A 54,485-nucleotide genomic window follows, 5' to 3' on the forward strand; every position below is an offset into this window, starting at 1 on the left:
TACGACGATCAAGGCGCGGCGCATGATGGATGTCCTGTCCTTCGGCCATGGGCCGACTGTGGGCTAATCAACTGAGCCTAGAGACTTCCGGGCCCGTGCGGGAGGGGGCGTTCGCAGGGGCGGACGGCGGTTCCGCCGTCAGCTGCCCGAGCGCCCGGTGACGTACTCCGTCGGGAGCACGGGTTCCCCCCGGGAGAGCTGGGTCGCGGACAGCGGGAGGTTCGCGCGGGCGGCGATGTGCCGGTCGCGCGGCGCGTCCAGCGGCTCGCGCGAGAGCACGTCCCCGCCCTTGATCAGCTCGACCAGCAGCTGCCGGTCCGCCAGTTCGGCCGGCACCGGCCCGGTGCCGACGACCTCGGCCTCGGCGGTCCCGTCCTCGTCCAGCCGGCGCGCCGCCCACTTGCGGCCCCCGACGGAGGTCTTGCCGCCGCTGGACTTCTTCGCGACCGGCACCAGCGGCTCCTTCGGGTCGCCGGACTCGGCGCGGGCGACCAGCTTGTAGACCATGGAGCAGGTGGGGTGCCCGGAGCCGGTCACCAGCTGGGTGCCGACGCCGTACGCGTCCACGGGGGCGGCGGCGAGGGAGGCGATCGCGTACTCGTCCAGGTCCGACGTGACGACGATCTTCGTGTTGACCGCGCCCAGCTCGTCCAGCTGCTGGCGGACCCGGTGGGCCACGAGCAGCAGGTCGCCGGAGTCGATGCGGACCGCGCCCAGCTCGGGGCCGGCCACCTCCACCGCCGTACGGACGGCCTCGGCGACGTCGTAGGTGTCCACGAGCAGCGTGGTGCCCCGGCCGAGGGTGTCGACCTGGGCCTGGAAGGCGTCGCGCTCGTGGTCGTGGAGCAGGGTGAAGGCGTGCGCGGAGGTGCCGACGGTCGGGATGCCGTAGCGGAAGCCGGCCGCGAGGTCGGAGGTGGTCGCGAAGCCGCCGACGTAGGCCGCGCGGGCGGCGGCGACCGCCGCCAATTCGTGGGTGCGGCGGGCGCCCATCTCGATCAGCGGGCGGTCGCCGGCGGCCGAGGCCATCCGGGAGGCGGCCGCGGCGATCGCGGAGTCGTGGTTGAGGATGGAGAGGATGACCGTCTCCAGCAGCACGCACTCGGCGAAGGTGCCCTCGACGCGCATGATCGGCGAGCCGGGGAAGTACACCTCGCCCTCGGGGTAGCCCCAGACGTCACCGCTGAAGCGGTAGCCGGCGAGCCACTTCAGGGTCTCCTCGTCGACGATCTTCCGCTCACGCAGAAAGCCGAGGACGCCCGCGTCGAAGCGGAAGTTCTCCACGGCGTCCAGGACGCGTCCGGTGCCCGCCACCACGCCGTAGCGGCGCCCGTGCGGCAGCCGCCGGGTGAAGACCTCGAAGACGCTCCGCCGTTCGGCCGTACCGGCCTTGAGAGCAGCCTGGAGCATGGTCAGCTCGTACTGGTCCGTGAAGAGCGCTGTCGAGGGAACGTCCACCGGCAGCCCAAGGTCCGCTGTGTTCATGGCGAGGATCGTACCCCCATCTCGTCAGTGTGACGATTTTTCTTCGCCGTGGCAGCATGGGCACTGTGACGTCACCCGCGCCCGTAGAGATCGAACGCACCGAGTCGGCGGAGGAGGTCTTCGCCGTACCCGAGCCCGACGTCCCCTGGGTCACGATCGTCCACAACGACCCGGTCAACCTCATGAGCTATGTGACCTACGTGTTCCAGTCGTACTTCGGCTACACCAAGGACAAGGCCACCAAGCTCATGCTCGACGTCCACCACAAGGGCCGGGCGGTCGTCTCCAGCGGCAGTCGCGAGGAGATGGAACGCGACGTGCAGGCGATGCACGGCTACGGACTGTGGGCCACCCTCCAGCAGGACCGGAAGTAGCGAACCGACCCCATGCCCGGACATTTCGAACCGCTCCCCGGCGGCGGCGCGGCCGTCGCGCTCGACGACGTCGAGATCTCCATCATCCGCTCGCTGGCCGTCCAGCTCCTGGAACTCATCGGTCCCGGCCCCGGCGCCGAGGCCTCCGAGGACCCGCTCGCCGAGCTGTTCGCGGAGGGCCCGAGCGAGCCGCCCGCCGACCCGGTCCTCAGAAGGCTCTTCCCGGACGCCTACAGCGACCCCGAGAAGGCTCCCGACTCGCCCGCCGACGCCGAGGAACGCCAGGCCCACTCCGCCGAGTTCCGCCGCTACACCGAGAACGACCTGCGGGCCGGCAAGCGCGAGAACGCGCTCGCGGTGATCCGCACCCTCGACGCGCTCGCCCCTGTGGACGAGGGCGGGGCGGTGCTGAAGCTGGCGCCGGGGGAGTCCCGGCAGTGGCTCGGCGCCCTCAACGACCTGCGGCTCGCGATCGGCGCCCGGCTGGAAATCACCGACGAGGACGACACCGATCTGCTCTACCGGCTCCCGGACGAGGACCCGCGCAAGCCGATGGTGATGGCCTACCTGTGGCTCGGCGGGCTCCAGGAAACCCTGGTCACGACCCTGATGCCGTAGCCGCAGCGCCGGCCGGGGGCGTTTTACGGTGTACGAGTGTTCGCTCAGCGGACGCTCAAATCCGGATAACGATCCCGTCACCGTTCCGGCCTGGTTTGCCGCATTCGTGCGGTCTTTGTCCGCTTTTACCTGTGCGATGCGCCACACCGCGCCCCTGTGATCATTATTGCGGCTGTGATAAATCTTCACGACCGCCCGGCGAACACCACCCATGTTCGGCCGGGTGCGCCACCGAGCCGACGACCGTCGGCCAGGCAACAGCTCCATCATCCGGGGGGATCGAGATCCGATCCGAGGCCGACGAAAGGCCCGGATCGGTTATGGAGAAAGGCGCACCACACATGACCTCAGCGCAGGTCGATCAGCATCACGACGGCAATGAGGCCGTGCGGGACGGCGAGGGCGGCGAGGGGTATCAGCGCGGGCTCGGGGCCCGGCAGATCCAGATGATCGCCATCGGCGGTGCCATCGGCACCGGCCTGTTCCTCGGCGCGGGCAAGGGCATTTCCAAGGCCGGCCCCAGCCTGATCCTGGCGTACGCCGTCGCGGGCCTCGTCATCTTCCTGATCATGCGGGCACTCGGCGAACTGCTGATGTACCGCCCGGTGTCGGGTTCGTTCTCGGAGTACGCGCGCGAGTTCATCGGTCCCTTCGCGGGCTTCGTCACCGGCTGGACGTACTGGCTGTTCTGGGTGGTCACCGGCATCACCGAGGTCACCGCCGCGGCCGCCTACATGACGTACTGGTTCGACATCCCGCAGTGGGTCTCGGCCCTGATCTTCACGGTCGTGCTGTACACCGCCAACCTGATCTCCGTGAAGCTCTTCGGTGAGCTGGAGTTCTGGTTCTCCATGGTCAAGGTCACCGCGATCATCGGCATGATCCTGATCTGCGCCGGCATCCTCACGATCGGCTTCTCCGACGCGGGCGACACCGCCTCCGTGAGCCACCTGTGGGACGACGGCGGCTTCTTCCCACACGGCGTCGGCAGCACCCTGATGACCCTGCAGATGGTCATGTTCGCCTTCCTCGCCGTCGAGCTGGTCGGTGTGACCGCGGGCGAGTCGAAGGACCCGAAGAAGGTGCTGCCCAAGGCGATCAACACCGTGCCGTGGCGCATCGCCGTCTTCTACGTCGGCGCGCTGATCATGATCCTGTCGGTCGTGCCGTGGACGAACTTCCACCCGGGCGTGAGCCCCTTCGTCGCCGCCTTCCAGAAGATGGGCCTGGCCGCGGGCGCGGGCATCGTCAACTTCGTCGTCCTCACGGCCGCGCTGTCCTCCTGCAACTCCGGCATGTACTCCACCGGCCGGATGCTGCGCGACCTGGCGCTCAACAGCCAGGGCCCCAGGGCCTTCACCAGGCTGACCCGCAGCGGCACCCCGCTCGTCGGCACGACGTTCTCCGCCGCGCTGATGCTGGTCGGCGTCTGGATCAACTACCAGTGGCCGGGCAAGGCGTTCGACTACGTGGTGTCCTTCGCGACCATCTCCGGCATGTGGGCCTGGATCGTCATCCTGATCTGCCAGATCCGCTACCGGATGAAGGCCGACCGGGGCGAGCTGCCGCAGAGCGAGTTCCGTGCGCCGGGCGCCCCGTACACCAGCGTCTTCGCGCTGCTGTTCATCTTCATGGTGATCGTGCTGATGGGCATCGACAAGGACGCCCGGGTCTCGCTGTACTGTGCTCCGCTGTGGGCCGCGATCCTCGGTGTCTCCTACGGGGTGCTCAAGCGCCGCAACCCGGAGGCCGCGGCCTTCGCCAAGCGCTGACACTCCCGCCGGACGCCTCCGAAGGGACGTCCGCCGCCGGGAGCACTCGTGGTGCCCTCGGTGGCAGCCGCTCAGGACGTCCAGCATGTGGGCCGTCCCGTACCGCACCTCGGTACGGGACGGCCCACTGCTTATCCTGGCCGACATGCTGACCATCACCCAGGCCCTGTACGACCAGATCGTCGCCCACGCGCGCGAGGACCACCCCGACGAGGCGTGCGGCGTGGTCGCCGGCCCGGTGGGCGCCGGCCGCCCCGAGCGGTTCGTCCCGATGCTCAACGCGGCCCGCTCGCCCACCTTCTACGAGTTCGACTCGCAGGACCTCCTCAAGCTCTACCGTGAGCTGGACGACCGCGACGAGGAGCCGGTGATCATCTACCACTCCCACACCGCGACCGAGGCCCACCCCTCCCGCACCGACATCTCCTACGCCAACGAGCCCGGCGCGCACTACGTCCTGGTGTCCACCGCCGACACCGACGGCCTCGGCGACTTCCAGTTCCGTTCGTTCCGGATCGTGGACGGTGAGGTCACGGAAGAGGAGGTCAAGGTCGTGGAAGCCTACTGATCTCACTCCTTGGTCGGAATATATCCGCCATGTGGGATCACACTCCTGGCCCCGGACCGGGAATCGATACGATGAGCCCATGGTTCTGACTGTGGTGCGCGCTGACAGCTGACGTACCGCGCCCGCTGCCCCGACGACACCTTCCGACAGGAGCCCGCAACCATGGCCATCGAGGTCCGCATCCCGACCATCCTCCGCACGTACACCGACGGTGAGAAGGCGGTGGAGGGCAAGGGGAACACCCTCGCCGAGCTGTTCGCCGACCTTGAGACCCGGCATGCGGGAATCGAGGCCCGCATCGTGGACAACGGCAAGCTGCGCCGCTTCGTCAACGTGTACCTGAACGACGAGGATGTCCGCTTCGTCAACGGCATCGACACCGAGCTGTCCGACGGCGACACCGTGACGATCCTGCCGGCGGTCGCCGGCGGCATGGCCTGAGACCGGCATGCGCTACGACTCCCCGTTGGCCGCGGTGGGCAACACCCCCCTGGTGCGCCTGCCGCGGCTCTCGCCGTCCGCCGACGTCCGGATCTGGGCGAAGCTGGAGGACCGCAACCCCACCGGCTCGGTCAAGGACCGCCCGGCCCTGCACATGATCGAGCAGGCGGAGAAGGACGGCCGGCTCACCCCCGGCTGCACGATCCTGGAACCGACCTCCGGCAACACCGGTATCTCCCTCGCCATGGCGGCCAAGCTCAAGGGCTACCGCATGGTGTGCGTGATGCCGGAGAACACCTCGCAGGAACGCCGTGACCTGCTCGGCATGTGGGGCGCCGAGATCGTCTCCTCGCCGGCCGCGGGCGGCTCCAACACCGCCGTGCGCGTGGCCAAGGAGCTGGCCGCCGAGCACCCCGACTGGGTGATGCTCTACCAGTACGGCAATCCGGACAACGCCGGCGCCCACTACGCCACGACGGGCCCGGAGATCCTCGCCGACCTCCCCTCGATCACCCACTTCGTGGCGGGCCTCGGCACCACCGGCACCCTCATGGGCGTCGGCCGCTATCTGCGCGAGCACAAGCCGGACGTGAAGATCGTCGCGGCCGAACCGCGCTACGACGACCTGGTGTACGGCCTCAGGAACCTCGACGAGGGCTTCGTGCCCGAGCTGTACGACGCCTCCGTGCTCACCACCCGCTTCTCGGTCGGCTCGGCCGACGCGGTCACCCGCACCCGTGAACTGCTCCAGCAGGAGGGCATCTTCGCGGGCGTCTCCACCGGCGCCGCCCTGCACGCGGCGATCGGCGTCGGCCGCAAGGCGCTTGCGGCGGGGGAGAGCGCGGACATCGTCTTCGTCGTCGCCGACGGCGGCTGGAAGTACCTGTCCACCGGCGTCTACACGGCGGCCACCACCGAGGAGGCCATCGAGACGCTGCACGGCCAGCTCTGGGCGTAACAGCGCGGAAACCTGCATCAAGTGGTCGCCAGCCCCCTCTTATGAGGGGGCTAAGCCATTCCTATGGCGCGGCAAAGAAATCGACCCGGTACTGCCGGTGACGAACCGGGCGGGTCTACGTTCCTCCCGCACCCTGACATGTAACGCTCACAAAGCGGCATGTCGGGTGCCTGCGAATGTCATGCTCATGACTGCGCGGTCTCGCCGCCGCTACGCGCGTCACGGGCCTGCCAATCCAGTGCGAATCCCCACTTCAACCGGAGGCAGTTCCCCATGCGTGAGTCACGCCCGAGCAGCCGGAGACGGAGTCTTCGAAGACTCGTCGCCGTCGCCTTCCCCGCCCTCGCCCTCACCGTCGCCGGGCTCGCCGCAGCGCCGACGGCCGGGGCCCAGGCCGCCGCCGCTCCCGCGCCCCACACCACGAAGGTGACGCAGAACAGCAAGGCTCTGACCGACCCGAAGCGGCAGACGTTCCACACCACCGGCAAGGCCGGCCAGAAGGTGCCGACCCAGCACCTGTGCGCCACCGCCGAGCCGGGTCATGCGTCCTGCTTCGCCCAGCGCCGCACCGACATCAGCAGCGCCTGGCCTCGGCGCTCGCCGCCGCGACGCCCTCCGGCCTCTCGCCGGCCAACCTGCACAGCGCCTACAACCTGCCCACGTCGGCCGGTTCCGGTATGACCGTCGGCATTGTGGACGCCTACAACGACCCCAACGCCGAGTCGGACCTGGCGACTTACCGCTCCACCTACGGCCTGTCCGCCTGCACCAAGGCCAACGGCTGCTTCAAGCAGGTCAGCCAGACCGGCTCCACCACCTCGCTGCCGACCAACGACAGCGGCTGGGCCGGCGAAGAGATGCTCGACATCGACATGGTCAGCGCGGTCTGCCCGAACTGCAGCATCGTCCTGGTCGAGGCCAACTCCGCGAACGACACCGACCTCGGCACCGCCGAGAACGAGGCCGTCGCGCTGGGCGCCAAGTTCGTCTCCAACAGCTGGGGCGGCTCCGAGGCCTCCTCGCAGACCAGCGAGGACTCCCAGTACTTCAAGCACCCCGGTGTCGCGATCACCGTCTCCGCGGGTGACTCCGGCTACGGCGCCGAGTACCCGGCGACCTCCCAGTACGTGACCGCCGTCGGCGGCACCGCGCTCTCCACCGCCTCCAACTCCCGTGGCTGGAGCGAGTCGGTCTGGAACACCTCCAGCACCGAGGGCACCGGCTCCGGCTGCTCGGCGTACGACCCGAAGCCGAGCTGGCAGACCGACACCGGCTGCTCCAAGCGCATGGAGGCCGACGTCTCCGCCGTCGCCGACCCGGCCACCGGCGTCGCGGTCTACGACACCTACGGCGGCTCCGGCTGGGCGGTCTACGGCGGCACCAGCGCCTCCTCGCCGATCATCGCCTCGGTCTACGCCCTCGCCGGCGCCCCGGGCGCGAGCGACTACCCGGCGAAGTACCCGTACCAGCACACCAGCAACCTGTACGACGTGACCAGCGGCAGCAACGGCTCCTGCTCCCCGTCGTACTACTGCACCGCGGGCACCGGCTACGACGGTCCGACCGGCTGGGGCACCCCGAACGGCACCGCGGCCTTCACCTCCGGCGGTGGCACCGGCGGCAACACGGTGAGCGTCACCAACCCCGGCAGCCAGTCGACCACCACCGGCAGCTCGGCCAGCCTGCAGATATCGGCCTCCGACAGCGGCGGCGCCGCGCTGACCTACAGCGCCACCGGCCTGCCGAGCGGCCTGTCGATCAACAGCTCCACCGGCCTGATCTCCGGCACCGCGTCCACCGCGGGCACCTACCAGGTCACGGTCACCGCCACCGACTCCACCGGCGCCACCGGCTCGACCTCCTTCACCTGGACCGTCGGCACCTCCGGCGGCGGTGGCTGCACCTCGGCGCAGCTGCTCGGCAACCAGGGCTTCGAGTCGGGCAACAGCACCTGGAGCGCCTCCAGCGGGGTCATCACCAACGACTCCGGCGAGGCGGCGCACAGCGGCTCGTACTACGCCTGGCTCGACGGCTACGGCTCCAGCCACACCGACACCCTGTCCCAGTCGGTGACCATCCCGGCCGGCTGCAAGGCGAGCTTCACCTTCTACCTGCACATCGACACCGCCGAGACGGGCAGCACCGCGTACGACAAGCTGACCGTGAGCGCCGGTTCGACGACCCTGGCGACGTACTCGAACCTCAACAAGGCCTCCGGGTACGCGCAGAAGACCTTCGACCTGTCCTCGTTCGCGGGCCAGACGGTCACCCTGAAGTTCAACGGGGTGGAGGACTCCTCCCTCCAGACCAGCTTCGTCGTGGACGACACGGCCGTGACGACCAGCTGATCAGCACCATGTGAAAGCGGTGATCCCGCACACGACAGGTCCGTCCGTCGTGTGCGGGATCCTTTTGCGCCGGTGGTACGTCACATCTGCACCAGGCGGCCGCCCCCACGGCCACGGCAGAAAGGCGAAACCCCCATGCGCCGTACGACCACGTCCCTCGCCCTCGCGGGCGCAGCCCTGCTGCTCGCCGGATGCGGATCCCAGAGCGGCAAGGACACGGGCCCCGCGAGCGGCGGCAAGGTGTCACCGTCGGCCTCCTCCGCACCGGCCTCGGGCGGCTGTGCCGCCACCGTGGAGCTGAAGGCCGCCGACACCGGCCACAGCGTCTGCGTGGCCAAGGGCGGTGAGGTCCGGCTGACCCTGGACGGCACCAAATCCCGCCCCTGGAAGCCGGTCATGGCGAGCGGCGGCGCGCTGAAGGGCATCAACGCGGGCTTCGTCGTCCAGCCCGGCAACGCCACGGCCGCCTACCACGCGGTGGCCGCCGGAACCGAGAAGCTGACCTCGTCCCGCCCCCTGTGCGCCGAGCCCACCGCGCCGGGCGGGGTGTCCTGCAAGGGCATCCAGGAGTGGACGGTGACCGTGACCGTGAAGTAGGCGATCAGTTCGCGAGGTGTCGTACCTGGTCCCACAGGACCGGGTCGACCACGCCCACCCGGCGCCGGAAGTCGTCCACCGGCACCTCGCGCAGCTCGTCGGTCTCCAGGAAGCTCGGCCGGCCGCGGGCGTCGCCGACCGCGCCGGGCGGGAGCGGGATCACCCCGGACCGCTCGTCGTGGTACTTGCTGGTGATCTTCGCGACCGTGGCCCGGTTCCCGCGCACCGCCAGCACCAGACAGGGCCGGTCCTTGACGGCTTCGGCGCGGTCCTCGTAGGGGACGTCCGCCCACCAGATGTCCCCCGGGGCCGGCCGTTCGGCACGCGCGCGCGTGCCCGTGTGCCCGCGCGGCCGCAGACGTCGCCCACCGGGCCGGCGACCGCGTCCCCAGCCGTCGACGAGCGTGGCGACCAGCGCGAGCAGTACCACCGCCGCGAGCGCCAGCCACCAGGACGTGTCCATACGACGACGTTACCGGCGCGCGCCGCGGATCGCGCGCCCTTGGCGGATCCTTCTGCGCCCCCTTTCCAGCCGAACCGGTGACAGCGCAGGTGAGTTCGCCCACAACGGCCCTTTGCGGAGGAGCGACGCGTGCTTTCGCGCCTTACGCTCGACAAACCGCACGACCCCCGTTTCCTGCCCTTTTGATCTTTCCCGCCAACGGAGGTTTCTGCTTCATGAAGCTCACCGTCGTCGGCTGCTCGGGGTCGTTCCCGTCCGCGGAATCGGCCTGCTCGAGCTACCTCGTCGAGGCCGACGGCTTCCGGCTGCTTCTCGACATGGGCAACGGCGCCCTGGGCGAGCTGCAGCGCCACTGCGGTCTCTACGACCTCGACGCGATCTTCCTCAGCCATCTGCACGCCGATCACTGCATCGACATGCTCGGGTACTTCGTCGCGCGCTACTACCGCCACGACGGCGGCCGCTGCGACCCGATCCCGGTCTACGGCCCCGAGGGCACCGAGCACCGCCTGACCACGGCGTACGCCGACACCCCCTCCGCCTCCTCGATGAGCGAGGTCTTCGACTTCCACACGGTCAAGCCCTCCACGTTCGAGATCGGCCCGTTCACGGTGCACACCGAGCGGGTCCGCCACCCCGTCGAGGCGTACGGCATCCGGGTCGAGCACGCCGGGCGGACCCTCACGTACTCCGGTGACTCGGGCGTCACCGAGGCGCTGGACGAGCTGGCCCGGGACGCCGACCTGTTCCTGTGCGAGGCCGCGTTCACGCACGGCAAGGAGAACATCCCCGACCTGCACCTCAACGGCCGTGAGGCGGGCGAGACGGCGGCCCGCGCGCGCGTGCGCCGCCTGGTCCTCACCCACATCCCGCCGTGGACCGACCCCGCGGTCAACCTCCGTGACGCGCGCGAGGTGTTCACGGGGCCGGTGGAGCTGGCTGCTCCGCGGGGCACGTACGAGATCTGAGACCGCCGGTACGCACGACAAGGCCCCCGGAACCGAACAGGTTCCGGGGGCCTTCGTCATGGCGTCGCGGCCGGGCTCACGCCTTGGTGATGTCCTCGACCTCCTCCTCGGGCTCGCGGCCCGGGGTGGGGAGGTTGAACTTGGTGATCGCGAAGCGGAAGAGCACGTAGTAGACCGCCGCGAAGACCAGGCCGACCGGGATCAGCAGCCAGGGCTTGGTGGAGATGCCCCAGTTGATGAGGACGTCGGTCAGACCGGCCGAGAAGCTGAAGCCCATGTGCATGCCCAGCGCCCAGGTGATCGCCATGGACAGGGCCGTCAGCACCGCGTGGATCGCGTACAGCACCGGGGCGATGAACATGAACGAGAACTCGATGGGCTCGGTGACGCCGGTGACGAAGGAGGTCAGGGCCAGCGAGATCATCATGCCGAGGACGGCCTTGCGGCGCTCGGGGCGGGCGGAGTGCGCGATGGCCAGGGCGGCGGCCGGCAGGCCGAACATCATGATCGGGAAGAAGCCGGTCATGAACATACCGGCGTGCGGGTCGCCCGCGAAGAAACGCGGCAGGTCGCCGTGGAAGACGGTGCCGGCGGAGTTGGTGTAGTCGCCGATCTGGAACCAGGCCACGGAGTTGACGAACTGGTGCATGCCGATCGGGAGCAGCGCGCGGTTGATGAGACCGAAGAGGGCGGCACCGAAGGAACCGAGGCCGGTCATCCACTGGCCGAAGCTGGTGATCTGGTCACCGATGGGCTGCCAGCCGAGGACCACCAGGACACCGAGGGCGGCGCCGACGACGGCGGTGATGATCGGGACCAGGCGGCGGCCGTTGAAGAAGCCCAGCCAGTCCACGAGCCTCTTGCGGTGGTAGCGCTGCCACAGCACGGCGGTCAGCAGACCGATGATGATGCCGCCGAGTACGCCGGGGTTCTGATAGGTGGCGACCTGGGCGGCCTCCTGGCCCTTCTGCCAGAATCCGCCGAACAGACCGGTCGGCGTGTAGGTGGCGCCCGCGTGACCGTCCTTGATCGGGAACTGGTGGATCACCGCGTAGTAGGTGAGGAAGGCGACCACGGCGGCCAGCGCCGTCGAGCCGTCGGCCTTCTTCGCGAAACCGATCGCCACGCCTATGCAGAACAGCAGCGGCAGGCCGAACGAGCTGTCGAACAGGACGCCGCCGGCACCGGCGAACACCTTCGCGACGTCCGCGGGAAGGTGCAGCTTCTCCTGGACGTCGGGCTGGCCGAGGCGCATGAGGATGCCCGCCGCCGGCAGCACGGCGATCGGGAGCTGCAGGCTGCGGCCGACCTTCTGCAGGCCCTGGAAAAGGCCGGATCCCCGCTTCTTTGCGGGGGCCGCCGTGGCGGTGGCGGTGCTCATCGTGGATTTCCTCCATCGGTGGTGGTCTACACCACTCAGTGGTGTAGACCTGTTGTAGCACGATGAAGGTGGGATAAGGAACCACGAAATCCGCTACCGAAACGCTACTCGGCGTGCCGATGTGCTAATGGGGTCGTACGACCTCGACATTCCGTGACTTTCGGTCCGCGTTCTCAGGCCTTGGTGGTGTCCTCGACCTCGTCCTCGGGCTCCCGGCCCGGTGTCTTCAGGTCGAACTTCGTGATCGCGAACCGGAAGACGGCGTAATAGACCGCCGCGAAGCCCAGGCCGATCGGGATGATCGCCCACGGACGCGTCGCCAGATTCCAGTTGATCACGTAGTCGATCAGGCCGGCCGAGAAACTGAAGCCGTCATGCACCCCGAGCGCCCAGGTCACCGCCATCGAGACACCGGTGAGAACGGCGTGGAACGCGTACAGCAGGGGAGCGATGAAGAGGAAGGAGTACTCGATCGGCTCGGTGATGCCCGTGACGAACGACGTCAGCGCCACCGACAGCATCAGACCGCCGACCTCCTTGCGGCGGTGCGGCTTGGCGCAGTGGGTGATCGCCAGCGCGGCGGCCGGCAGCGCGAACATCATGATCGGGAAGAAGCCCGAGGTGAACTGGCCCGCGTGCGGGTCGCCGGCCAGGAACATGTTGATGTCGCCGTGCACCACCGTGCCGTCGGGCTTGGTGTAGCTGCCGAACTGGAACCAGATGGGCACGTTCAGGAACTGGTGCAGGCCGACGACGAGCAGCGCGCGGTTGGCGAGCCCGAAGACGCCCGCGCCCCAGGCGCCCGCGTCCCGCAGCCAATGGCTGAAGCTCTCCAGGCCGCTGCCGATCGGCGGCCAGATCCACAGGCACAGCGCCGCGAAGACGATGGCGACGAACGCCATGATGATCGGCACCAGCCGGCGGCCGTTGAAGAAGCCCAGCCAGTCCACCAGCCTGGTGCGGTGGAAACGGGCCCAGAAGAAGGCGGCCAGCAGACCCATGACGATGCCGCCGAAGACGCCCGGGTTCTGGAAGGCGAAGGGCGTCACCGCGCCCGTGCCCGCGCCGACGCTCACCTGACAGCCGACCTGCGGGACCGCCGTCGAGCCGCCCGGGCAGGACTCGGGGAACTGGTGCAGGACGCCGTAGTAGACGAGGAAACCGGCCACCGCCGCGAGCGCCGTCGAGCCGTCCGCCTTCTTCGCCATCCCGATCGCCACGCCGATGCAGAACAGCAGCGGCAGACCGAGCGAGCCGTCGAGCAGGGCGCCGCCCGCACCGGTCATGACCTTGGAGACGTCCGTCCAGCCCAGCCCGTCCTTGCCGAACACGTCCGGCTGGCCCAGGCGGTTGAGGATGCCCGCCGCCGGCAGCACGGCGATCGGCAGCTGGAGACTGCGGCCCATCTTCTGCAGGCCCTGGAAGGCGCGGTTCCAGCGCTCCCGTACCGGACTGACCGTGGGGGCGGCGCTGCCTGCGCTCTCGGCGCTCATGGGCGACCTCCGGCCACTCGGCTCACATGCGGTTCGTCGGACGCGGTTTGGCGACCGTCCGCACGGTGGTGTAGACCAGTCGACGGACGGTTCCGCTGTCGTGATCGCCATCATTCGGCACGGACGGCATGACCGCTCGCGAAGATGGGCCAACTGTGGGTTACTGCGACAAAGCGGTTCGGATCAGGGAGAAGGAACATGGCCAGCAAGGCTGAGAAGATCGTCGCCGGGCTCGGCGGGCTCGACAACATCGAAGAGATCGAGGGCTGCATCACCCGGCTGCGCACCGAGGTGTCCGACCCCTCGCTGGTCGACGACGCCGCCCTGAAGGCCGCCGGCGCCCACGGCGTCGTCAAGATGGGCACCGCCATCCAGGTCGTCATCGGCACCGACGCCGACCCGATCGCCGCGGAGATCGAAGACATGATGTGAGCCGACCCGGTTCACCTGGAAAGGGGCTCTTCCCGAGGCGGGAGGAGCCCCTTCCCCATGTCCGGCTAGGCTCGTCGCCATGTCTCGCATCGACGGCCGTACCCCCGAACAGCTCCGCCCGGTCACCATCCAGCGCGGGTGGAGCAAGCACGCCGAGGGCTCCGTCCTCGTCTCCTTCGGCGACACCAAGGTGTTCTGCACCGCTTCCGTGACCGAGGGCGTCCCGCGCTGGCGCAAGGGCAGCGGCGAGGGCTGGGTCACCGCGGAGTACGCCATGCTGCCCCGCGCCACCAACACCCGCGGCGACCGCGAGTCCGTCAAGGGCAGGATCGGCGGCCGTACCCACGAGATCTCCCGCCTCATCGGCCGCTCCCTGCGCGCCGTCATCGACTACAAGGCGCTCGGCGAGAACACCATCGTCCTCGACTGCGACGTCCTCCAGGCCGACGGCGGCACGCGCACGGCCGCCATCACCGGCGCCTACGTCGCCCTCGCCGACGCCGTCGCCTGGGCCCAGGGCAAGAAGCTGATCAAGGCCGGCCGGCAGCCGCTCACCGGCACGGTCTCCGCCGTCTCCGTCGGCATCGTCGGCGGCGTCCCCCTCCTCGACCTCTGCTACGAGGAGGACGTGCGCGCCGAGACCGACATGAACGTCGTCTGCACCGGCGACGGCCGCTTCGTCGAGGTCCAGGGCACCGCCGAGGCCGAGCCCTTCGCCCGCGACGAACTCAACGCCCTGCTCGACCTCGCCGTCTCCGGCTGCACCGAACTGGCCGCGATCCAGCGCGCCACGCTCGAAGCCTCCCTCGGGAACTGACGACCGCGAGTAAAAAGCAGGCCAACAGGACGGCGCGCGCGGGGCAACCCGCGTGCCCTCCCCGGCGTCCTAGGGATACGGCAGCCCAACCAGGGGAGGGGACCACCACCATGGCCGTCAGCCGACGCCGTCTCACCGCCGTCGCCGTCGTCGTGGCGACGACCGCGCTCACCGCCGGTCTCACCACCGGCTGCGACGCCGTCGGCAAGGCTCTGGACTGCGTGCAGACCGCCGACTCCATCGCCGACAGCGTCACCGGCCTGCAACAGGCCGTGGAGAACGCCGCGAACGATCCCACCCAGGCGGACGACTCCCTGAACTCCATCGAGAAGAACCTCGACAAGATCGGCGACAAGACCGACAACGCCGACGTCAACAAGGCGGTCGACCATCTGGAGAAGGCCGTGGGCAACGTCCGCACGGCCATCAGGAACGGCGACGACACGCCGGATGTGGGCCCGGTGACGGACGCCGCCGGCGAACTGACCAAGGTGTGCACGAAGTAGGGGCGCGGGCAACCGCGCGAGCGGCCACGCCGGACCCGCGGCCGCCGACGGCGCTCAGTGCCGCCGATCCCGGCGTTCCTCCCGCCGCTCGCGCCGCGATTCGTACCGCGCCCGGTGCAGCTCGTGCCGCTCCTGCCGGCGCTCCAGCCGCTCCTGGCGCCGCTGCTCCTTCAGGCGTTTCTGCTCCGCCCGCGTGACCTTGCGCTCCACCCCGACCCCGCCCCAGAAGGCGAACCCCCCGATGATCACCCGCGGAGCGCCGGGCTCGGGCGGACCGTCGTCGTCCCTCGGGTGCTCGAAGCCGCCCATGACGCCGATGCCCCGGACGACGACCTCGACCCCCGGCGGCACGATCACCTGGACCCCGCCCATGATCGCCACGCAGTTGATCTCGACCTCGCGGTCCGCGAAGTTCGCCTCGCGCAGGTCGATCTCGCCGCCGCCCATGAACGCGAAGGAGTTGAACCGCTTCGGCACCGTCCAGCGGCCCTTGCGCTCGAACCCCGACAGGATCGCGATCCCGCCCGCCGAGGACCCCTCGCCCCCGACGATCCGCGACGCCCAACTCCCGTTCTCCACAGGCGCCTTTGTGAACGAGACCGGCGCGGGCAGAGCCGCCCCGCCGGCCGCCGGCAGATCCCGGGTGAGGGGCTTCAGCTCGCCGTAGGTACGCGCCTTGTACACCGCCTCCAGACGCTCCTCGAACTCCTCCATGTCGAGGCGGCCCTCGGCCAGGGCGTCCCGCAGGACCTCGGCGACCCGCTCACGGTCGGCATCGGAGGCGCGGAGGTCCGGGGCGGGAGCGGCGGCCCGGTGCTCCGGTACTGCGTCGTCGGTCATGACGGCAGCCTACGAGACGGCCTTCTCCACGTACATCTTGGCGATGACGGCCTCGATGTCCGGTTCCCGCACCGACAGGTCCACCAGTGGATACTCCGCCGCGAGATGTGCCACGACCGGTGCCGCCGACTGCCCCGCGGGGAACGCCAGCCACTGCCGCGGCCCCTCCACCCGCACCACCCGCGCCGACGGCACCTCGACCGGCGGCAGCTCCCGCTCCAGGTCCACCACCAGCGTCCGCTCGCTCTCCCCGACCTCGTGCAGCCCCGCGAGCGGGCCGTCGTACATCAGCCGGCCGTGGTCGATCACCATCACCCGCGAGCACAACTGCTCGATGTCCTGCAGGTCATGGGTGGTCAGCAGCACCGTCGTGCCGCGCGCGGCGTTCAACTCCTTCAGGAATCCGCGCACCTTGGCCTTGGACACCACATCCAGTCCGATGGTCGGCTCGTCCAGATACAGCACCTCCGGATCGTGCAGCAGCGCCGCCGCGATGTCCCCGCGCATCCGCTGGCCCAGCGACAGCTGCCGCACCGGCACGTCCAACAGGGACTCCAGTTCCAGGAGTTCCACGCACCGGTCGAGGTTCTGCCGGTAACGGGCGTCCGGGATGCGGTACATGCGGTGCGCGAGCCGGTACGAGTCGATCAGCGGCAGATCCCACCACAGCGTCGTACGCTGCCCGAACACCACCCCGATCCGCTGCGCCAGCCGCGTCCGCTCCCGCGAGGGGTCGATCCCCGCCACCCGCAGCCGCCCGGCGCTCGGCGTCAGGATGCCGGTCAGCATCTTGATCGTGGTCGACTTCCCGGCGCCGTTCGGACCGATGTAGCCGACCATCTCGCCGCGCGCCACGGTGAACGAGAGCGAGTCCACCGCCCGTACCTCGCGCCGCTCCCGTTTCATGAACCCGGTCTTCTTGCGCACCTCGAAGACCTTCTCGACCTTCTCCAGCACGATGAAGTCGTCATCGGCGAAGTCACTGTCCGGCACCGCGCTAGCTCCCTGTGCTCCGATACGAACGAAGTCCCGCCCGCCACGCCAGCCCCGCCAGCGCACAGCAGCCCACCGCGACCAGCGGCGACGTGAACGCCACCCAGTGCGGCAGGTCCAGCGGATACGGCCGCCCCAGCACGTAGCTGGCGGGCAGCCAGTTGACGAAGGCCAGCGGCAGCACGAACGTCACCCCGCGCACCAGCTCCTTCGCGAACACCGTCGGCGGATACTGCAACAGCGTCGTCCCGCCGTAGGTGAAGGCGTTCTGCACCTCGGAGGCGTCCTGCGCCACGAACTGGAACGCCGCCCCCGCCACGAACACCGCGCAGAAGATCGCGAAGCCGCTCAGCACCATCACCGGCATCAGCAGCAGCTTCGGCGGCGTCCAGTCGATGTCGACCCGGGTCAGCGACCAGGCCAGCACCAGCGAGCCCTGCACCACCCGGCCCAGCCGCCTGAGCCCGAACCGGTCGGCGGCCACCTGGGCCAGCACCGGCGCCGGCCGCACCAGCAGCGTGTCCAGCGTGCCGTCCCGCACCCGCCGCCCCAGCCGGTCCATCGAGCCGATCGCGAGATCGGCCAGCCCGAAGGACACGCCCGACAGTCCGTACAGGAACGCCACCTCCGGCAGCGTGTAACCGCCGAGTGCGTGCACCCGCGAGAACATCAGCATGATCGCGACGAAGTCGAAGGAGGTCGCCGCGAAGTTCCCGAACGTGGTCATCGCGAAGGACGCCCGGTAGGCCATCGTGGAGCGCACCCACATCCCCGCGATCAGCCAGTACGTGCGCACCGCCGCCACCGCGCGGCTTCCCTCACCCACCCTGGACCACCACCCGCCGCGTCGCCGCCGACTGCACCAGCCGGCCCAGGCCCAGCAGCGCCGCCGCCCACGCTCCCTGGAACAGATACGTCCGCAGCGGATCCGCCTGTCCCAGCAGGATGTCCGCCGGGGCCTGGAGCAGCGAGGACCAGGGCAGGGCCCGTACGACCTCGCCGAGCGCGCCCGGGAAGACGTTCAGCGGCAGCAGCATCCCGCTGCAGAAGAACCCGGCGAGCCAGGCCATCTGCCCGACCCCCGTGCCGTCCAGCAGCCAGAACGCGCTCAGCGCCACCAGGAAGCGGATCCCGAAGCCGACCACCATCGCCAGCAGCACGGCGACGAGGAAGGCGATCCAGGTGCCGGCGTCGGTGGGCAGATAGGCCGGAAAACACAGCGCCCCGAAGGCGAAGGGGACCAGCCCTCGCCCCAGCAGCTGGAAGAAGGCCCGGCCGAGATCGGCGGCGAGCCACCACAGCTGGAGATCCACGGGCCGGTAGAGGTCGATCGCCACGTCCCCCGTACGGATGCGATCCATCAACTCGTCCTCGACGCCTCCGCCCCCGATCGCGAGCGTCGACAAAAGCGCCTGCCCCAGCCACACATACGTCACGGCCTGGGCCTGGCCGTAGCCTCCGAGGTGCGGCTTCTCGTCCCACAGCGCGGTGTACGTGTACACCAGAATCAGCCCGAAAGCCGTGTTCGTGAACACCCCTGCCGCAGTGGCCGCCCGATACGTCGCGTACCGTCTGAATCCCCCCGCCGCGACGGCCCCGTACAACCGTCCCGCGCCCACGTCAGTCCACCTCCCGAGACCGCTCGACACCGAAGCGCAGGAGCCTAGTCCGGAGGCCCGGCGACCGGCCACGCATTTTCGTGGCCGAAGCGTGCCGGAATCCGGGAACGGAACGCCAGGTGCGAGAGTCTTCAAACTGGGGGCGCAGAAGGCGTACGAGGCGTACGGGAACGTACGACGCGAAACAGGAGTCCGTGCACGACATGAGCGACGAGCCGCAGCCGCAGCAGCCGAACGAAGGCGTGGCGCCGGAAAAGCCGCTGCCGGCTGAAGGGCCCACCGCCCCGGGCAAGGGGACGAGCGAACCGGCCGAGGGGGCAGAGCAGGAAGGTCAGGCGGGGTCCGAGCGGGCCGAACGGTCCGAGCGGGGCGGGATCGGCCGAACGGGTGAGCCGACGGCGGCCCAGGACGACTCCGCCCCGGACCGGACGGCCTCGATGGCCCGGGCCCGCCAGGCGGCCCGAGGGGGGCGTACGGAGCAGGAGGGGGCGACGGCGTCCGGAGCCGGCACGGCTTCGGGGTCCGGCGGGGCCCCGGCGGCCCGGAAGGCCGCCGCCTCCGAGGACGCCCCGGCCTCCGATGACGCCTCGCGGGCCTCCGGAGCTTCTGCCTCCGCCTCCCACAAGCCCCAGTCGGCCGAGAGCACACAGGTGCTGCGGCGGGTCACCGCGCCCCGGGCACCGAAGGACGAGCGGTCGGACGCGTCGGCCGGGGCAGGTCAGGGCCCCGGTGAGACGTCGGCGCCGGAGACCACCCAGGTCCTGCGGCGGGTCGGCGCACCCCGCAAGGGCGAGCCCGGCGACCCGGCCGGGACGGCGGCCACCGAGTCGAACGCCGCCGGCCGTGCCCCTCGTACGAACACCCCCGGCACCGCACCCCGAGCCGCCCGGACGGCCGGAGCGCTCGGCGCCGCCGGTGCGGCCGCGGCGGCGGGCGCCGCCGCCCAGGCATCCCCGGCGGGCGCGGGCGCCGCAGCCACCGCAGGCGCAGGCACCCGAGGCCCCGCCGCCGGCCCCCGCACCGGACCCGTCCGCACCGGTCCCGCCGCCAACCCCTCCGGACAGGCCTCCGGACAGGCCTCCGGACAGGCCCCCGGCGGCAACTCCTCCGAGGACGCCACCGCTCTCCTCGCCGCGGCCGACGGGGGTTCCTCCGGCGGTCCCGGTGACGGGGGCGGCGGCAAGGGGAAGGGCAAGAAGCCGAAGCGGCCCAAGCGGACCGGGTGGCGGCGGATCATCCCCACCTGGCGCATGGTGCTCGGCACCGTCCTCTTCGGTCTGCTGCTGGTCATCGGGCTGTTCTTCCTCGGCTACTCGATGGTCAACATCCCGCCCGCCAACGCCCTCGCGACCAAGCAGGCCAACGTCTACCTGTACGCCGACGGCTCCCAGATCGCCCGTGACACCCGCGACAGCCAGGTCAACCGGGAGAACGTCAGCCTCGCCCAGGTCTCCAAGGCCGCCCAGCACGCCGTACTGGCCGCGGAGGACCGCGACTTCTACAGCGAGTCGGCCGTCGACCCCAAGGCGATGCTGCGCGCCGGCTGGAACACCGCGACCGGCAAGGGCACCCAGTCCGGCTCGACGATCACCCAGCAGTACGTGAAGAACTACTACCTGGGCCAGGAGCAGACGCTCACCCGCAAGGCCAAGGAGTTCTTCATCGCGATCAAGCTGGACCGCGAGAAGTCCAAGGACGAGATCCTCGAGGGCTACCTCAACACCAGCTACTTCGGCCGCAGCGCCTACGGCATCCAGGCCGCCGCCCAGGCCTACTACGGCAAGGACGCCGCCGGCCTCGACCCGGCCCGCGCCGCCTACCTCGCCGCGCTCGTCAACGCGCCCAGCGAGTACGACGTCATCGCCCACCCCGAGAACAAGGCAGCCGCCGTCGCCCGCTGGAACTACGTCCTGGACGGCATGGTCAAGAAGGGCTGGCTCAGCCAGGCCGACCGCGCCGGCATGAAGTTCCCCATGCCCAAGGAGCAGACGCTCTCCACGGGCCTGTCCGGTCAGCGCGGCTACCTCGTCGAGGCGGTCCGGCACTACCTGGTCACCAACAAGATCGTCACCACGGACCAGTTGGAGGCCGGCGGCTACCGCATCACCACCACCATCCAGAAGGGCAAGCAGGACGCCTTCGTCAAGGCGGTGAACGACCAGCTGATCTCCAAGCTGGACAAGAAGAACAACAAGGCCGACTCCTACGTCCGCGCGGGCGGCGCCTCCGTCGACCCGAAGACCGGCGACGTCGTCGCGATGTACGGCGGCATCGACTACGTGAAGCAGTACACCAACGGCGCGACCCGGGGTGACTTCCAGGTCGGCTCGACGTTCAAGCCGTTCGTCTTCACCTCCGCGGTGCAGAACGGCTCGGCCACCCAGGACGGCAGCCCCATCACGCCGAACACGATGTACGACGGCACCAACCAGCGGCCCGTACAGGGCTGGAGCGGCGGCACCTACGCCCCGGAGAACGAGGACCAGAAGTCGTACGGCCAGATCAACGTCACCAAGGCGACGGACCTGTCCGTGAACGCGGTCTACGCGCAGATGGCCGTCGACGTCGGCCCCACCAAGGTCAAGCAGACCGCGATCGACCTCGGCATCCCCTCCGACACCCCGGACCTCCAGCCGTACCCATCCATCGCCCTCGGCACCGCCACCGCCAGCGTGCTGGACATGGCGGAGGGATACGCGACGCTCGCCAACCACGGCAAGCACGGCCAGTACACGCTGGTCAAGAAGCTCACCAAGGACGGCACCGACGAGGTCAAGCTGCCCGGGCAGCCGGTCAAGCAGGTCGTCAGCCGGGAGGCCGCCGACACCACCACGTCCATGCTGCAGAGCGTGGTCGACAACGGCACCGCCACCGCCGCGCAGGCCGCGGGCCGCCCGGCGGCCGGCAAGACCGGCACCGCCGAGAGCGACACCGCCGCCTGGTTCGCGGGCTACACCCCCGACCTGGCCACGGTGGTCTCCGTGATGGGCCAGGACCCGGTGACCGCCAAGCACCAGCCGCTGTACGGCGCCCTCGGCGTGGCCCGCATGAACGGCGGCGGCCCGCCGACCCAGATCTGGGCCCAGTACACGCACGACGCGCTCGCGGGCACCCCGGCCTCCGACTTCGACCTCCAGCTCCAGCAGGGTGCCGACCAGCCGCAGCCGCCCAGCGACAACTCCTCGACCCCGCCGGGCACGACCGGGGACCAGAACAACGGCGGTACGACGGCCAGCCCGACCGGCGGCGGCACGAGCGCCAGCCCGGCCGGCGGCGCCACCGGCACGCCCACCGACGGCGGAGCGACGACCGGCGGGGGTACGAATACCACCGGCGGCGGCACGACGACCGGCGGCGGCCCCACCACGACGGGCGGCGCCACCACAGGCGGTGGCACCACGGGCGGGGACCCGGCCACCGGCGGCGATGCGACCGGCGGGGACCCGACGACCGGCGGCGGCACCCCCGGAGGCGGCGACGCGACCGGCGGCGATACGACGGGCACGGCCGCCGGTGCCGGAGGCGCCCCCGGCACCTGAGCCCGCCCGTACGCCCGGGACCAGGTGACCAGGTGACCAGGTGACCAGGTGACCAGGTGACCTAGTGGCCGCTGGTCGCCTTCAGTCCCACGACGGCGACCAGCAGCAGACAGACGAAGAAGATCCGGGCGGCGGTGACCGGCTCACCCAGCACCACCATGCCGAGCACCGCCGCACCGGCCGCCCCGATGCCCACCCACACGCCGTAGGCGGTACCGATGGGCAGGGACTTCGCGGCGTACGACAGCAGGACCATGCTCGCGACGATCCCGGCACCCGTGAGCACACTCGGAACCAGCCGGGTGAACCCCTCGGTGTACTTCATCCCGATCGACCAGCCCACTTCGAGCAGACCGGCGACGACGAGCAGAACCCAGGCCATGACAGGCACCTCCGGAAGGAATCTCTGAACGGGGGTGCGTCGTCTTTTCCTGGTGCTTTTCCTCTGGTGCTTTTCCTGAGGGTCGGGGATCCCGGTACGGCGCGTCTCGTCGGGCTGACCCTTTCGAATCTAGCAAAGAAAAGACAAAGGGGCCGGTGACCGTGGTCACCAGCCCCTTCGGCCGTTGATCTAGAGGTACAGCCCGGTGGAGTCCTCGGACCCCTCGAACCGGTCCGCGGCCACCGCGTGCAGATCGCGCTCGCGCATGAGCACGTACGCCACACCCCGTACCTCGACCTCGGCCCGGTCCTCAGGGTCGAACAGGACCCGGTCACCCGGCTCCACGGTCCGTACGTTCTGCCCGACGGCGACGACCGCCGCCCAGGCCAGCCGCCGGCCGACCGCCGCGGTGGCGGGAATCAGAATGCCGCCGCCCGACCGACGCTCGCCCTCACCGGCGTCCTGCTTGACCAGAACCCGGTCGTGCAGCATCCGGATGGGCAGCTTGTCGTGTTGAGGGGTGCTCTGCTCGTTTCTGTTGACGCTCACGCCTCGAACCTACCTGCCTTCGTCCCGCCCGTCCGCGTCCGGGTCAGCCCCTGCGCCGCCGACTGCTCAGGGTGAGCAGCCCGACAACACCGACGGCGAGCAGCGCGACAGGCACGATCCGCTCGAGCCGGGGCGCGCCCTCGTCATCGACGAACTGCGCGCGCACCTCACTGACCGCCCGGTTGACCTGCACATACGCACGCCCGACGGTGTGATCGAGATTGGCGACGACCTTGGCCTTCGCATCCCCGATGATCGTCTGCGGATGCACCCGCACGCCGATCTCGTCGAGCGTCTCGGCCAGCACTTCGCGGCGGCGCTTGATGTCCGCCTCGATCTGCGCCGGGGTTCTGGTGTCCGACGTGTCCGCCACCGTACGGCCTCCGAAGTCTGGTGATGCTGTCCCGAACAGTCTGTCAGCTCCGCGCCGCGCCGCACCGCAAGGCCCCCCGGTTACGCTGGCCCGATGAGCGAGCGACTCCAGCCGGGGGACGTGGCCCCCGCCTTCACCCTCCCGGACGCCGACGGCAACGACGTCTCCCTTTCGTCCCACAAGGGCCGCAAGGTCATCGTCTACTTCTACCCGGCCGCCCTGACCCCCGGCTGCACCAAGCAGGCCTGCGACTTCACGGACAACCTGGAGGTCCTGGCCGGCGCGGGCTACGACGTCATCGGCATCAGCCCGGACAAGCCCGAGAAACTGGCGAAGTTCCGCGAGCAGGAGTCCCTGCGGGTCACCCTCCTCGCCGACCCCGACAAGAAGGTCCTCGACGCCTACGGCGCCTTCGGCGAGAAGATGAACTACGGCAAGACGTACCTGGGCGTCATCCGCTCCACGATCGTCGTGGACGAAGAGGGCAAGGTGGAGCGGGCCCTGTACAACGTCCGCGCCACCGGCCACGTGGCCAAGATCATCAAGGATCTGGGCATCTGACGGCCCTCATCTGCTGCTGGCGGCTCGCACTGGTTGACCTGGTGCGGGTCGCTTCCTCTTTTCCGGGCGTGACTGTCCGACAAACGGTTCGTTACTCCGTGCGGGTCGCAAACGCGCGATCGGATCGGAGGGGGCTCGCATGGGGGCCGGCGCATACACCAGGGAGGGCTGCAAGAGGCGGCTCGCGGGGCGCGGACGTTGTCAGAGGCGTTGGAGAGGCTGGGAGTGGATCCGAGGTGTTCGAAGCGTGACTACATCAGGCGGCGGATGAGGAAGCTCGGGGTGGATACGTCGCACTTCGAGCGAGAGGGGGCGAAGTGGACGCGCGCGATTCTTGAACCAGTGGTGGCAGCATCCGTAAGCGTCAATGAGGTGGTGCGCCAACTCGGACTCGACTCCGTGGGCGGTCACCAGGCCAACATCGCCCGGCGAATCAAGGCGTACGGAATCGACACCGCGCACTTCACGCCTGCGGTCCGAACTGAGCGGATGAGGTACAACCACGCCGCCGCACCCCTGCGGAGATCCTCGGCGAGGACACATCGGCGCACGCTTCACGCATCCCGAGCCGGCGGCTCAAGAGGGCTATGAAGGAGCTGGGCGTGGAGGAGCGCCGTGCCCTGTGCGGGATCGAGTCGGTGTGGCTCGGTGAACCGCTCGCATTGGAGGTCGACCACGTCGACGGCAACTGGCGGAACAACCGCGTCGAGAACCTTCGGTTTCTCTGCCCAAACTGTCACTCGACAACGGACACTTACCGAGGACGCGGCAGGGGACGTGCTCGGGAGAGCATCGTATGAGCAGCGTCGTGCGGTACACCCGCGACCGGTTGGCCGAGGCTGCCGCACATTGCTCCAACCTTGACCAGGTCATCGACTTCTTCGGTACCCAGCCGTACGGCAACTTGCGGGGATACCTCCTGAAGCGATTCGCCCACTTCCGCATCGACATCTCGCACTTCTCGCCCACCGGCAGGCAGACGCGCCCCACTCCGGACGAGCTGCGGGCGGTGGTCGGTGAGTCGGCCTCCTTCACCGAGGTGCTTCGCCGCCTCGGACGTGCGAACAACGGCAGCCAGCGCACGATGCTTCGCAATCGGATCGCCGATGACCGCCTCGACACCGTCCACTTTCTCGGGAAAGGACATCAGCGAGGGAAGACGGCTTCGAATGCCAAGCGGCCGGAAGACGTCCTGGTGCGGCACCACGGCGGACACCGGATCGCAACCGAGCGCCTCCGGCGTGCCCTCGGTGAAGTGGGCGTACCTGAGCAGTGCGGCAGATACGGCGTTGGCCCCGACTGGCTGGGGAAACCCATGACGCTGGAAGTCGACCACATCAACGGGGACTGGCGGGACAACCGGCGAGAGAACCTCCGGCTGCTCTGCCCCAACTGCCACGCGATCACGAGCACCTGGTGTCGAGGAGGGCCACGAGCGGCTCGGCGCAACCAGTAGAGTAGGCACGGCTGAGGGCCCGTACCCCAGCTGGCTAGAGGGCGCCGGTTTAGGTCCGGTGTGTCGTGGGTTCGAGTCCCACCGGGCCCACGTGGAAAGAAGGCGCCGCACCTTGGAATCGAAGATGCGGCGCCGCTCCGTAAGGCTCAGCCCAACAGCTCCCGCACCACCGGCACCAGCGCCCGGAACGCCTTCCCCCGGTGGCTGATGGCGTTCTTCTCCTCGGGGCTCAGCTCGGCGCAGGTCCGGGTGTCGCCCTCCGGCTGGAGGACCGGGTCGTACCCGAACCCGTTGGTACCGGCGGGTGCGTGCCGCAGGACGCCTCGCAACTGCCCCTCCACCACGCGCTCGGTGCCGTCCGGCAGGGCCAGGGCGGCAGCGCACGCGAAGTGTGCCCCCCGGTGCTCTTCCGCGATGTCGGAGATCTGGGCGAGCAGGAGATCGAGGTTGGCCTTGTCGTCGCCGTGCCGGCCCGCCCAGCGGGCGGAGAAGATGCCGGGGGCGCCGTTCAGGACGTCGACGCAGAGGCCGGAGTCGTCGGCCACGGCCGGCAGCCCGGTGGCCTGCGCGAGCGCGTGCGCCTTGAGCAGCGCGTTCTCGGCGAAGGTCACACCGGTCTCCTTGACGTCCGGCACCTGCGGGTAGGCGTCGGCACCGACGAGTTCGTGGGGCAGTCCGGCGTCGGCGAGGATCGCCCTCAGCTCGGTGATCTTTCCGGCGTTACGGGTGGCGAGGATCAAGCGGGTCATGCCCGCCAGTATTCCCCCTGCTAAAGCTCCGCCTTCCCCCCGCCCGTCAGTGCGTTCAGGTCGAAGACCTCGGCCATCCGCTCGAAGCCCCGGTCGCTGGGGTGGAGGTGGTCGCCGGAGTCGTAGTCGGGGCGCAGGCGGCGGGGGTCGTACGGGTCGCGGAGGGCCTTGTCGAAGTCGACCACTGCGTCGTAGACCGTGCCGGAGCGGATCTGGGCGTTGATCTGCCGGCGGACCGCCTCGCGCGCCGACGTGTAGCCACGGTGGCCCTTGAAGGGCGTCAGGGTGGCGCCGACGACCTTCAGGCCGCGGGCGTGGGCCTGTGCGACCAGGGTGCGCAGGCCGGTGATGATCTGGTTCGGGTCGGCGAGGCGGGGGTTGCGCAGGATGTCGTTGACGCCGAGGTCGATGACGACGACCTTGGCGTTCGTACGGGAGAGCGCGTCGCGGGCGAAGCGGCCGAGGCCGCTCTCGTTCTCGGCGGGGCGTCCGAGCCCGCTCGCGAGGACCTGGTTGCCGCTGATGCCCTCGTTCACGACGCTGTAGCGCGGCAGTCGCCGCCCCTCCCGCAGCGCGCTGCGCAGGCGGTCCGCGAGACGGTCCGGCCAGCGGTGGTTGGCGCCGGTGGTGGAGGTGATGCCGTCGGTGATGGAGTCGCCGAAGACGACGACCGTGCCGTCGGCCTCGTTGCCGAGTACGTCGAGGGCCGTCAAGTAGCGCCAGTACGGCGTCTGTTCGGTGTACGGCGTGCCGGTCGCGTCCTCGGTGCGGTCACCGGTGGCGACGTACGAGATCTGCCGGGCGTGCGGGTGGTAGGTGACCGGGCCCGAGGGAGTGGGGGTGTAGGTGGTGACCAGGACGTCGCTGTCGTCCGGCACGGCGAGGCGCGCGGCGTCGCTGACGACCTGTCCGCCGGCGGGTATGACCACGCTGGTGGCGCCGTCGAAGGTGAGGCGCCGCATCGTCCGCGGGTCGGCCGCGGCCGACCCGTTCCCGGTGGACAGCGCGATCGAGGCGTGGGTGAGCGTCAGCGGCGACTGGCCGTAGAGGTTGGACAGCGTGATCCGGGCGGTCGTGCCGCCGGTGTTCGCGTGGACGACGTTGCGCACCGAGCGGCCCGCGAGGCCCGCGGTCTCGGTGCCGGGTTCGCCGCCGACCGGGGAGGCGGCCCAGGCGCCCACCCAGGTGCCGGTCGAGGCGGGGGCGGCGGAGGAGTCGTGGCGGGGGCGGTTGTCGTCGGCGGTGGCGCGCGGGGTGCCCCCGTCGGCGGTCACCGTGCCGTAGATGACGGCGGACACCGCCACGACCAGCGCGATCAGCGCGGTCAGTACCGCATAACCACGACGCTTGGTCACGCTTGAGCTGGTCTCCTCGGGAAAGGGGAGCCTGGGGCTCCGGTCCGGCTGAGCCCATGATGCGTCATGGGCGGGGGAGAGCTGTCAGGGCCCTGCCCAGAACCCCCCTCCTGACAGACGCCGGGAACTCTTGTTCCGTTCCGGGAGTCGGTCAGGAAGGGACAATTGTGTGCGGGATCGCCGCACGGGTGGACCGGAACGGGTGGAGCCGATGGAAGCGACCGAGACCGAGTCGGAGACAGGGAACGTGCCGCAGCGAGGCGCGTCGTACCGCACCATGACGGCCTTCACCCCGGCCGACGAGGAGCGTCGGCGCGGGGTGCGGCGGATGAAGCTCACGGCGACCGGACTGCTGCTGTTCGTGGCGCTGGTCTACGTCCTGGCCAAGCTCGCCGCGCACGAGGGCGCCGGCCCCTGGGCCGGTTATGTGGCCGCGGCGGCGGAGGCGGGCATGGTGGGCGCACTGGCCGACTGGTTCGCGGTCACCGCGCTCTTCCGGCACCCCCTGGGCCTGCCCATCCCGCACACCGCGATCATCCCCACCAAGAAGGACCAGCTGGGCGTCTCGCTGGGCGAGTTCGTCGGCGAGAACTTCCTCTCCGAGGACGTCGTACGCCAGCGGCTGCGCGCCGTCGGCATCGGGAGCCGGCTGGGCGCGTGGCTGGCGGAGCCGGAGCACGCGGACCGGGTGACGGCGGAGCTGGCGACGGCGCTGCGCGGCGCGCTGACGGTCCTGCGGGACTCGGACGTGCAGGCGGTCGTGACCGAGGCCGTCACCCGGCGGGCGAACATCCAGGAGATCGCCCCGGGTCTCGGCAAGATGCTGGAGGGAATCGTCGCCGACGGCGGGCACCGCCGGGTGGTGGACCTGGTGGTGACCCGCGCGCACGACTGGCTGGTGCTGCACCAGGGCGACGTGATGGTGGCCGTGGAGGGCGGCGCGCCCGGCTGGACCCCGAGATTCGTGGACCGGAAGGTCGGCGAGCGGGTCTACAAGGAACTGCTGCGCTTCGTCACCGAGATGCGGGACATGCCCGGCCACCCGGCGCGCGGCGCCCTGGACCGCTTCCTGACCGACTTCGCCTCCGACCTGCAGTCGGACACGGAGACGCGGGCGCGGGTGGAGCGGCTCAAGGGCGAGGTGCTGGGCCGTGGCGAGGTGCAGGACCTGATCGCGTCCGCCTGGACGGCCGTACGGTCGATGATGGTGGCGGCGGCCGAGGACGAGCGCAGCGAGCTGCGGCTGCGGGTGCGGGCCGCGCTGCTGTCGCTGGGCACGCGGATGGCGACCGAGCCGAAGACGCAGGAGAAGGTCGACAACTGGGTTCAGGGCGCGGCGGTGCACGTCGTGACGACGTACCGCAAGGAGATCACCTCGCTGATCACCGATACCGTGGCCGGCTGGGACGCCGAGCACACCACCCGGAAGATCGAGGCGCACATCGGCCGCGACCTGCAGTTCATCCGGATCAATGGCACGGTGGTGGGGTCGCTGGCGGGACTGCTGATCTATGTGGTGACGCGGACGCTGGGGGCGTGATCGCTGTGCGGTGAGGCGGACGGAGGAGGGTGCCCATGGCCACAGCCGAGGTGCCCTCGCCGCCGCCGTCGCCGCGGGCCGGCGGCGGCCGGATCATCACCACCGCCGTCCCCGCCCGGCTGGACCGGCTGCCCTGGTCCCGCTGGCACTGGACGATCGTGATCGGTCTGGGAACGGTCTGGATCCTGGACGGCCTGGAGGTCACGATCGTCGGCAACATCGCCGGCCGTCTCGCCGAGCCGGGCAGCGGTGTCTCGATCACCTCGGGCCAGATCACGGGTGTGGCCGCGGCGCTGTACGTGGCGGGCGCCTGCTCGGGCGCCCTCTTCTGGGGCCGCCTGACGGACCGCTACGGCCGCAAGAGACTCTTCATGATCACCCTGGCGGTGTATCTGGCGGCGACAGCCCTGACGGCCCTCTCCTGGGAGGCCTGGTGGTTCTTCCTGTTCCGCTTCCTGACCGGCTTCGGCATCGGCGGCGAGTACGCGGCGATCAACTCCGCGATCGACGAGCTGATCCCGGCGCAGTACCGCGGCCGGGTGGACCTGATCATCAACGGCAGCTTCTGGCTGGGCGCGGTGGGCGGCTCCCTGCTCTCGATCGTCGCGCTGAACACGAACCTCCTCCCGAAGGACATCGGCTGGCGCCTGACCTTCGCCCTGGGCGCGGTCCTGGCCCTGGTGATCCTGCTGGTACGACGGCACGTCCCGGAAAGCCCGCGCTGGCTGCTGATCCACGGCAGGGAGCGGGAGGCGGAGGAGATCGTCTGCGGCATCGAGCGGCGGATCGAGGCGGAGCGGGGCGTACGACTGCCCGAGCCGCAGGTCACGCTGGAGATCCGCCAGCGGGAGAGCGTGACGTTCGGGGAGATCGCGCGCACGGTCTTCGGCCGCTACCGCAGACGGGCGGTGCTCGGCTTCTCCCTCTTCATCGGCCAGGCGTTCCTGTACAACGCCATCACCTTCGGCTTCGGCGCGATCCTGACCAGGTTCTTCGCCGTGCCCGCCGACCGCACGGGCTACTACTTCGCGGTGATCGCGGTGGGCAACCTGTGCGGCCCGCTGCTGCTGGGCAAGCTCTTCGACACGGTCGGCCGCCGAGTCATGATCTCCTCGACGTATCTGCTCTCGGGCGTGCTGCTGTTCGGCACGGCGTGGCTGTTCGGCCGGGGTGTGCTGAACGCGGGCACGCTGACGGCGTGCTGGTGCGCGGTGCTGTTCTTCGCGTCGGCGGGCGCGTCGAGCGCCTATCTGACGGTGTCGGAGATCTTCCCGATGGAGACGCGCGCGATGTCGATCGCCTTCTTCTACGCCCTCGGTACGGCGGCCGGCGGCATCAGCGGCCCGCTCCTCTTCGCCGACCTCACGGGCACGGGCAAGGCGGGTGACACGGCCCTGGCGTTCTCGATCGGCGCGACGCTGATGTGCGTGGCGGGCCTGGTGGCCGCCTTCCTGGCGGTACCGGCCGAACGCCGCTCCCTGGAGGACATCGCCCGCCCGCTGACGGCGGTGCCGGACGAGCCGTAACGGCTCACGCTCCCGTGGTGGAACCGGGCCGCACGATCATCAGCACGGTCACGGCGGCCCACAGCAGATTGAAGACCCCGGTGACCATGGCCAGCCGGACGGTCTGCGCGGCCGTACCGCGCCCCTCCACGAGCGCGGTCTGTCCCGGCAGCACGAGTGCGCCGAGGACGACGGCGGCGAGGGCGGTCAGCACGATCGACGCGATCAGCCAGCCAGTGCCGAGCACGCCCATCTGGTTCGCGGTGGCGAACCCGAAGACCGGGACGACGACGCCGACGACGGCGTACACACGGCAGATCCGGTGGAGCAGGCTCAGCGTTCCGGCGGCGCCCTCGTCCCCCGGCGCGGCGAGCACCCGGCGCGCGGCGGGCGGAAAGAGGCTGGCGGCTACGGTCACGGGTCCGACGGCGACTATGGCGGCGAGGACGTGGACGGCGAGGAGGAACTTGGTCACGGAGGAGACGGTAAGGAGCGGGAGAGGGCGACGAGAAGTGGCGAGAGTGCCAGGAATCAACGGATTCTCGCCAGAGGGAGTGAGGGAACGTTGTGCACTATCCCTTCCTCGCGATGTCGGCCGTCGGCCGTCGGCCCTTCGCCCTTGGCCGCTGACCGTTGGTCTGTGTCGGCGGCCGTTGGCGCGAACCCGTCGGAGATCTAGGATCTGGCCATGCATACGGTGGCCGTACTGGCGCTGGACGGAGTCATCCCGTTCGACCTCTCCGCCCCCATCGACACCTTCGGCCGGGCCCGGCTGCCCGACGGCCGGGTGCCGTACCGGGTGCGGGTGTGCTCGGTGGGGGAGGAGGTGAGCGCGGGCGCGTTCACGGTACGGGCGCCCTACGGGCTGGAAGCACTGGCGGAGGCCGACACGATCATCCTGCCGGGCGTGGCGGAGCCGCCGGAGGAGCTGCCGCCGGGGGTGGCGGAGGGCTTGCGCACGGCGGCGGCGAACGGCACCCGGATCGCGTCGATCTGCGTGGGCGCGTTCCTGTTCGCGGCGACGGGCCTGCTGGACGGACTACGGGCGACGACGCACTGGTACGCGGCCGCCCGGCTGGCGGAGCTGCACCCGAGGGTGACCGTCGACCCGAACGTCCTCTACGTGGACAACGGCCAGTTCCTGACCTCGGCGGGCGCGGCGGCCGCGCTGGACATGTGCCTGCACATGATCCGCAGGGACTTCGGCTCGGCCGTCGCCGCGCACGCGGCCCGGTCGTCCGTGATGCCGCTGGAACGGGAGGGCGGCCAGGCCCAGTTCATCGTCCACGACCTGCCCCCGGCGCCGGCCGGGGCGACCCTGGAGCCGTTGCTGCACTGGCTGGAGGACCACTGTGACCGCGATCTGCCGCTGGAGGAGATCGCGGCCAAGGCGGGCATGAGCACCCGCACCCTCAACCGCCGCTTCCGCGAACAGACGGGTACGACCCCGCTGCAGTGGCTGCACCGCGCCCGGGTACGGCGGGCCCAGCATCTGCTGGAGACGACTCCGTACCCGGTGGAACGCATCGCGGTCCAGACGGGCTTCGGCTCCCCGACGGCCTTCCGCGAACGCTTCCGGAGGGTGGTGGGCACGAGCCCGCAGGCGTATCGGAGGTCGTTCGGAGCGGGGCGGGGCGACGGGATCCAGGCACGGGAACCGGGCACGGGATCCAGGTGACGGGACCTAGCCGAGGCGGTCGACGGCCTCCTTGGCCTCCCGCAGGCCGGCACCCGTGCTCTCCCGGTACACCTTGATCGCGTGGATCTTCTTCCCCTCGCGCACGAGCGCGGCCACCTCGTCCATCCGCGGATGCTCCTCGCGCAGGTCCAGGTGCTTCATGAGCAGGTCGAGTTTGCGCTCGACACGCGCGAGGCGCCGGTCGGTCCGTACGAGCCGGCCTTCGGCGCTGAGGATGCCACCGATCACGGCCAGGGTCAGTGCGAGAGAACCCACTATGTCCATGACAGTGATCTTAGAAGTGCCAGGTCGGCCAGCTCGGCCAGGTCGGGCCTGGTTCGGCCCGGCTAGGCCTTGCGGTCGGCGACGGCCCAGGAGGCGAGGGCCACGGCACCGGCGACACCGAAGACGGACGGCCAGGCGCCGATCTTCTTCGCCAGCGGGTGGGACCCGGCGAACGCGGCGACGTACGCGGCACCCAGCGCGCCCGCGGCCTTCCCGCCGGCCTGCTTGCGCCACTGCTGAGCGGCGGCGACCCCGGCAACGGCCAGCACGGCCCCGCCCAGCGGCCGCTTCTTGGTCCACCGGGCGACCCCGTACCCACCGACGAGCCCGCCGGCGGCGACGACCGCACTGGGAACCTTGGCCATGACTGCCTCCTGTGTTGTCTGGTGCCTTTTGTCTGGTGCCTTTTGTCTGGGGTCGAGGCTAACGAGGGGCCGCGGGGCGCCGCGCACCAGCCCCGAGCGGACCGCTCGCCGTTCGCCGGGCCATGGCATCCTGCCTCGGAGCTGACCCCGACCCCCGGCGGTGAACCTCCGTGAACCAGGACGTGTGTGACGTGGACCTGGACCAGGCCCTGACGGTCGCGACCGAGCTGGCCGCCTGGGCAGCGGAGGCGATCCGTCGCCCGCACGGCGGCGGGGTACGCGAGAAGGCGGGCCCGGCGGACATCGTCACGCGGACGGACGAGGCGATCGAGACGCACGTCCGCTCGGTACTGCGGGCGGCCTTCCCGGCGCACGGCGTGGAGGGCGAGGAGTACGGCGTCGTGGAACCGGCCGGGCCGCACGCCCCGCACTGGGTCGTGGACCCGGTGGACGGCACCACGAACTACGCCCACGGCATCGGCTGGTGCTCGTTCTCCCTGGGCCTGGTGGCCGCCGACGGCACCCCGTTGCTCGGCCTGGTGGCCGACCCGTGGCGAGGCGAGACCTTCACGGCGATCCGGGGAAGGGGCGCCGAGCTGAACGGCACGCGGATCCAGGCGGCCACCCACACCACCCTCACCGGCCACGTCTTCCTGACGGAATGGGCGGCCCACGCCCACTGGCCCGGCCTGGACACCCTTCTGACCGCCCTGTCCCGCCGCCACTGCACGGCCCGCGTGCTGGGCTCCACGGCCCTCTCCCTGGCCCAGGTGGCCGCAGGCCGGGCCACCGCGGCGGCCATCGGCGAATTCCACGCGGTGGACGGCTTGCCGGCCTACCTGATCGCGGTGGAGGCGGGGGCGGTGGCCCTCCCGGAGGTTCCGGTCTACGACGAGCCGTTGCTGTTGTCTGCGCCGGGGGTGGCGGGGGAGGTGGCGGGGCTGTGGCGTGCGAGCCGTAGCCTCTGAGGCGCCCTGAATGACGACCGACCCGACCGGGCCCACTCCTCCGTCGGCCCATCGGTCAACCTCGGAGCGGACGCGCCCTTTGCCCGGCTCGCAGAAGCACGACACTGGCGCAGAAGCGGGCGGCCTCACGGCGCGCTCACGGCAGACGGCAACTCGTCCTCTGAGGCCGACTGGTCATCACGCCAGCGACTTGCTCACGGCGTCGACAAGCGACTGTGCGCGAACGTCGCCGGATCCCCCGATGATGTGGTTCACCACGTACCCGAAAGCGACGCCGTGATCGGGGTCGGCGAAACCGAGCGACCCGCCTCGACCGGTGTGTCCGAAGGCGCTCGGGCCGGTCATGGGATTGTTCTCGGTCTGCAGCATGTACCCGGAGCTGAATCGGCTGGGTATCAGCATCACTTGGTCCCTTCCACGAGCCTGTTCCGTGGTCGCTGCCGTCAGGGTCTCCGGCGTGAAAAGGCGTATGCCGTCGACCTCCCCGATCAGTGCGGCGTACATGCGTGCCAACGCCCGTGCGGTGCCGATGCCGTTCGATGCAGGAAGCTCTGCGGCCTGTACCTCGGGCGAGTTGAAGTCGATCTCGGCCGGGTCCGTGACGGCGTACGCCCTGTTGCTCAGAGAGTCGGGATCGCGCCAGGCAGCCACCTGCTCGCGGAGATCATCGGGGATCGACTCGGGAGGCAGAGCGGTGAGGTCGACGTCCGGCTTCCGATACACCATGCGGCTGACCCGGTCGCGTTCAGTCGTCGGCAACCCGATGAAGAAGTCCAGCCCGAGCGGTGCGGCGATCTCGTCCGCGAAGAAACGGCCCGGTGTTCGGCCGGACACACGACGGATCAGCTCACCGACCAGCCAGCCCCAGGTCCGGCCGTGATAGCCGTGTGCGGTTCCCGGAGCCCACACAGGGCGCTGAGCCGCAAGGGCGTCAGCGATCGGATGCCAGGCCAACGCCTCGGTCAACAGCACCGGCTGGTCCAGAGTGACCAGGCCTGCCTGATGCGACAGGAGCCCCCGCACCGGAACCTCCGCTTTGCCGTTCGCAGCGAACTCCGGCCAGTATTCGGCCACTGGAGCATCCAGGTCCAACGCGCCGCGTTGGACCAGCAGATGAGCAGCTGCCGCAGCCGCTCCCTTCGTCGCCGAGTACACCAGTTGAAGGGTGTCCTCCGCCCATGGACGATCGGTGTCCGGATCGGCGACCCCGCCCCAAAGGTCCACCACCGGCCGACCGTCCCGGTACACGCATACCGCCGCGCCGATGTCCCCGCGCCGGGAGAAGTTCTCCGCGAAGGCCTCGCGCACGCTCTCGAATCCGGCCGCGACTTCACCCTCGATCGTCGTCATGGGCTCATCCTGGCACTTCGACCGCCGACTCGACCGATGAGGCAGCGCCTCTCAGACTGCGGTAGACAGCGCCTGAAGACGCTCGCGGAACTCCCGAACAGCCGGGACGCGCTTGTGAGCTTCGAGCTGCTCGGAGAAATCCTGCAGTCGGGCCAGGGCGCGGATCGAGCTGACGTCCTCCTCGAGCAACCTGGCGCCATGGTTCGCGGCATGCAGGGCCCCGTCCAGGTCACCGCCGGCGAGCCGGGCCTCGGCCAGACGACTGGTCCGTACGGCCCTGTCCCGAGGGGCGGCCCTGTTGACGGAGGCTTCCAGCGAGCTTGTCGCGCGGTCCACCTGACCGGAGCGCAATAAGACCTTGCCCTCTGTGGACCTCAATTGGGCCTCGCCGAACCAGCCGAGCCAGTCGGTGTGCTCCTCCTCCGTGTGGCGCTCCCAAAGGGACATGGCACGGTTGAGCGCGCTCCCGGCTCTCCCATGGTCACCGTCGCGTGACAGTGCCTCGGCCTTGTGAAGGTAGAGGAAGGACTGGGCATTCGGCGGAAGCGTCGAAGGAGCGTTCGCGATGGCCGTCGTGATGAGGTCGACCCGCTCTGCAGTCCGCCCGGCCTCGGAAACATGGACCCCCATCTCTGCCAGGACGAAGGCCCCGAAAGCATCGTCCGCTGTCGTACGGGCGCTGCGCAGAGCTCCGACGTAGTAGCGCTGTCCGGCGGACCGCAGCCCTGCGTCGTATGCCATCCAGCCGGTCAGCTGCGACACCCGGGCTGCCAGGGCGTACAGACGGACCTGGATCTCGTCTGTGTACCGCCCGGCTCTGAGGAGGCCGGTGACCAGGGCCAGGTCTCCACGTGCCTGCTCCAGCAGCCGTGCACCGCCGAGGTGGTCGTCAAGTGTGCGAAGGGTGCTGATCCGCTGCTCGATTGTCGACACCATGGCATCGGTGACCCGATCACCATCGAGTGCTGAGGAGAAGGCAGACGGTGCCTCTGCCCAGCTCGCCGCAAGGCCGGTCAGAGCCACTCCGGTGATGGTGAGAAAGCCTCGACGATCCGTGCGGCCGCTGCCCACCAGATCAGCCAAGGCCTCGACGGTGCCGGACTCGGTCCACGGAGCATCGAGTGCCGTCATCTCCCATACGGGGAGCCAGCGCGGCCATGGCTCCGCCTGCGCCGACACGTACGGGACCCGCAGCAGGTCGGCGAGTACGCGTTGGGCGTCCGCGTCCGGCTCTTGTCCCTGTTCCCACTTCCACACGGTCGTCCTGTTGGTCGCCAGCGAAATGCCGAGCGACTTCCCATGCGCCTGCATGAGCCGGGCGAACTCGGCCTTCCCCCAACCACGTGACTGACGGGCGAAGGTGAGTGGGTGTACTGCTAGCGGCTTTCCGGGCACGTCATCACTCCCGTCATCCCGGTCACGGCGTCATGGGGAGGTTAGTTCGCGTGTCTGCGTGTGAGGAGACCGCGTCTCCAAGAGGAACCCTCTGGAAACGTTCCCTGGCCATTCGCATCGGCCGTTGACTGTCTCCGAGCCGCCCGGGGGCCCGGCGAGAGGGCATCCGCACTCGGGATGGTTCCTCGGTTGGACGGCTCCGCCCTCGTGCCCCCATCGGAGACGGAGCCGTTCACAACGCTTCGGAAGCGTCCGCCATACCCACCCCGTTCACTCGGTGCTGGGCCGTTTCTCGCTGCGGCCCTTCCTCTCTTGCGGCCTACCGAGAGTCCGTCGACTTCCCGCCGGATTGCCGGCGGGAGAACCCAACAGGAAGGAGAGCACGAGGTGGCAGAACGCATCGCACCGCCTCCGGCCCCGAGCGGCCTTCTGCTGGCGGTCGAAGAGCTGACCGCCGTGCACGACCGGTACGACAGCCTCCGGTCGGACAACGCCGGAAGCTCCGGCGACGCACCGTGGCCGGGCGGCGACGGCAACCTGCACGACAGCGAGTAAGCGCGGGGCGGTCGAGGGTCGGCACGGTCCGCCGTGGCGGCCCTCACCGTCTGCGCATCACATGGACGATCTCATTGAGGAGGCAATGATGGAACACCGGTTGGTCAGCGCCGTTGAGGACGCACTCGGATGGCAAGGGTCCGATGGGCTGGGCAAGGGCTTCGCACGGGGAAACATGGGCGATCGGGCCCTCGCGTCCCGCATCCTGAGCCCGAACCGCTTGCTCGACATCGCGATGCGCAGGAGCCTGAGCCGTCCGCAGTTCAGGTGCTTCCAGAACGGCGTGGAAGTCCACCCGGCTGTCTACTGCACCGACTCTGTCAGTCCTCGTGGCCAGAGCATCTCCATGGCCGACATGCGCAGCCTGGGCAGGCTCCTGAGGGAGGGGGCGACTCTCATCCTCGACCAGGTCAACGTCTTCGACCCCACGATGGAAGTCGCATGCCGGGCCCTTCAGTGGTGGTCCCACGAGCGAGTTCAGGTCAATGCCTACCTGACGACGAACGACGCAGCCGGCTTCCCCCTGCACTGGGACGACCACGATGTCGTCATCGTTCAACTCGCTGGTGAGAAAAATTGGGAGGTGCGCGCGGCCACCCGCAGGGTTCCGATGTACAGGGACGCGGACCCCAACGACACCCCGAGTGACGAGATCATCTGGTCCGGCACCGTGCGGGTGGGTGACGTCATGCACATCCCCCGAGGCCACTGGCATCAGGCCACGCGCTCCGGGAGCGGACCGGGACAGAGCCTGCACGTCACATTCGGTATCACCAAACGAACCGGTGCGAGCTGGCTCGCCTGGCTGGCCGACTGGTGCCGCGAGCGTGAGATCTTCCGTCATGACCTGGACCGTCGGCACGGAATCGGTGAGCCGCTGATCGAGGCCGCCGCCCGGCTGATCGGCGAACGCACCCCGGCAGACTTCCTGACCGCCTACGAACGGGAAACGACGCTTCCTCGCCACGTGCCGTTCCTCGACGCGTTCGGAACGCTCGACGCCGTGGTGTGCACTACCCACTTCCCTCCACGAATCCAGGAGAACGGCGAAACGGTCGCCGTCGAGGCCTCGGGGAAGAAGCTCACTTTCGCAGCCAAGGCTTTGCCCGCTCTGCGCCTACTGCTGAGTGGCAGCCCGGTACCGCTCGACCTGGCTGCGGTCGTTGTGGGCACGGAAGTGGCGGAGGCTGCCGAGATCCTGGTGAAGGAGGAGATGTGCGCGGTACTGACCCCCGAATTGTCCTCGGGCTACACCGGTCTCGTCACGAGCGCCGGCTTCTGACCCGGGCGCTGGAGCTCGGAGTGACATCACTTGACACCGGCTTCAACTATCTGGGCTTTCAATCTCATCGGACCCTGGCGCAGACGGCCGGGGACCTTTTGCCGAAGTTCACGGTTTCCACGAAGGTCGGCTACCTTCCGGGACCGCACGGTGCGGAACACTCCCTGAACCCGGTACGGCTGCTGGCGGCTGTGGAGCAGGCAGTCAGAGATTTCGGGCGGGAGCCGGAGCTGGTCTTCCTGCACAATCCGGAGCAGTCGCTGCGCGAGGCAGGGGCACGCGGCCGAGAAGCGCTGGCAGCGGCATGCGAGGCCTTGCGGGAGGCCACGGTGAAAGGGCTGTGCGGTGCCTGGGGCGTCGCGTCCTGGGCCCCCTCTCCGCTGCCGGGGCTGATCGACAAGACCGTGCCGAGACCGGCCGTTCTGATGGTTCGTGCGGGCCTTCTGGTCGGAGCCGGAACGCTCGACGCCACGGACGCTCTCACGGCGGCGTGGGGCCTGGGCAGCGGTGAAGTGTGGGGGATGAGCCCCTTCGCAGGCAGCGCGAGCTCTCCGGTGTGGGAACGGTTCGATCCTCGTGTCTTCTTGCGGGGAGATAGCGGATTCTCGAGGGTGCAGGCGGCCTTCCGGATCGCCTACGCCCTTCCTCGGGTCGCCGCCGTCGCCGTGGGTACCGACCAACCGTCTCATCTGGCCGAACTCGTCGATGCCCTGAACGCCGGGGTCAACACATCGGTGACAGACGAGTATCGCTGTCTGCTTCGAGAGCGGTTTCGCGGTCAGCCCGACTGAAGCTCCCCGACGGTCTCCTCCGCCACGCGGCGCGCGGGCTTCAGCCGGGGATCCCCCGGATGTGCGTACGGCCCAAGGATCTTCGAGCAGACGAACAGAGTCATCAACTTGCCGTCCCGGCTCTCGAAGTCGGAACGACGCTCTCGCCGTACCCGGTCGGCCAGAGCCGGAACAGCCAGGGAACTCGCCCAGAGCGAGGCCGAGTCCAGCCCCATTGGCGCGTTCCCCCAGTCCTCCCAGTCGAAGAGACAGAAGGCCGGTGCTGTCACGTTCGCCCAGTTCAGATCGGCGTGGGCGGGCACCCACCGCTCGACGGTCGTGTCGAAGTCGTCGGGGAAGACACTGCGGATGGACTCAGAGACGAAGCCCTGGGTGATGGTGACGGTGTCCGGAGTGGCGATGCGTCCGGTTTCCTGGGCCGCGAGGGCATCAAGCGAGTTGTTGAGCGCCTGCCACCACTCGTCCGGCAGTTTCGGATCCTGGCCGAGTACTGCTGTTCCGACGGGCCTTCCCGGCAGGAGCGCCGTCTCGTCGGCCCGCCACAGGGTGACGGCCTCGTCGATGTCCCGCCAGACCAGGCACCCGAGCCAACCAGGCTGCGCGACCCCCTTCAAGAGAGCAGCGCACTCCGCGCCGTTCCAGCCCTGAACACCGATTCTGTTCAGCGCCCGCCTCTCGATACGTACCCATGTGTCGCGGTCGGTCCGCGCCCCGACCGTGCGGCGCTTACACACCACCGTGTCCCGGTCCAGGTGAGTCCGAAGGGACTGCTCCACGTGATCGAGGACTTGCTCAACCGGCTCGGTCCGCAGGTCGACCGAGCGCGCAGTGGACACCGAGGAGGTCATGGACCGACCGTAGCAGCGAAGGCTCGCGAGAGAGTTTGTATGGGGGCGGTCGGCGTGGGCGCCTGTAGCCTCACCGCAGCAGGTGGTCCGCCTTGCCGGCCTTGATGTCCCGAATCATGGTGCGCAGGGCCTCCCGACTGTCTGTGATGAAACGGTCCTCCTGCCCGCGCACCGCTATGTACGCGTTGCCGGCCTCGTCGACGCCCAGCCGGAAGCACGAGTTCCCTTCCCCGCAAAACGGCTCTTCCCACTGGATCTCGGTCATCACGCCTCCTGAAGTCCGTGTGCGATGGCGTGGATGAAGTCCCTGGAGTCTTCGGGGGACAGGGCCAGGTCCTCCATCCGGTCCAAGTGGGCACGGTACTTGGCCAACTCGGCCTCCCCGTAGAGGAAGTCCGGGCCGTGCGAATTGTCGATCTGCACGGTGTCCAGTTGCTCCGTTGCCCCCTCGGCGTACAGGACAGTCTGACCTGCGCCCGGGAACGCGCCATGGCCGAAGGGGACGACCAAGACGCTCACGCCGTCCTTCTCGGACTGGGCGAGCAGGTGTTCGAGTTGCTCGCGCGCCACCCTGCGACCCCCGAACTGCATTCGGAGCGCCGCCTCGTGAACGATGCCGGTGAACCCAGGGGCCGCATTGGTGGCGAGCACCTCTTGGCGCCGGTTGCGATGGGCCGCCCTCATGGTCACCGCGTGCTCCGGCAGTTGAGGCAGGACGGCGCGGAAGACGGCGAGCGCGTAGTCCGTCGTCTGCAGCAGGCCGGGGATGTGAACCGTGCACGACGCGCGCATGCGAACGGCTCGCGCCTCCAGCTCTGCGATGTCGAGCAGACCTTGGGGTACGGCCCCGCGATACTGATCCCACCAGCTCTGTGAGTCTGCCGAGGCCATGTCGGCCAAGGCGCTCACGTACTTCTTGTCGGTGCACCCGCAGTGATGGGCCAGGGTCCGCAGACGTTCTTCGCTGATGTTCCTGACCCCGGACTCCATGTAGGAGATCTTTCCCCGGTCGACGCCAAGGAGCTTCGCGGCCTCCTCCGCGGACATGCCGGCCGCTACTCGCATCTTGCGCAGCTCGTGACCGAGCCGCTTCTGCCGCTGAGTGGGCACTGGCTTCAGGGGCATGCCGTTCCTTCCTGTGCGCTCAGGCGAAGTCTGCCGTCTCTGCGTGGCCGAGGCCACGATCGAGCTAATTTGCCGAAGTGGCTGGCAAATTTACCTGAGCATCTCCTAGCTTGAACATTGCGCTGCTTACGGGCGGCGAGCAGAAGCGCATCGCGCACGTCTGCCTGATCTCTCCTGCCCTGGGAGGGGTGGGCTGTGCCAGGGCGACAGGCCACTGCTTGCCGGGCAGCACAGTCACCCTGCGGACGAAGGAACCGGGACATGGATTGCACTGCCTGCATGCCAAGAAAGCCTTGGAAGCTGCCGTTTCTCGCCGAGCCGGAGGAAGTGGCCGCACTGCGACGCGTACTACGGATCCATCTGGGCCTCTGGGGCCTGCCGGAGTTGATCGAAGCGGCCCAACTCTGCGTCAGCGAACTCGTGTCCAACGTGATCACTCACGTCGGTCGAGGCACTCCGGTGACGCTCGCCGTGTCCATGAGCGGCACGCACCTTCGCATGGAGGTCCAGGACCCGGAAGTAAGGGCCTTACCGACGCTGGTCGAGGCTGCCGATGACGCAGAGACGGGACGCGGCATGGCGCTCGTTTCCGCCCACTCCGACCGCTGGGGCGTTCAGCTCCTGCCCGACCACAAGGTCACCTGGGTGGAACTCGCGACGGCCCTGGTTACACCTGACGGCCACAACAGGAACGTGCATGTTTCAAGGGCTGAGGGTGTTCTCCGTAGCTATGACATGCGGCAGGTGGTCGGCCCAGCAGCATCGAACAGACTGAACGCCACTGTCGCCGAGGAGACAGCGATCGAGGCCATTGCTGACCTCCTTCATTGGCTTCGGGCGCACGGTCGTGATGCGGATGAGGCCGTGGACCGGGCCCAGGTGCAGTTCGAGGCAGACACGGAGTGAACAGCACGGTGATCGACAGCATGTCGTATGTGTGCCCCTTCCTTCGAAGCCGTTGCCGCATAGGCGCTGGCTCCGAAGGACGGCGCGGCCTGATGTCGCTGGCCCAGTACGCCCGTGAAGAAGCCCGCGCCAGGGTCAACCGGCGTGTCGGCGAGCACCTGTGCGACGTCCTTATTCGGGGCGCAGGTGCACTACCAAGCCGAAGCAGATGCGGTCTAGGGGAGCGACGACCTCGCAGTCCTCTCCATCTCCGCCCTCAGAGAGGCCGGGGTGCGCCAAGATTCTCCAGGGCGGCTTCTGTGGCACATCCTGTGGCAGTTGGCGCAGAGGCAGGCAAGGTCATCGAGCTTCGTCTCCCGAGCCCCGGAGGCGTGCAAAGGAGTGACATGGTGCACTTCGATGTACCCGTCACCGAGCTCGCCGTAAGCGCGCGCGAAGTTGAAGTCGCACACTTGGCAGCTGAGCGGCAGGCCTCGACGCCGCGTTTGCTTGATCTTGAGTCTGCGCAGCTTCGGGTCACGCTCCCGAGCCAGGGCCCGCCGGACGAGGAGACGCCCTTCGATGGCTGTGGCGCCCGTCTCATCGACTTCCTCAGGCTGGGGCGCGATGCCATACAGCTCACCCGAGCCAATGCCCTCCTCGATGGCCTGCGCAGCCTGGAGCATCTCAGCTTCACGGCTGATGAGCGCTTCGATCATCAACAGCGTTGGCTTGCCGCACCGCGTAGCCGCTCCGCTGTACAGCGGGTGATTTGTTGCAAAATCGGTGGTCTTGCGGCTGACGCTGTCCGGAGACCTGAAGCCGGGCAGCGCGAGGGCGTCGGCGCTGTGAATCGGAAGTGAGCGCAGCAGCTCGGACAGCTCCTGTACCTCCGGATCCCTGGTCCGGTGTTCGCGCCAACCGTTCTTCACGACCAGCGCTCCGGCAAGTACAAGCTCGTCTTCCGTCCAAGGAGGCGTTCGCATGATCAATATCGTATGAGTGTTCGGCGTGGCGGAGGGTGCGTTCAGCGGACCGTGGGGTGTGCGGCACACTTGGTGGGGTCTCGTTGTCAGTGGGGTCTGTCACCCTCAGTGATGGTGGATTGCAAGATGTGTCTGCCGCTGCACGGCTGTAAGGAGGGGGCATGACCCACACGAAGGAATCGGGGCGCGAGAGCGCGGAGTCGGCCGAGCCCGAGTTCACCTCGATCGAGATCTGCGCTGGTGCCGGCGGACAAGCCGTCGGCCTACACCAGGCGGGCTTCGGACATCTGGCCTTGGTTGAGATCGACCAGCATGCTGTTGCGACTCTGGAACTCAACATCCACGACCACGAGGTGTGGGCGTGGGAGAGGGAGCACTGTGACATCCTGCCGGCCGATGTCAACAAGTTCGACCCTCACAGTGACCTGACCAAGGGCGCTGATTTGCTGCGGAAGAGCGATCTGGACCTCTTGGCCGGCGGTGTTCCCTGTCCTCCGTTCTCGCACGCAGGAAAGCAGCTCGGCAAGGACGACGAGCGAGACCTCTTCCCGCGCATGCTGGAGTTGGTCGAGACTCTGAAGCCGCGGGCCGTGATGATCGAAAACGTCCGAGGGATCATGGATCCGAAGTTCTCGGACTACCGCGACTGGATCAAAGCCCGGCTCCAGGGCGGCAAGTATCGAGGCGATGATGGGCAGCTTGCCCATGAGAAAGGTCTTGGCTATACCATCGCCAAGTGGGATGTCTTGGAGGCCAGCGATTTCGGGGTGCCACAGCTTCGGCCACGGGCCATCCTCGTCGCGTTCCGGAACGACGTCATCAAGGACCTCAAGTACGAGTGGCCTTCGGCTACACATGAGGATCCGGTCAGTGTTGCAGATAGCCTTGAGCCGTCGATGCGGGAGCGCTTCGAGCGGTACTTTGAAGGCGTGCACGCAGAGAAGGCTCGCGATGCCTTTGATCGGTGGCTGAAGAAGGCTCGCGATCGAGATGCCGAACTCAAAGGCAAGGGTGGCGGCATTGCACCCACGCTTGTCGGCGGGTCGAAGAAGCATGGTGGGGCGGATCTCGGACCCAGCCGTGCGAAGGCGGCCTGGAGGCAGCTTGGTGTCTCGGGCATGGGTGTGGCTAATGACATCGAGACGTCTGCAAAGAAGCAGACCGAAGACCGTGACCTCTTCGGCCCTGACGGGCCGATGCTTACTGTGCGACAGGCGGCCACCATTCAGGGCTTCCCGCCTGAGTGGGACTTCTCGGGCGGGAAGACTGCTCAGTACCGGCAGGTGGGTAACGCGTTTCCGCCGCCGGTGGCCAGGGCTGTCGGTAGGTCGATCATCGACGTACTGAAGGCAGCTCAGGAGCGCGACCAGAAGAAGAGCTGATCTCAGCTGGTCGTCTTCCCCTTGCGGACTGCGCTGCGACGCTTCTCGACCTCGGCCGCGATGCGAACAGCGCAGTCCTCCGGCGGCTCGTGTTCCCAGAATCGGAGCACCATCCAGCCAGCTTCTTCGAGACGTTGGTCGGTATCCCGATCGCGGGCCATGTTCCGGGCAACCTTGTCTGACCAGTAGCCGGGGTTAGTTTTCGGCTGTACGTAGTGTTCGGGGCAGCCGTGCCAGTAGCAGCCGTCGATGAAGACAGCTACCTTCACCGGTCGGAAAACCAAGTCTGCCGTCCGGCGGAGACCGGGTAGCGGCCGGACCGCCACCCGATAGCGAAGGCCGTGCGCGTGTACGAGCTTTCGGACAAGACGCTCAGGAGTGGTGTCCCGGCTGCGAATGGCCTGCATGTTTCTCCGCCTCGCTGCAGAGGAAGCCCATGAGCCCTCCGGCCGCTCCCACTCCGTAGCCACAGCGGCTGTCCTTTCCTTTCAGTTAAGCCAGTTCTGGCTGCAAGTTCCGCTTACTGCTTACCGTCTTGCTCCAGGCGGCTGATTTCCGCTCTGATCGAACCCTCAGGCCAGGGTTCCCAATGCTTCGCCCTATAGGAAGAAAGGAAGCGGCCTGACTTGGGATCCTTCTTCTTCTTGAAATCAATTTGCCAGCCCAGCGTTCGCAGCTCCCGGAGTCGCTTTTGCCAATCATCTTGATACTGCTTCATGGAAGCGACAACGCCTATTAGCTCCGAAGGGACCCAATCGCCCTGGAATGCCTTCAGTAGCTCGCCGATCCGGCCATGTGGCTCATCGTGGTTGGCGGCTTCCTTGATTTCATTCGCGTAGTCGTCGTATGTGCCGTAAAAGGCTTTCTTGCCGGAGTTGCAGTCCTCGCAGAGCGGCTGGAGGTTGTCGAGCTCGTCGGTCCCGCCCCAATGGCGGGGGACCTTGTGGTCAACCACGAGCACCACATGGTGCTCAGTCGGCGTCCTGCCGCATTGTGCGCACCGTTGAGGGGCAAGAACCTGAGCTCGCAGACGTCTGCTCAGCGCCCGCCGGAGACCGTTGTTACGGTCGCGATTCCAGCCGCGAAGCTGATAGCGATGGTTGCGCCCATCGCGGACCGCATCGATCAAAAAGTAATCGCGCAGATCTCGAACCCGACGGTCTGTCTGCGCCGGAGAGGAGCCATTTCCATCAGCTATTTCCGCTCTGATTTGCAGCATCGTCGGCGGGGTGTGCCTCAAGTCGTACAGCAACTTGTAAAGCTGCAGGTGGACTGCGGATAGTCCCAGCTCTGCCACTTCCGGACTGTCCGGAGTGGGCGGCGACTCGGAACTTGCTTCCTCTGGGATTTCCTCGGTCACGGCTTTACCCCGCTGCCTTGTTCTGTTTCGTGTGTCGATTTTACTGAAGTGCCGCGTGCGGAGGCTGGTTCACTGCGCCGCCCCGTGACATCCGCTATACGTCTCGCCCGACTCACACCAACACCCCACCCCCCTCTCCGGCGGCCAAGCCACCGCCCGCCCCCGTGCCGCCAGCGTCGTCGCGTACTGCGGCAGCAGCGTCGCATCCCCCGGGGACGCCCCCTCCGACGCCGCGAACGCCTCGTACGACGGGACCGTGCCCGTGACGATGCCCAGGTTGTCCGTGCCGGAGGCGGCGAGTTCGCGGAGGGAGGACTCTATGGTCGTGAGGTGTTCTCCGTGGGAGGGGTACTCCGTGGACAGGGTCGGGTACGCCGACAGGAGTTCCGAGAGTTCGGGCGCCGGCCAGTGCAGGATCGCCACCGGGAACGGGCGGGACAGGGCCTCCCGGTAGGCGCCCAGTTCGGCCCGGAGGCGGGAGATCTCGGCTTCCAGATCTGCCGGGTTGTCCGAGCCCAGGGACCAGATGCGCTTCGGGTCGTGGAGCTCGTCCAGGGAGACCGGGGAGGTGTGCAGGGTGTCCGCCAGGGTGTCCCACGTGTCGTGCGGCAGGCCCCGCATGCGGCGGACGCGGTGGCGGCCGTAGAGGAGGGGGTGGGTGGCGGGGGCGGGGTCCGTCGCGTCCTCGGCCGCCAGGAGCCGGCGGGCGCCCTCCGTGAAGGTTTCCTCCGCCGCCTCCAGCTCGTCGTGCGACTCCAGGGCTTCGGCCACGATCACCCAGGGCGCCGGGTCGCGCGGGGCGGCCAGCCGGATGCCCTCGATGATCGCCCTCGCCTCCGCCTCATGGTCGTACTCCCAGAGGTTCGAGGCCTTCAGGGCGCGGATCAGGGACGGGTTCTCCAGCGTGTCCGTGGCGGTCAGCAGGCGGTCGTAGAGCGCTGTCGCGGCGGGGCGGTCGCCGGACAGTTCCAGGTGGGCCGCCGCGCGGAGGAGCAGGGCCTCGGCGTCCTCCGGGTACAGGCCGGCGGTCCGCTCCAGGCGTGCCGCTTCGGCGGTGTGGTCGACGACGTTCTCGGCAGGCGTGTCGGGGCGCATGGGGGACACCGTACTGCCGGGTGGTGACAAACGTGAGGCGCGGAGGGGGCGTACAGGAAGGCCCGCTATCTTCGTCCGGGGATCTCGGGTGTGGGCATCCAGTGGGGGTGGCGTGCAGAAGGCCGGAGTGTTGGTCGAGGCCGACAGTGATCAGCGGGTCGTCGAGGGTGAGCCCAGCGGCGCCCCGCCCGCGTACTGGCCGATGCTGCTCGTCGGCGCCGCCGTCGTGCCCGGTGCCCTCCTCTACCTCCTCGGGCGGTGGGGGGACGCGCCGGCCGTGCAGGCCTGGCGGACCGTCTGCCTGGCCGTGACCGTGCAGGCCACCCCGTTCCTGCTGCTCGGTACCGCGCTGTCCGGTGCGATCAACGCGTTCGTGCCCGAGCGGGTGTTCCAGCGCATGCTGCCCCGGCGGGGTGTGCTCGCCGTTCCCGTGGCCGGCGTCGCCGGGGTCGTGCTGCCGGGCTGCGAGTGTGCCTCCGTGCCGGTGGCGAGCAGTCTGATCGGGCGGGGGGTCACGCCCGCCGCCGCCTTCGCGTTCCTGCTGTCCGCGCCCGCCATCAATCCTGTCGTCCTCACCGCCACCGCGATCGCGTTTCCCGGGAAGCCCGTCATGGTGCTGGCCCGGCTGCTCGCCTCGCTCGCCACCGCCGTCGTCATGGGCTGGCTGTGGCTGCGGTTCGGGCGGGCGGAGTGGTTGCGGCCCGCCGTACGGCAGCACACTGGGCACCAGCCGGGCCACAGCCGGTGGGACGAGTTCCGGCGCGGCTTCCAGCACGACTTCCTGCACGCCGGCGGGTTTCTCGTGCTCGGGGCCATGGCGGCGGCCACCTTCAACGTCGCCGTCCCGCGGTCCGTGCTCGACACCTTCGCCGGGTCGCCCTGGCTGTCCGTGCTCTTCCTGGCAGGGCTCGCCGTGCTGCTCGCCGTCTGTTCGGAGGCCGATGCCTTTCTCGCCGCCTCCCTCGCCGGGTTTCCGGCCGTGGCGCGGCTCGCCTTCATGGTGGTGGGGCCGATGGTCGACCTGAAGCTCATCGCCCTGCAGGCCGGGACCTTCGGGCGGGCCTTCGCCGTACGGTTCTCCACCGCCACCCTCGTCGTCGCCGTCGCGTGCAGCGCGCTGATCGGAGGGGTCCTGCTGTGAAACGGTTGCTTCAGGCGGGGCTGCTCGTGCTGTGCGGGCTCGGGCTCCTGCACATCTCCCTCTTCACCGACCTCTGCCTGCGGTACGTGAAGGAGAGCATGCGGCCCCTGCTCATCGCCTCCGGGGTCGTCCTGGTCCTGCTGGGTGTCGCCGGCGCCCTCCTCGATCGGGGGAGAGCACACGGAAAACACCAGAAGGACCTGGACGGGCACGATCACTCCGCCCTCCCCCGCGTCGCCTGGCTGCTCCTCCTGCCCGCGCTCAGCCTGCTCTTCTACGCCCCGCCCGCCCTCGGCGCCTACACCGCCTCCCGGCAGCCGCCCAAGCCCGTCGCCGAGGAGCAGTCCTTCGATCCGCTGCCGGGCACCTCGCCCCTGCCCATCACCCTCTCCGACTTCACCAGCCGGGTGCAGCAGGACCGCGGGCAGGCCATCAAGGGGCGTACGGTCCTGATGACCGGGATCGTCACGCCCCATGGCGACGGCAGCTGGGATCTGACGCGGATCATCATCAACTGCTGTGCCGCGGACGCCCAGTCGGTGAAGGTGCGGATCTACGGCGGGCCCGTACCCCTGCCGCCCGCCAACAGCTGGGTGAGCGTCACCGGGACGTGGCACCCGGGCGGGACGCTGGGCACCAGGACCGCGCCGGTCGCGCTGGACGCCCTCGTGGTCAAGAAGGTCGCCCGGCCCGTCAACGGCTACCAGGACGCCCTTCCGCTGCCCTGAGCGGTCCCGCTCGTCACACGGTGACGCCGTCCACCTGGAGGGTCTGCACCGACTTCGCGGCGAAGGGGACCGACACCGTCCTGCCGGACAGGTAGGTGTCCGAGCGGGCCGTGTAGAGGTCCGCGCCGCCCGTCGTCACCGTGTTCCAGCGGGGGACCAGGCCGGCGGAGCCGCCGGTCACCGACGAGAAGGCCGAGAGGTCGAACGTCAGGGTCTGGGCCGAGGAGGACGTGTTCGCCGCCACGATCACCAGGCGTTTCGCCGACCTGTCCAGCGCCGCCACGGCGTAGCTCACGCCCGTGTCCAGGATCGTCATCCCCGGTCGGACGTGGCGGGTGAACTGGGCCAGTGTGTAGTACTTCGTCTGCACCGCTCCCGGCTGGAGCGTCGAGGCGTCGTACGCGATCGTCGCCCAGCCGGCGCTCGGATCCATCACCTGCCAGTACACCCAGGCCGTGGGATGCAGCCAGCGGAAGTCGTAGAGGAGATTGCTCGCCAGGGTCAGGCCGGTCGCGTCGCCGTCGCCCGTCTCCGAGTTCCACAGGGCCTTGCCGGCCGTCGTCACCACGTCCGTGTAGAGGAGGTCGCGGCGGCCTCCCGAGCCCTGGTAGCCGTGGACGTTGACCCGGTCGACGTAGCCCTTCGTCGTCGCGGAGAAGGAGTTCCAGGTCGTGCGGGCCAGGTCGTAGCTCGTCTCGTCCGAGGCGGAGATCCTCGTCGCGGTCAGGCCCCGCTTGTCCAACTCGCTGCGCAGGTACGGCAGTACGGCGGCCTGGACGGTCGCGTCCAGGTGGCAGCCCTCCTGTGTGCCCGTCGCCGTCCACCAGGCCGAGGAGGGCTCGTTGAAGGCCTCGACCGTCGAGAACGTCACGCCCCAGTTCTGTCGCGCGTACAGGGCCACCGCGGCCAGGTGGGAGGCGTGCTGGCGGTAGTTCCAGGACTGCAGGTTGTCGCCGCCGTCCGAGGCGCCCGAGGGGTTGTGGTTCAGGCACATCCACCACATCGGGGAGTTGGCGAACAGCTCGGTGGTCGCGCCGCGGCGGGCCGCCTTCACCAGCATCGCGCGTTGGGTCGCGTCCGCCGTCCACTTCCAGGACGAGGAGGTCGGGTCCTCGTTCGTCCAGTCCTGCCAGTAGCCCTCGATCTGCTTGAAGGAGGGGATGTTCGCGGAGGCGGTCATCGACTCGCCGCCGACGCTGTTCCAGCTGGACGCACCCAGGTTGTAGCGGGCGATGTTCAGGCCCAGACCGGGCAGTGCCGTGCCGTCGTACGTCGTCGTCCCCGTCGTGAAGAAGAGGTCGGCGAAGTCGTCCCGCGCGCCGAAGACGTTCGCCCACCAGGCCAGGGACGTGCCCCAGCCCTCCCAAGTGCCGTAGGCGGCGGACGGGTTGACGGGGATCGTCGCGTCCGCCCGCGCCGTTCCCGTCGCCAGGGCGCTGCCCAGGATGCCACCGCCCGCTGCGGCCAGCAGTGTTCTGCGTCGGATCGTCACGAGTTCCTCCGCCTCTCCCATGAGCCGGTTCCGGCAGCAGGAAGCATCGGGGGTGGCGGGCGGGGTTGTCGAGAGGGCTGCAGCGGTTTGTGACAGCCCTTTCTAAAACCAGTTGAGGAAGGTCCGCTATGGCCAGTTGTGCGTGCTGCGCCTATCGTGCGGGCGGCTCCCGTGGCGATGGCGCGGAGGTGGGTGCGGATGCGGGTCTCGTCCGGCGTGCGAGTCGTGGGGCACGGCGACCGGCGCAGGCGTGCCCGGCGCAGGCGGGTGCTGTGGGGCGGGGGAGAGGCGCTCGTCACCGTCGGGGTGCTGCTCATGCTGCTCGTCGTGCACCAGTTGTGGTGGACCAACCGGGAGGCGAAGCGCGGGGCCGAGCGGCAGGTGGAGGCCCTGGAACACGCGTGGGGCGGTGGCGGCACCGGCGGTTCCGGTCCGAGCCCGAGCGTCCCGTCGCCCGGCTCCTCCGGTACGACGGCCCCGCCCACTTCGGCGCCGAAGTCGTCGTACGCCCCCGTCGCCCTGCCCCGGCGCTCCCAGGCGTACGCCGTCCTCGACATCCCCCGGCTGGGGCTGCGCGTCCCCGTCGCCGAGGGCGTGAGCAAGGCCGACGTCCTCAACAAGGGGTACGTCGGCCACTATCCGGGCTCCCAACAGCCCGGCCAGGCCGGGAACTTCGCGCTCGCCGGGCACCGGAACACGCACGGCGAGCCCTTCCGTTACCTGCCCCGGCTGCGGCGCGGGGACGACATCGAGGTGGAGACGCGGACGGCGACGTACACCTACGACGTCGACCAGGTGCTGCCGCAGACCTCGGCGGTGGACTCGGGGGTCGTCCGGGCCGTCCCGCGCTCCCTCGTGAGGCCCTCCTACGGCTACGACGCGCCCGGCTACTACATCACCCTGACCACCTGCACCCCCGAGTTCACCTCGCGCTACCGGATGGTGGTCTGGGGCAAGCTCGTGTCCATGCGACCCCGATGAGGCATCCGCGCCCTCAGCGGTGCTCCCGCAGCGCCAGCACGCTCACCGCCCCCACCGCCGCCAGTCCCGCCGACACCAGCAGGGCGGTGTTCGCGCCGTGGGCCAGGGTGCCGGAGGAGGTGGCGAGGGCGATGGTCAGGGCGACGCCGGCGCAGGAGCCGATGTAGCGGAAGGTCTGCTGGGCGCCGGAGCCCATCGCGGCCCGTTCGCGCGGGACCGACTCGACGGCCAGCAGCGGCAGCGCGCCGTTGAGCAGGCCGCTGCCCACGCCGCCGACGATCAGACCGGGCAGCAGCCGGGCCGGGGAGCCGGAGCCGAGGGCGCCGAGCATGGTCAGCACGGCGACGGTGTGCAGGGCGAAGCCGACGGCGAGCTGGGCGCGCGGGGCGATCCGGCCGGCCAGGTGCTTGACCTGGAGGGCGACCGCGAAGCTCAGCCCGGACCAGAGCAGGAACAGCCAGGCCGTGTCGATGGGCGACAGTCGCAGTGTCTGCTGGAGCAGGGTCGGCAGGAAGCTGAACATGCCGATCACCGCGAGGCCGGTGAACAGGCCGCCGGCGGCCGAGGCGAGGAAGGGGGCGTGGCGCAGCAGGCCGAGGTCGATCATCGGCGTGGCGACCCGGTGCTCCACCGCGACGAAGAGCGCGACGAGCAGGACGGCGGCCGCCAGGAGGAGGCCGACCGGTGCGCGCAGCCAGCCGTCGCGGCCCAGGGTCAGGGCGGCGACCAGGGCCACCAGGGCCAGGCCGAAGGTGAGCGCGCCGAGCACGTCGGGACGGCCGCCGCGCGGGGCGCGGGACTCGCTGAGCGCACGGGTGCCGAGCGCGGCCACGAGGAGGGCGGCGGCGCCGAGGACGCCGTAGGCCACCCGCCAGTTCGGCAGCCCGCCCGCGACCAGCGGGCCGAGCGCGATGCCGCCGCTGACGAAGGCGCCCCAGACGCCGGTCGCGTGCAGCCGGCCGCGCGCGGAGGGGAAGGCCGCCACCAGCAGGCCCAGGCTGCTCGCCAGCAGCGCCGCGCTCGCCGCTCCCTGGGCGATGCGGGCGAGGGTGAACTGCCAGGTCGACGTCGTGAGGGCGCCGAGGGCGGTGGTCAGGCCGAGGGCCAGGGTGCCGCCGAGGAAGAGCCGGCGGCGGCCGTAGTCGTCGGCGAGACTGCCGGCGACCAGGAGGAGGGCGGCGAGGCCGAGCGGAGTGCCGTTCAGCAGCCAGGCCTGGCCGGAGAGCGGGGTGTGCAGGGCGCGCGCCGTGTCCGGGAGCGTGACCATCGGGGCCGTGTACGTCATCAGCGCCACGGCGGTGGCCGCGCTGGTCAGGACGAGGGTGGCCCGGGGGCGGGCGGGCGCGTCCGGGGCGGTCGCACCGCGTACGGCCGTGGCGGCGGGGGTGGAGGTGGCGGAGTCGGGCCCGGTCATCGTGTGATCCTGCCTTGAGGTTCGTTCATTGAACTGACCTGACCCGCCCACCGTAACACCATAGGTTCGGTCACTGAACCAACCCGTCGGAAAGTGGCTACAGTGGACGGCATGGCACTGGGCAAGGACTACGCGACACAGGAGTGCTCGATCGCCCGCGCGCTCGAGATCGTCGGCGAACGCTGGACGCTGCTCGTCGTCCGGGACGCGATGTACGGCGTGCGGCGCTACAACGACTTCCTGCTCCACCTCGGCATCCCGCGTGCCGTCCTGGCCGCCCGGCTGCAGACCCTGACCGCCGAGGGCATCCTCGAAAAGCGCCGGTACCAGCAGTCGCCGCCCCGCGACGAGTACGTCCTCACCGCGCGCGGCATCGCCCTGTGGCCCACCCTGCGCGCCCTCGGCCTGTGGGGCCGCGAACACTTCACCGAGACCCGGCTGCGCTACTTCCGGCACGCGGACTGCGGCACCGAACTCGGGCCGTACGGCGAATGCCCCGCCTGCGGGCTCGTCGTACCGGTCGGGGACGTGGTCATGGAACCCGGGCCGGGCCTCGACCGGGATCCGGCCGATCCGGTCAGCCGGATCCTGCTGAAGCCGAAGCGGCTGCTGGAGCCCCTGGAGCCCCTGGAGCCCCTGGAGGCCGCGGAGCGGCAGGAGGGCGTGCCGGCCTGATCGGGCGGAGAGGCGCCGGGCAGTGGTCCTGTGCCGCTCAGGAGGCCCGTGAGCCGCCGCGCGTGATCAGGTCGACGGCCATCCGGTCGGTCCGGTTCGGCCGGCCGCCCAGCCGGTGGACGACCACCCAGCGGCCGTCCGTCGCGGTCGCGGCGAAGAGGGACGCGTGGCGGGTGGCGCCGTTGTGCCAGAGCAGCCCGCCGGTCCTCTGCCACGAGGGAGCGGGATCGCCCAGCCGGCGTTCGACGGTCAGCCGGACGAGCAGATCGGCGACCGCGCGCGGAGTGGCCCACAGACCGCCCGCCGGCAGGATCGCCCCGTCCATGGTCCAGGGCCGGCGGTCCCGGCCGAACAGCCCCGGCGCGAGCAGTCGCCGGCCCGCGTCCGGGTGCACGCCCACCTCGTCCACCTCCAGCGGGCGCAGGACGTGCGCGGCGAGCAGCTCCTCGTACGACGTCCCGGCCGCCGCGACCAGCGCCGCGCCGAGGACGGCGTACCCGAGATTGGAGTACTCCTCCTGCCCGGGAGGCCGGACCGCGACCCGGTCCAGCCGGCCGAGCAGCCGGTGCAGGGCCGCCAGGTCGAAGGCGGCGTACGGATCGCGCACTCCCGTCCCCGGGGGCAGGCGGGGCAGCCCCGAGGTGTGGTCGGCCAGATTGCGCAGCGTGACGCCGGTGCCGGGAACGGCGGGCAGCCAGCGCTCCACGGGGTCGTCCGGGTCGAGCAGGCCCGCGGCGGCCATGCGCATCAGCGCGGTGCCGGTGAGGACCTTGGTGAAGGAGCCGATCTCGACGAACCGGTCCACCGCGTGGCCGTCACTGACCCGGGCGGCGGTCGATCCGGACATGACGCAGCTCGGGGTGCGAGGCACGCGCTACATCCCCCTTTGTCCCCCATGGACTTGTCCCCATGGCCCCCTCGGTCCCGTCGATCATATGAGCTGTCAGGTATAAAGTGCAGGTAGACGCCGGTAGTTGTGGACGGGGAGGGGAACGTGGTGGGGCGCGGGTTCATGTCGTCGC

Annotated in this window: 58 protein-coding genes, 1 tRNA gene and 2 pseudogenes (2 of these 61 only partly in view); 32 read left to right on the plus strand and 29 right to left on the minus strand. The window is 69.5% G+C overall.

Annotated features, from left to right (window positions below; genetic code table 11):
- Together ADK64_RS33625 and ADK64_RS33630 are read right to left on the minus strand one after the other, a co-directional pair.
- Window positions 1-24, minus strand: partial view of a nicotinamidase gene (locus tag ADK64_RS33625; RefSeq protein WP_053665362.1) — the 5' portion only. The gene continues 570 nt to the left of window position 1, outside the view; only the first 24 of its 594 coding nucleotides appear in the window; the start codon lies at window positions 22-24; the stop codon falls past the left edge of the window.
- Window positions 25-138: 114 nt separating this feature from the next.
- Window positions 139-1,485, minus strand: a complete 1,347-nt coding sequence (locus ADK64_RS33630; protein ID WP_053665363.1) for a nicotinate phosphoribosyltransferase — start codon at window positions 1,483-1,485, stop codon at window positions 139-141.
- A gap of 56 nt (window positions 1,486-1,541) precedes the next feature.
- On the opposite strand from ADK64_RS33630, the gene clpS reads away from it, so the two are divergent.
- The 8 genes and pseudogenes from clpS (at window position 1,542) to ADK64_RS33670 (ending at window position 9,161) form a co-directional block, all read left to right on the plus strand.
- Window positions 1,542-1,859 (plus strand): ATP-dependent Clp protease adapter ClpS, encoded by a 318-nt coding sequence (gene clpS / locus ADK64_RS33635; protein WP_053665365.1) that lies wholly within the window; start codon window positions 1,542-1,544, stop codon window positions 1,857-1,859.
- 12 nt (window positions 1,860-1,871) lie between these two features.
- On the plus strand, window positions 1,872-2,477 hold the full coding sequence (locus tag ADK64_RS33640) for a DUF2017 domain-containing protein (RefSeq protein WP_053665367.1): 606 nt from the start codon (window positions 1,872-1,874) through the stop codon (window positions 2,475-2,477).
- A gap of 341 nt (window positions 2,478-2,818) precedes the next feature.
- Window positions 2,819-4,249 (plus strand): amino acid permease, encoded by a 1,431-nt coding sequence (locus ADK64_RS33645; protein WP_053665369.1) that lies wholly within the window; start codon window positions 2,819-2,821, stop codon window positions 4,247-4,249.
- Between the two features lie 145 nt (window positions 4,250-4,394).
- Entirely contained in the window at window positions 4,395-4,817 is a 423-nt protein-coding gene (locus tag ADK64_RS33650; RefSeq protein ID WP_053665787.1) for a Mov34/MPN/PAD-1 family protein, read from the plus strand.
- 162 nt (window positions 4,818-4,979) lie between these two features.
- Window positions 4,980-5,258: a MoaD/ThiS family protein gene (locus tag ADK64_RS33655; protein ID WP_053665371.1), complete on the plus strand. Its 279-nt coding sequence runs from the start codon at window positions 4,980-4,982 to the stop codon at window positions 5,256-5,258.
- Between the two features lie 7 nt (window positions 5,259-5,265).
- Window positions 5,266-6,216, plus strand: a complete 951-nt coding sequence (locus ADK64_RS33660) for a PLP-dependent cysteine synthase family protein (RefSeq protein ID WP_053665373.1) — start codon at window positions 5,266-5,268, stop codon at window positions 6,214-6,216.
- A gap of 273 nt (window positions 6,217-6,489) precedes the next feature.
- Window positions 6,490-8,564 (plus strand): annotated as a pseudogene (locus ADK64_RS33665) (putative Ig domain-containing protein).
- Between the two features lie 135 nt (window positions 8,565-8,699).
- The gene (locus ADK64_RS33670; protein ID WP_053665375.1) at window positions 8,700-9,161 is read left to right on the plus strand and encodes a hypothetical protein; all 462 of its coding nucleotides are present in this window, start codon (window positions 8,700-8,702) and stop codon (window positions 9,159-9,161) included.
- Window positions 9,162-9,165: 4 nt separating this feature from the next.
- On the opposite strand, the gene ADK64_RS33675 is transcribed toward ADK64_RS33670, so the two are convergent.
- Window positions 9,166-9,624 carry a type II toxin-antitoxin system PemK/MazF family toxin gene (locus ADK64_RS33675; RefSeq protein ID WP_053665377.1) on the minus strand — a complete coding sequence of 153 codons (459 nt, stop codon included), beginning with the start codon at window positions 9,622-9,624 and terminating at the stop codon, window positions 9,166-9,168.
- 215 nt (window positions 9,625-9,839) lie between these two features.
- Here ADK64_RS33675 and ADK64_RS33680 point away from each other — a divergent pair, with 215 nt between their 5' ends.
- Entirely contained in the window at window positions 9,840-10,592 is a 753-nt protein-coding gene (locus tag ADK64_RS33680) for an MBL fold metallo-hydrolase (RefSeq protein WP_053665380.1), read from the plus strand.
- Between the two features lie 76 nt (window positions 10,593-10,668).
- On the opposite strand, the gene ADK64_RS33685 is transcribed toward ADK64_RS33680, so the two are convergent.
- Together ADK64_RS33685 and ADK64_RS33690 are read right to left on the minus strand one after the other, a co-directional pair.
- Window positions 10,669-11,973 carry a PTS transporter subunit EIIC gene (locus ADK64_RS33685; protein ID WP_053665382.1) on the minus strand — a complete coding sequence of 435 codons (1,305 nt, stop codon included), beginning with the start codon at window positions 11,971-11,973 and terminating at the stop codon, window positions 10,669-10,671.
- Window positions 11,974-12,146: 173 nt separating this feature from the next.
- The gene (locus ADK64_RS33690; protein WP_053665384.1) at window positions 12,147-13,466 is read right to left on the minus strand and encodes a PTS transporter subunit EIIC; all 1,320 of its coding nucleotides are present in this window, start codon (window positions 13,464-13,466) and stop codon (window positions 12,147-12,149) included.
- Between the two features lie 198 nt (window positions 13,467-13,664).
- Here ADK64_RS33690 and ADK64_RS33695 point away from each other — a divergent pair, with 198 nt between their 5' ends.
- The 3 genes from ADK64_RS33695 to ADK64_RS33705 all read left to right on the plus strand — a co-directional run bounded on the left by ADK64_RS33695 (window position 13,665) and on the right by ADK64_RS33705 (window position 15,221).
- Complete coding sequence (locus ADK64_RS33695) at window positions 13,665-13,898, plus strand: glucose PTS transporter subunit EIIB (protein WP_053665386.1); 234 nt, start codon at window positions 13,665-13,667, stop codon at window positions 13,896-13,898.
- A 79-nt stretch (window positions 13,899-13,977) separates the two neighbouring features.
- On the plus strand, window positions 13,978-14,715 hold the full coding sequence (gene rph / locus ADK64_RS33700) for a ribonuclease PH (protein WP_053665388.1): 738 nt from the start codon (window positions 13,978-13,980) through the stop codon (window positions 14,713-14,715).
- Window positions 14,716-14,825: 110 nt separating this feature from the next.
- Window positions 14,826-15,221, plus strand: a complete 396-nt coding sequence (locus ADK64_RS33705) for a hypothetical protein (RefSeq protein ID WP_053665390.1) — start codon at window positions 14,826-14,828, stop codon at window positions 15,219-15,221.
- A gap of 54 nt (window positions 15,222-15,275) precedes the next feature.
- Here the strand turns inward: ADK64_RS33705 and ADK64_RS33710 are convergent, their stop codons facing one another.
- From ADK64_RS33710 to ADK64_RS33725, 4 genes are read right to left on the minus strand one after another with little or no spacing between them, the layout of a single operon-like run.
- Window positions 15,276-16,061 (minus strand): DUF1707 SHOCT-like domain-containing protein, encoded by a 786-nt coding sequence (locus ADK64_RS33710; protein ID WP_053665392.1) that lies wholly within the window; start codon window positions 16,059-16,061, stop codon window positions 15,276-15,278.
- 9 nt (window positions 16,062-16,070) lie between these two features.
- A complete protein-coding gene (locus tag ADK64_RS33715) occupies window positions 16,071-17,054 on the minus strand; it encodes an ABC transporter ATP-binding protein (protein WP_199829780.1) in 984 nt (327 codons plus the stop codon).
- 4 nt (window positions 17,055-17,058) lie between these two features.
- Complete coding sequence (locus ADK64_RS33720; protein ID WP_234384806.1) at window positions 17,059-17,880, minus strand: ABC transporter permease; 822 nt, start codon at window positions 17,878-17,880, stop codon at window positions 17,059-17,061.
- The gene (locus ADK64_RS33725) at window positions 17,873-18,673 is read right to left on the minus strand and encodes an ABC transporter permease (protein WP_053665394.1); all 801 of its coding nucleotides are present in this window, start codon (window positions 18,671-18,673) and stop codon (window positions 17,873-17,875) included. The genes ADK64_RS33720 and ADK64_RS33725 overlap by 8 nt, the downstream gene beginning before the upstream one ends.
- A 650-nt stretch (window positions 18,674-19,323) precedes the next feature.
- Here ADK64_RS33725 and ADK64_RS33730 point away from each other — a divergent pair.
- Window positions 19,324-22,212 carry a transglycosylase domain-containing protein gene (locus tag ADK64_RS33730; RefSeq protein ID WP_053665793.1) on the plus strand — a complete coding sequence of 963 codons (2,889 nt, stop codon included), beginning with the start codon at window positions 19,324-19,326 and terminating at the stop codon, window positions 22,210-22,212.
- 61 nt (window positions 22,213-22,273) lie between these two features.
- Here ADK64_RS33730 and sugE read toward each other — a convergent pair whose 3' ends face one another.
- From sugE to ADK64_RS33745, 3 genes are all read right to left on the minus strand, one after another.
- Window positions 22,274-22,594: a quaternary ammonium compound efflux SMR transporter SugE gene (gene sugE, locus ADK64_RS33735; RefSeq protein WP_053665396.1), complete on the minus strand. Its 321-nt coding sequence runs from the start codon at window positions 22,592-22,594 to the stop codon at window positions 22,274-22,276.
- Between the two features lie 189 nt (window positions 22,595-22,783).
- A complete protein-coding gene (locus ADK64_RS33740; protein WP_420713078.1) occupies window positions 22,784-23,086 on the minus strand; it encodes a GroES family chaperonin in 303 nt (100 codons plus the stop codon).
- 100 nt (window positions 23,087-23,186) lie between these two features.
- Window positions 23,187-23,516 (minus strand): DUF3618 domain-containing protein, encoded by a 330-nt coding sequence (locus ADK64_RS33745; protein ID WP_053665400.1) that lies wholly within the window; start codon window positions 23,514-23,516, stop codon window positions 23,187-23,189.
- 93 nt (window positions 23,517-23,609) lie between these two features.
- Here ADK64_RS33745 and bcp point away from each other — a divergent pair, with 93 nt between their 5' ends.
- The 4 genes and pseudogenes from bcp (at window position 23,610) to ADK64_RS33760 (ending at window position 25,623) form a co-directional block, all read left to right on the plus strand.
- Entirely contained in the window at window positions 23,610-24,077 is a 468-nt protein-coding gene (gene bcp / locus ADK64_RS33750) for a thioredoxin-dependent thiol peroxidase (protein ID WP_053665402.1), read from the plus strand.
- Between the two features lie 139 nt (window positions 24,078-24,216).
- Window positions 24,217-24,877: pseudogene (locus tag ADK64_RS43915) on the plus strand (HNH endonuclease signature motif containing protein).
- Entirely contained in the window at window positions 24,874-25,533 is a 660-nt protein-coding gene (locus ADK64_RS33755; protein ID WP_053665404.1) for an HNH endonuclease, read from the plus strand. The pseudogene ADK64_RS43915 and the gene ADK64_RS33755 overlap by 4 nt, the downstream one beginning before the upstream one ends.
- A gap of 15 nt (window positions 25,534-25,548) precedes the next feature.
- Window positions 25,549-25,623 (plus strand) — tRNA-Leu (locus ADK64_RS33760).
- A gap of 56 nt (window positions 25,624-25,679) precedes the next feature.
- Here the strand turns inward: ADK64_RS33760 and rdgB are convergent.
- Window positions 25,680-26,282 carry an RdgB/HAM1 family non-canonical purine NTP pyrophosphatase gene (rdgB, locus tag ADK64_RS33765; protein ID WP_053665406.1) on the minus strand — a complete coding sequence of 201 codons (603 nt, stop codon included), beginning with the start codon at window positions 26,280-26,282 and terminating at the stop codon, window positions 25,680-25,682.
- Between the two features lie 20 nt (window positions 26,283-26,302).
- Window positions 26,303-27,637, minus strand: coding sequence for an SGNH/GDSL hydrolase family protein (locus ADK64_RS33770; protein WP_053665408.1), 1,335 nt, complete (start codon window positions 27,635-27,637; stop codon window positions 26,303-26,305).
- 211 nt (window positions 27,638-27,848) lie between these two features.
- Between ADK64_RS33770 and ADK64_RS33775 the strand changes: the two genes are divergently transcribed.
- Window positions 27,849-29,177 (plus strand): DUF445 domain-containing protein, encoded by a 1,329-nt coding sequence (locus ADK64_RS33775; RefSeq protein ID WP_234384807.1) that lies wholly within the window; start codon window positions 27,849-27,851, stop codon window positions 29,175-29,177.
- Between the two features lie 35 nt (window positions 29,178-29,212).
- Complete coding sequence (locus ADK64_RS33780) at window positions 29,213-30,703, plus strand: MFS transporter (protein WP_053665410.1); 1,491 nt, start codon at window positions 29,213-29,215, stop codon at window positions 30,701-30,703.
- Window positions 30,704-30,707: 4 nt separating this feature from the next.
- On the opposite strand, the gene ADK64_RS33785 is transcribed toward ADK64_RS33780, so the two are convergent.
- Entirely contained in the window at window positions 30,708-31,157 is a 450-nt protein-coding gene (locus ADK64_RS33785) for a hypothetical protein (protein WP_053665412.1), read from the minus strand.
- 213 nt (window positions 31,158-31,370) lie between these two features.
- Here ADK64_RS33785 and ADK64_RS33790 point away from each other — a divergent pair, with 213 nt between their 5' ends.
- Window positions 31,371-32,360: a GlxA family transcriptional regulator gene (locus ADK64_RS33790; RefSeq protein ID WP_078993007.1), complete on the plus strand. Its 990-nt coding sequence runs from the start codon at window positions 31,371-31,373 to the stop codon at window positions 32,358-32,360.
- Window positions 32,361-32,366: 6 nt separating this feature from the next.
- Here ADK64_RS33790 and ADK64_RS33795 read toward each other — a convergent pair whose 3' ends face one another.
- Both ADK64_RS33795 and ADK64_RS33800 read right to left on the minus strand, forming a co-directional pair.
- Window positions 32,367-32,645: a ribosomal protein L7/L12 gene (locus tag ADK64_RS33795; RefSeq protein ID WP_053665414.1), complete on the minus strand. Its 279-nt coding sequence runs from the start codon at window positions 32,643-32,645 to the stop codon at window positions 32,367-32,369.
- 62 nt (window positions 32,646-32,707) lie between these two features.
- Window positions 32,708-33,010, minus strand: a complete 303-nt coding sequence (locus tag ADK64_RS33800; protein WP_053665416.1) for a hypothetical protein — start codon at window positions 33,008-33,010, stop codon at window positions 32,708-32,710.
- A gap of 170 nt (window positions 33,011-33,180) precedes the next feature.
- Between ADK64_RS33800 and ADK64_RS33805 the strand changes: the two genes are divergently transcribed.
- Window positions 33,181-33,978: an inositol monophosphatase family protein gene (locus tag ADK64_RS33805; protein ID WP_053665418.1), complete on the plus strand. Its 798-nt coding sequence runs from the start codon at window positions 33,181-33,183 to the stop codon at window positions 33,976-33,978.
- 177 nt (window positions 33,979-34,155) lie between these two features.
- Here ADK64_RS33805 and ADK64_RS33810 read toward each other — a convergent pair whose 3' ends face one another.
- Window positions 34,156-35,328 carry a serine hydrolase domain-containing protein gene (locus tag ADK64_RS33810; RefSeq protein WP_053665420.1) on the minus strand — a complete coding sequence of 391 codons (1,173 nt, stop codon included), beginning with the start codon at window positions 35,326-35,328 and terminating at the stop codon, window positions 34,156-34,158.
- Window positions 35,329-35,379: 51 nt separating this feature from the next.
- Window positions 35,380-36,723 (minus strand): hypothetical protein, encoded by a 1,344-nt coding sequence (locus ADK64_RS33815; RefSeq protein ID WP_053665422.1) that lies wholly within the window; start codon window positions 36,721-36,723, stop codon window positions 35,380-35,382.
- 387 nt (window positions 36,724-37,110) lie between these two features.
- On the opposite strand from ADK64_RS33815, the gene ADK64_RS46785 reads away from it, so the two are divergent.
- From ADK64_RS46785 to ADK64_RS33825, 3 genes are all read left to right on the plus strand, one after another.
- Window positions 37,111-37,278 carry a hypothetical protein gene (locus tag ADK64_RS46785; RefSeq protein WP_199829781.1) on the plus strand — a complete coding sequence of 56 codons (168 nt, stop codon included), beginning with the start codon at window positions 37,111-37,113 and terminating at the stop codon, window positions 37,276-37,278.
- Window positions 37,279-37,366: 88 nt separating this feature from the next.
- Window positions 37,367-38,560, plus strand: a complete 1,194-nt coding sequence (locus ADK64_RS33820; protein ID WP_053665798.1) for a JmjC domain-containing protein — start codon at window positions 37,367-37,369, stop codon at window positions 38,558-38,560.
- Complete coding sequence (locus ADK64_RS33825) at window positions 38,494-39,351, plus strand: aldo/keto reductase (protein WP_053665423.1); 858 nt, start codon at window positions 38,494-38,496, stop codon at window positions 39,349-39,351. Before ADK64_RS33820 ends, ADK64_RS33825 begins: the two co-directional genes overlap by 67 nt.
- Here ADK64_RS33825 and ADK64_RS33830 read toward each other — a convergent pair.
- The 3 genes from ADK64_RS33830 to ADK64_RS33840 form a co-directional block, all read right to left on the minus strand.
- Window positions 39,339-40,199: a hypothetical protein gene (locus ADK64_RS33830; RefSeq protein WP_053665426.1), complete on the minus strand. Its 861-nt coding sequence runs from the start codon at window positions 40,197-40,199 to the stop codon at window positions 39,339-39,341. The genes ADK64_RS33825 and ADK64_RS33830 overlap by 13 nt on opposite strands.
- Window positions 40,200-40,269: 70 nt before the next feature.
- Window positions 40,270-40,464, minus strand: a complete 195-nt coding sequence (locus ADK64_RS33835) for a hypothetical protein (RefSeq protein WP_053665428.1) — start codon at window positions 40,462-40,464, stop codon at window positions 40,270-40,272.
- Window positions 40,464-41,324 carry a helix-turn-helix domain-containing protein gene (locus ADK64_RS33840; protein WP_078993008.1) on the minus strand — a complete coding sequence of 287 codons (861 nt, stop codon included), beginning with the start codon at window positions 41,322-41,324 and terminating at the stop codon, window positions 40,464-40,466. The genes ADK64_RS33835 and ADK64_RS33840 overlap by 1 nt, the downstream gene beginning before the upstream one ends.
- A 279-nt stretch (window positions 41,325-41,603) precedes the next feature.
- Here ADK64_RS33840 and ADK64_RS33845 point away from each other — a divergent pair, with 279 nt between their 5' ends.
- Window positions 41,604-42,230: an ATP-binding protein gene (locus ADK64_RS33845; protein ID WP_234384808.1), complete on the plus strand. Its 627-nt coding sequence runs from the start codon at window positions 41,604-41,606 to the stop codon at window positions 42,228-42,230.
- A gap of 215 nt (window positions 42,231-42,445) precedes the next feature.
- Here ADK64_RS33845 and ADK64_RS47850 read toward each other — a convergent pair whose 3' ends face one another.
- Entirely contained in the window at window positions 42,446-42,682 is a 237-nt protein-coding gene (locus tag ADK64_RS47850; RefSeq protein ID WP_234384821.1) for an HNH endonuclease, read from the minus strand.
- Between ADK64_RS47850 and ADK64_RS47855 the strand changes: the two genes are divergently transcribed.
- Both ADK64_RS47855 and ADK64_RS33855 read left to right on the plus strand, forming a co-directional pair.
- Window positions 42,617-43,072, plus strand: a complete 456-nt coding sequence (locus tag ADK64_RS47855) for a hypothetical protein (RefSeq protein WP_234384826.1) — start codon at window positions 42,617-42,619, stop codon at window positions 43,070-43,072. The two genes, ADK64_RS47850 and ADK64_RS47855, sit on opposite strands and share 66 nt — an antisense overlap.
- 284 nt (window positions 43,073-43,356) lie before the next feature.
- Entirely contained in the window at window positions 43,357-44,577 is a 1,221-nt protein-coding gene (locus tag ADK64_RS33855) for a DNA cytosine methyltransferase (protein ID WP_053665434.1), read from the plus strand.
- Window positions 44,578-44,579: 2 nt separating this feature from the next.
- On the opposite strand, the gene ADK64_RS33860 is transcribed toward ADK64_RS33855, so the two are convergent.
- The 3 genes from ADK64_RS33860 to ADK64_RS33870 form a co-directional block, all read right to left on the minus strand.
- Window positions 44,580-45,047 (minus strand): very short patch repair endonuclease, encoded by a 468-nt coding sequence (locus ADK64_RS33860; protein ID WP_107093162.1) that lies wholly within the window; start codon window positions 45,045-45,047, stop codon window positions 44,580-44,582.
- Between the two features lie 50 nt (window positions 45,048-45,097).
- Entirely contained in the window at window positions 45,098-45,937 is an 840-nt protein-coding gene (locus tag ADK64_RS33865; RefSeq protein ID WP_199829782.1) for an HNH endonuclease, read from the minus strand.
- A 69-nt stretch (window positions 45,938-46,006) separates the two neighbouring features.
- A complete protein-coding gene (locus ADK64_RS33870; RefSeq protein ID WP_053665438.1) occupies window positions 46,007-47,032 on the minus strand; it encodes a hypothetical protein in 1,026 nt (341 codons plus the stop codon).
- 202 nt (window positions 47,033-47,234) lie between these two features.
- On the opposite strand from ADK64_RS33870, the gene ADK64_RS33875 reads away from it, so the two are divergent.
- Window positions 47,235-48,173 carry a permease gene (locus tag ADK64_RS33875; RefSeq protein WP_078993016.1) on the plus strand — a complete coding sequence of 313 codons (939 nt, stop codon included), beginning with the start codon at window positions 47,235-47,237 and terminating at the stop codon, window positions 48,171-48,173.
- Window positions 48,170-48,901: a TIGR03943 family putative permease subunit gene (locus tag ADK64_RS33880; RefSeq protein WP_053665442.1), complete on the plus strand. Its 732-nt coding sequence runs from the start codon at window positions 48,170-48,172 to the stop codon at window positions 48,899-48,901. The genes ADK64_RS33875 and ADK64_RS33880 overlap by 4 nt, the downstream gene beginning before the upstream one ends.
- 13 nt (window positions 48,902-48,914) lie before the next feature.
- Here the strand turns inward: ADK64_RS33880 and ADK64_RS33885 are convergent, their stop codons facing one another.
- Window positions 48,915-50,414, minus strand: a complete 1,500-nt coding sequence (locus ADK64_RS33885) for a glycoside hydrolase (protein WP_053665443.1) — start codon at window positions 50,412-50,414, stop codon at window positions 48,915-48,917.
- A 177-nt stretch (window positions 50,415-50,591) separates the two neighbouring features.
- Between ADK64_RS33885 and ADK64_RS33890 the strand changes: the two genes are divergently transcribed.
- Window positions 50,592-51,374, plus strand: a complete 783-nt coding sequence (locus ADK64_RS33890) for a class E sortase (RefSeq protein ID WP_053665445.1) — start codon at window positions 50,592-50,594, stop codon at window positions 51,372-51,374.
- Window positions 51,375-51,387: 13 nt separating this feature from the next.
- On the opposite strand, the gene ADK64_RS33895 is transcribed toward ADK64_RS33890, so the two are convergent.
- Window positions 51,388-52,788 carry an MFS transporter gene (locus ADK64_RS33895; protein ID WP_053665447.1) on the minus strand — a complete coding sequence of 467 codons (1,401 nt, stop codon included), beginning with the start codon at window positions 52,786-52,788 and terminating at the stop codon, window positions 51,388-51,390.
- Between the two features lie 102 nt (window positions 52,789-52,890).
- On the opposite strand from ADK64_RS33895, the gene ADK64_RS33900 reads away from it, so the two are divergent.
- A complete protein-coding gene (locus ADK64_RS33900) occupies window positions 52,891-53,463 on the plus strand; it encodes a winged helix-turn-helix transcriptional regulator (RefSeq protein WP_078993009.1) in 573 nt (190 codons plus the stop codon).
- 37 nt (window positions 53,464-53,500) lie between these two features.
- On the opposite strand, the gene ADK64_RS33905 is transcribed toward ADK64_RS33900, so the two are convergent.
- On the minus strand, window positions 53,501-54,310 hold the full coding sequence (locus ADK64_RS33905; protein WP_053665451.1) for a serine hydrolase domain-containing protein: 810 nt from the start codon (window positions 54,308-54,310) through the stop codon (window positions 53,501-53,503).
- A gap of 165 nt (window positions 54,311-54,475) precedes the next feature.
- Here ADK64_RS33905 and ADK64_RS33910 point away from each other — a divergent pair, with 165 nt between their 5' ends.
- On the plus strand, window positions 54,476-54,485 hold the 5' end (the start) of the coding sequence (locus ADK64_RS33910) for a DUF6412 domain-containing protein (protein WP_053665804.1). 287 nt of this gene lie beyond the right edge of the window; the window shows 10 of its 297 coding nt (coding positions 1-10); the start codon lies at window positions 54,476-54,478; the stop codon falls past the right edge of the window.

Origin of the sequence: Streptomyces sp. MMG1121, assembly GCF_001280015.1 — a bacterium.
Lineage (GTDB): Bacteria > Actinomycetota > Actinomycetes > Streptomycetales > Streptomycetaceae > Streptomyces.

Excerpts from the sequence above, each read along its gene's own strand:
- ADK64_RS33710 (WP_053665392.1), bottom strand. The coding sequence starts at position 16,061 with ATGACCGACGACGCAGTACCGGAGCACCGGGCCGCCGCTCCCGCCCCG.
- ADK64_RS33650 (WP_053665787.1), top strand. The coding sequence starts at position 4,395 with ATGCTGACCATCACCCAGGCCCTGTACGACCAGATCGTCGCCCACGCG.
- ADK64_RS33655 (WP_053665371.1), top strand. The coding sequence starts at position 4,980 with ATGGCCATCGAGGTCCGCATCCCGACCATCCTCCGCACGTACACCGAC.
- ADK64_RS33795 (WP_053665414.1), bottom strand. The coding sequence starts at position 32,645 with ATGGACATAGTGGGTTCTCTCGCACTGACCCTGGCCGTGATCGGTGGC.
- ADK64_RS33835 (WP_053665428.1), bottom strand. The coding sequence starts at position 40,464 with ATGACCGAGATCCAGTGGGAAGAGCCGTTTTGCGGGGAAGGGAACTCG.
- ADK64_RS33885 (WP_053665443.1), bottom strand. The coding sequence starts at position 50,414 with ATGGGAGAGGCGGAGGAACTCGTGACGATCCGACGCAGAACACTGCTG.
- ADK64_RS33810 (WP_053665420.1), bottom strand. The coding sequence starts at position 35,328 with ATGACGACGATCGAGGGTGAAGTCGCGGCCGGATTCGAGAGCGTGCGC.
- rph (WP_053665388.1), top strand. The coding sequence starts at position 13,978 with ATGTCTCGCATCGACGGCCGTACCCCCGAACAGCTCCGCCCGGTCACC.
- ADK64_RS47855 (WP_234384826.1), top strand. The coding sequence starts at position 42,617 with ATGGTGCACTTCGATGTACCCGTCACCGAGCTCGCCGTAAGCGCGCGC.
- ADK64_RS33675 (WP_053665377.1), bottom strand. The coding sequence starts at position 9,624 with ATGGACACGTCCTGGTGGCTGGCGCTCGCGGCGGTGGTACTGCTCGCG.
- clpS (WP_053665365.1), top strand. The coding sequence starts at position 1,542 with ATGGGCACTGTGACGTCACCCGCGCCCGTAGAGATCGAACGCACCGAG.
- ADK64_RS33670 (WP_053665375.1), top strand. The coding sequence starts at position 8,700 with ATGCGCCGTACGACCACGTCCCTCGCCCTCGCGGGCGCAGCCCTGCTG.
- ADK64_RS33640 (WP_053665367.1), top strand. The coding sequence starts at position 1,872 with ATGCCCGGACATTTCGAACCGCTCCCCGGCGGCGGCGCGGCCGTCGCG.
- ADK64_RS33790 (WP_078993007.1), top strand. The coding sequence starts at position 31,371 with ATGCATACGGTGGCCGTACTGGCGCTGGACGGAGTCATCCCGTTCGAC.
- bcp (WP_053665402.1), top strand. The coding sequence starts at position 23,610 with ATGAGCGAGCGACTCCAGCCGGGGGACGTGGCCCCCGCCTTCACCCTC.
- ADK64_RS33800 (WP_053665416.1), bottom strand. The coding sequence starts at position 33,010 with ATGGCCAAGGTTCCCAGTGCGGTCGTCGCCGCCGGCGGGCTCGTCGGT.
- ADK64_RS33660 (WP_053665373.1), top strand. The coding sequence starts at position 5,266 with ATGCGCTACGACTCCCCGTTGGCCGCGGTGGGCAACACCCCCCTGGTG.
- ADK64_RS33645 (WP_053665369.1), top strand. The coding sequence starts at position 2,819 with ATGACCTCAGCGCAGGTCGATCAGCATCACGACGGCAATGAGGCCGTG.
- ADK64_RS33755 (WP_053665404.1), top strand. The coding sequence starts at position 24,874 with ATGAGCAGCGTCGTGCGGTACACCCGCGACCGGTTGGCCGAGGCTGCC.
- ADK64_RS33685 (WP_053665382.1), bottom strand. The coding sequence starts at position 11,973 with ATGAGCACCGCCACCGCCACGGCGGCCCCCGCAAAGAAGCGGGGATCC.
- ADK64_RS33705 (WP_053665390.1), top strand. The coding sequence starts at position 14,826 with ATGGCCGTCAGCCGACGCCGTCTCACCGCCGTCGCCGTCGTCGTGGCG.
- ADK64_RS33855 (WP_053665434.1), top strand. The coding sequence starts at position 43,357 with ATGACCCACACGAAGGAATCGGGGCGCGAGAGCGCGGAGTCGGCCGAG.
- ADK64_RS33630 (WP_053665363.1), bottom strand. The coding sequence starts at position 1,485 with ATGAACACAGCGGACCTTGGGCTGCCGGTGGACGTTCCCTCGACAGCG.
- ADK64_RS33895 (WP_053665447.1), bottom strand. The coding sequence starts at position 52,788 with ATGACCGGGCCCGACTCCGCCACCTCCACCCCCGCCGCCACGGCCGTA.
- ADK64_RS33690 (WP_053665384.1), bottom strand. The coding sequence starts at position 13,466 with ATGAGCGCCGAGAGCGCAGGCAGCGCCGCCCCCACGGTCAGTCCGGTA.
- sugE (WP_053665396.1), bottom strand. The coding sequence starts at position 22,594 with ATGGCCTGGGTTCTGCTCGTCGTCGCCGGTCTGCTCGAAGTGGGCTGG.
- ADK64_RS33830 (WP_053665426.1), bottom strand. The coding sequence starts at position 40,199 with ATGACCTCCTCGGTGTCCACTGCGCGCTCGGTCGACCTGCGGACCGAG.
- ADK64_RS33740 (WP_420713078.1), bottom strand. The coding sequence starts at position 23,086 with ATGCTGCACGACCGGGTTCTGGTCAAGCAGGACGCCGGTGAGGGCGAG.
- ADK64_RS33840 (WP_078993008.1), bottom strand. The coding sequence starts at position 41,324 with ATGCCCCTGAAGCCAGTGCCCACTCAGCGGCAGAAGCGGCTCGGTCAC.
- ADK64_RS33820 (WP_053665798.1), top strand. The coding sequence starts at position 37,367 with ATGGAACACCGGTTGGTCAGCGCCGTTGAGGACGCACTCGGATGGCAA.
- ADK64_RS33905 (WP_053665451.1), bottom strand. The coding sequence starts at position 54,310 with ATGTCCGGATCGACCGCCGCCCGGGTCAGTGACGGCCACGCGGTGGAC.
- ADK64_RS33695 (WP_053665386.1), top strand. The coding sequence starts at position 13,665 with ATGGCCAGCAAGGCTGAGAAGATCGTCGCCGGGCTCGGCGGGCTCGAC.
- ADK64_RS33870 (WP_053665438.1), bottom strand. The coding sequence starts at position 47,032 with ATGCGCCCCGACACGCCTGCCGAGAACGTCGTCGACCACACCGCCGAA.
- ADK64_RS33845 (WP_234384808.1), top strand. The coding sequence starts at position 41,604 with ATGCCAAGAAAGCCTTGGAAGCTGCCGTTTCTCGCCGAGCCGGAGGAA.
- ADK64_RS33680 (WP_053665380.1), top strand. The coding sequence starts at position 9,840 with ATGAAGCTCACCGTCGTCGGCTGCTCGGGGTCGTTCCCGTCCGCGGAA.
- ADK64_RS33780 (WP_053665410.1), top strand. The coding sequence starts at position 29,213 with ATGGCCACAGCCGAGGTGCCCTCGCCGCCGCCGTCGCCGCGGGCCGGC.
- rdgB (WP_053665406.1), bottom strand. The coding sequence starts at position 26,282 with ATGACCCGCTTGATCCTCGCCACCCGTAACGCCGGAAAGATCACCGAG.
- ADK64_RS33875 (WP_078993016.1), top strand. The coding sequence starts at position 47,235 with ATGCTGCTCGTCGGCGCCGCCGTCGTGCCCGGTGCCCTCCTCTACCTC.
- ADK64_RS33890 (WP_053665445.1), top strand. The coding sequence starts at position 50,592 with ATGCGGGTCTCGTCCGGCGTGCGAGTCGTGGGGCACGGCGACCGGCGC.
- ADK64_RS33775 (WP_234384807.1), top strand. The coding sequence starts at position 27,849 with ATGGAAGCGACCGAGACCGAGTCGGAGACAGGGAACGTGCCGCAGCGA.